Raw genomic sequence first — 54,004 nt, forward strand, 5'->3', positions numbered from 1 at the left:
CAGCACCACACCGCAAGCGCCATAGCTAACCCTCTGCCACATAGGCGACGCATTCTGGCGCAACAGGTTGACCAACGCCGCAATCAAAAAGCACGAAAGCACCGACGCCACCATGAACCCCGCAAAAAACATCAGCGTCTGCCCATGGCTCGGCGTCGCCCCAACTATCCCCGACAGCGCGCTGCCCAAGGCCCCCCAATAAACAATGTTCTTCGGATTGGCCAGGGAAATCGCTGCCCCCACCATCAGCGCATTCTGCCCGGACCTGGCCGGCGCACTGTCGGATTCCGGCAGCCGCCAGGCATCCATCAAGCTGCGTACCCCGAGCCACGCGAGATACAACCCGCACACCGCCGTCAGCGGCACCCGTACCGACTCATGCTGGATCAACAACGCTATGCCGGTCAGCCCAATCACCGCCCACACGGCATCGCCCACCAGCGAGCCAATCTGCACCAACAACGCAGGCGTAAACCCGTGCAATAGCCCACGGCGCAGGGTTTCCGCCAGCACCGCCCCCGGAGACAGGCAAAACACAAAACCGAACACCAGCGCTGAAAAAAAGATCGTCAACATGCCTGCCTTCCTTCAATGGATGGCCGGTAGTTTGGGGGAGGGTGGAGAGTTCGTCTTGAACCAGATTGCGCTTTTCAGCCCTTGAGCACGCTTTGATAGCGCCCCGGCGTAATGCCGTAGGCCGCACGAAAATGCCGGTTCAGATGGCTCTGATCGGCGAATCCGAGGGCGTGGGCCACTTGCGACGCCGCCACGCCTGAGCGCAACAGCCCTTTGGCGCGACGAGTGCGCAGTTGCATCGCCCACTGGCGAGGACTCAGTCCGGTTTCTTTCTGGAAAGCTCGCAGCAGATGGAATTTCGATAGGCCCAGCTCGTCGCCGAGAGTCTCGAGGGCAACCGCCTGGTGCAGGTTTTCCGCCAGCAACTCCTGAGCCTTGATCACCAGCCCGCGACCCACCGCCGTGCTGCCAGGCAGGCGCACGCCACTGCAACTGACCACCTCGCCGAGCAGCACCACCAAGGCTTCCTCACTCAGCTCCCGGGCGATCGGATCGGCACTCAGCGAACCTTCAATCGCACCGGCCAGTTTCATCGCCAGCTCCGGTTGGAAACACAGCGAACGGTCGAACTCCAGGTGTGCCAGACCCAGGTCAGCCGCCAATTGATCGGCAGTCGCATACAGGCTGACAAACCGCCACGGCTGCCCCTCGGCCGCGCCGCCGCCCTGAATCTGCCCTGGGTTGTACAAGGTGATGCTGCCGGGGCCGGCTTCGAACGTCCGGCGGTCCAGCCACACCTGTTCCTCGCCGAGCAGGTTGACGCCGATCACGCATTCATCATGGCTGTGGCGGGCAAACGTCAGGCCGGTGCACGATGTGCTGCTGACTTCGTAGTTGCCCAGCCAGGCGTGCTGCATGGAACTCATTGAGGGGGCTCGCAGTGACGGTTGCCCGCGAGCATACGCCGGAAGAGGGCTTCAGATCGACTACTCGCCAGGCTCTTCGGTTACAACGCGGCGATGCGATCAAGCTCGGCCTTGAGTTCGATGGGGTTCAGCCTGGCGAACGGAATCTCGAAAAAAGCCCGGCAGCGCCGTTCAATGATTGCCAGCGTGGCGCGGAACGCGGCGTCGACCTGGGCTTCATCGCCTTGAACATCCGACGGGTCCTCCAACCCCCAATGCGCCTTGATGGCCGGGCCGAAATACACCGGGCAGGCCTCCCCGGCGGCCTTGTCGCACACGGTGATGACGAAGTCCGGCGGGCTGCCTTCAAAGGCGTCGTTGCCCTTGCTGTACAAACCTTCGGTGCTGATGCCGGCGGCCTTCAGGGTGGTCAGGGTGCGGGGCAGCACCTGGCCCCTGGGGAAACTCCCGGAGCTGATGGCATGGAAACCGTCCGGCGCCAGATGGTTGAGCAAGGCTTCGGAGAGAATGCTGCGGCAGCTGTTGGCGGTGCACATGAACAGGACTTTCATCAAGCGGACTCCGTCAGAAACTCAGGCGCAGGGCGAGGGCGGCGAGGGTGATCAACAGCACCGGGAGGGTCAGCACAATGCCGACCTTGAAGTAGTAACCCCAGGTGATGCTGATGCCTTTGCGCGCCAGGATGTGCAGCCAGAGCAAGGTGGCCAGGCTACCGATGGGGGTGATTTTCGGGCCGAGGTCGCTGCCGATCACGTTGGCGTAGATCATCGCGTCCTTGACCACGCCTACCGCGTGGCTGGCTTCGATGGAAAGCGCACCGATCAGCACGGTCGGCAGGTTGTTCATCGCCGAAGACAACAGGGCGGTCAGCACGCCAGTGCCCAATGCCGCGCCCCACACGCCGTAACCGGCGAAGGTGTCGAGCCAGGTCGCAAGGTAGTTGGTCAGCCCGGCGTTACGCAGGCCGTAGACCACCAGGTACATGCCCAGGGAGAAGATCACGATCTGCCAGGGCGCTTCCTTCAGCACCTTGCGAGTGGAAATCTTGTGGCCCTTGGCGGCGATTACCAGCAGCAAGGTGGCGCAGGCGGCGGAAATCGCGCTGATGGGAATGCCCAGCGGTTCCAGGGCGAAGCAGCCCACCAGCAGGATGCCCAGCACCCACCAGCCGGCGCGGAAGGTGGCGCGGTCGTGGATCGCGCTGGCAGGGTCGTCGAGGTCGGCCGGGTCGTAGGTTTGCGGAATATCGCGGCGGAAAAACCACATCAATACCGCGAGGGTCGCGGCGACGCTCACCAGGTTCACCGGCACCATCACGGCGGCGTATTCGTTAAAGCCGATCTTGAAGTAGTCGGCCGATACGATGTTCACCAGATTGGAGACCACCAGTGGCAGGCTCGCGGTGTCGGCGATAAACCCGGCGCCCATGACGAACGCCAGGGTCGCCGCCGGAGAAAAGCGCAACGCCAACAGCATCGACATCACGATGGGCGTGAGGATCAGCGCCGCGCCGTCGTTGGCGAACAACGCCGACACCAGCGCGCCCAGCAGCACCATATACGCGAACAACCGCCGACCGCGTCCACGGCCCCAACGCGCCACATGCAAGGCGGCCCAGGCAAAAAAGCCCGCCTCATCCAGCAGCAGGCTGATGACGATCAACGCGACGAACGTCCCGGTGGCGTTCCAGATGATGTGCCACACCACCGGAATATCCGCCAGGCTGATAACGCCACACGCCAGGGCCAGGATCGCGCCCATGGTGGCGCTCCAGCCGACGCCCAGGCCCTTGGGCTGCCAGATGACCAGGATGATGGTGAACAGAAAAATAGCAACGGCTACAAGCATGAAAAGCTCTCCGCAGGATCAGCGGCAGGCGCTGGCCCGTTGTGGTCGGTCGCCCATGGTGTCCAAACGCTGGGCGTCTGTGTTTAACCAGGCTTGGTTGGCTTGCAGGGTGGTGTCGAGCACCGCCGTCACCCATGCTGGCAAGGCCGGGTTGAGGCGGTAATAAATCCACTGGCCCTGGCGACGGTCCAGCAATAACCCGCAACTGCGCAGTTGCGCCAGGTGGCGGGAGATTTTCGGCTGGCTGTCGTGCAGAGCATGGATCAACTCGCACACACAAAGTTCGCCTTCACGCAGGATCAACAACGTCAGCCGTGCGCGGGTGGCGTCGGCCAGGCATTTGAAGACGTTGGGTGGGGAGAAGAGATCTGACATGGTCAGCGGCCTCATATATATGGAAATTCGAATATACGTATTTCCATATGTTTCGGTCAAATCCTGTTTCGATTGACCTGCGTCAACGGCCGGGCAATCGACGACAAGTGGTTGAAATTAAACTGAAACACAAATGTCCTAAAGTGCCTGCCCAATGGTGATGAAGGAAGAAAACGTGTGACCCGTGCCACTCGCAACCTGCGTAAGACCCTCGATTCCGTCGCGGACAATAACGAAACCGCGGCCTTTGACCTGATGCGCGCCGTTGAAAAGCTCAGCGATGAAGTGCTGCGCCAGCGTCTGCTCAATACCATCCACCGGCTCAACCAGGACGCCCACGAACTGCGCGAAGCCCGGGACGCCGTGGAGCGGGTGTCGGTCAAACTGGCCTGAGCACGATCGTTCAAGACAATCCCTGATACCGCTGGCATGCTTGTCGACTGACTGTCGATGAGCCTGTTGTGTATGCCTAACGCCCTGCCTCTGAACGCCTTTTCCCGTGGCGCGATTGCGATCATTCCATTGTCCCTGGCCTGTGCGCCCTGGGGATTGCTGGCCGGTTCCACCGCAATTGATGCCCAATTCACTCCGCTGGAAGCCCAAGGGCTGTCGACCATTGTGTTTGCCGGTGCCGCCCAACTGGTGGCCATCGGTATGGTCAAGAGCGGCGCCAGCCTGATTTCGATCCTGCTGACCACCTTGCTGCTGACCTCCCAGCATTTGCTCTACGGCATGCACATGCGTCCCACGCTGTCGCCGCTTAAACCACGGTGGCGCATGAGCCTGGGCTTTTTGCTGACCGACGAGTTCTTCGCCCTGGTCAGCCAATATGACCGCCAGACCTTCAACCGCTGGTACGCCCTGGGCGTCGGCCTGACGTTCTATATCATCTGGAACGTCTTCACCTTCGCCGGCATCGTGCTCGGTAAAAGCATTCCCGGGCTGGATCAGCTGGGTCTGGAATTCTCGATTGCCGCGACGTTTATCGCCCTGATCACCCCCGTTGTACGCGACGTGCCAACCATCGTCTGCGTCGCCGTGTCGTTGCTGTGCTCGGTATGGCTGAGCTACCTGCATTGGGAGTCGGCGGTGGTGGTGTCCGGAGTGTTGGGGATGAGCGCGGGGTTTGCCTGCAAGCGCCTGGGAGTAGGGCAGCGATGATCTTCGTGATGATTTTTGGCATGGGTTTGATCGTGTTTCTCAACCGCTACCTGTTCATCGAGCCGCGCCTGCCGGTGCGCCTCAATCGCGGAGCGCGGGAGTTTCTCGGGTTTGCCGTGCCGGGGATGCTCACCGCCATCTGTGGGCCGATCATTTTTCTGGCCGACCACAAACTCAACCTGAGCGTGAGCAACCCTTACCTGCTGGCCGGGGTGTGCGCCGTGGCGTTGATGTTCTGGACCCGCAGCGTGCTGATCACCGTGTTGCTGAGCATGGCGCTGTTCTATCTGTTCCGCTGGCTGCTCTGAACAGCAAACTCCTGCCGTAGCAGCTGTCGAGCCCCAGCGAGGCTGCGTCAGGCGCGCCTCGGTTTAGCGTCTGGCTGGTTAATGGGGGTGCTGCCAACGCAGCCTCGCTGGGGCTCGACAGCTGCTACGGGGGGAGCAAAACCAGGGCAAAAAAAAGCCTGCGGGAGGGCAGGCTGGAAGGGAGACTTCTTAAAAATGAGCCTGTCGACTATAGGCGGCAAGGTCTCCCTTCACAGTGAAACAAAGTTCATGAATCTGTCAGCTATTCAGCAACCGGGCTGGCGGGCTTTTTGTTGGCTTTGGCTTCGGCCGCCAGGCATTCCAGGGCAAACTGCTCGGTGTAGGTCATCTGGATCGGGGTGCTTTCGCCCTTGACGGTGCGCTCGCCATCCAGGATGTAGCGAATGCGCTTGTCGGTCACGCCGATGCGTTTGGCGATCCACGAAGGCGTTTGGCCGATGCGGCTGATCAGCTTGTCGGCGTAGTCGGTGGAGGGGTTGTAGCGCTCGGCGTTGGGTGTCATGGGGGTTCCGGGTAAAAGCGGGTTCGTAAGTAGGCGGCAGGGTGACGCAATTATCATTCGGTGTCGCCTGCTAATGGTACAGTCGCGTTTTTTCCAAGGAAGCTTCGGTATGCGGATGGTGGTAATTGGCGCTTTGGTACTGGCATCGCTGGCCGGTTGTGCGGGCTCGAAGATGAAAGAGGCGCGTACCGGTACGCCCTATAAAACCCTGGCCTCGGACAAGGCCCCGCTGGTGGTTGCCCAATGCATCCAGTTCGGTTGGCAGGACGAAGCGGTGTTCGGCGTGGATGCCGGTGGCTTCATGGAGCCTGCGCAGGCCGGTGGCTTCACCATCTACACCACGGCAGGCGATTACTTTGTTGACGTGCGCAGCGCCGGCGCGGGTGCCAGCGTCAACTATTATGCTGCCCAGGATGACTACCCGGCCAAGCGTCGCCTCGCCGCACTGGCGACTTGTCTGTAATCCGTTGCGTTAGAAAAGTTCAGAAATGCCCTGCGGACAGCTTCGCGGGCATTGTTTTAGTATTTTCCTGCTCGCCCGGCGTGACGGCTCTTTACCGGTACATGGACGTCGAGGCCGGAGCGCCGGGCGGGCAACTCTTTTCTAGCGTGGCATATACCCCAGGTGCCAGCGCCGGGGAATCTTCAGCGACACCAACCCCAACAGCGCCGACAGCACCCCGCTGACCAGCAGCGCACGAATCCCCATCTGATGCTCCAGTAATGCACCGATCACCGCACCGGCAAACATCCCGGCCCAGGGGATCAGTTGCACGCGCCAGCCATTGCGGCGTTCACCGAGCATCCAGCGGCCCAGCCCGCGACCAAATCGCGACAGCGCCCCGGTGACATATGTAAGCCCCACCGGTAATCCGTTCACCTCTTCGACGGCAGCATTCAACATGCCCATGGCGATGATCGCCGCCAGCAACGCCGGCAGTTGATCGTCGAACGGCCAGGCGGCGGCCCCGCACAGCAGGGTCGCGATACACAGCAACAAAGGCAGGGCATGGCGCCGGCTGACGCGGCTGACCATCACGCCCAACGCATTCCCGGCGATAAAGGTCGCTACCAGCAGCGTCAGGCGCCCGGTAAGGCCCAGGTCGCCTTCGCTGATCGCCACGGCGAGGCGCGTGGTGTTGCCGCTCATGAAAGAGACAAAATCCCCGCTGGCCATGAAACCAATGGCGTCGGTCATGCCCGCCAGCACGGAAAGGCTGGCCACCAGCATCAGTCCGACACGCCCGCGCCATTTGTGGCGATGCAATAAGGCGGCGTTGGTGTAGGGCTTCAAGGATGAAGGCAGCATGGGGCCGGGTTCCTCGGCGAGATTATCCGGCCACTACCGTAGGGCGCTTTGCCCCCAGCTGCAATGACTTGGCGCACTCACAGGCGTTCTGCCAGTTGCTCCAGAAACATCGCCAACCCCACTTCCTCGGCTTTCAGGCCTTTGCGCACCCGTGGCTTGGGCAGCTTTGCCAGCTCGCCCAGGCTGAAATGCTCCAGCACAGCCGGGTGGATGTAGCATTTGCGGCACACCGCCGGGGTGTTGCCCAGTTGCTTGGCGACATTCTTGACCATCTCCACCACATGCTTCTTGGCGTCGGATTCCGGCTGCCATTCAAGCTCGCGCAATACCGCCAACGCCAGGGCCGTGCCGGCCCAGGTGCGGTAATCCTTGGCGGTAAAATCCGCGCCGGTGAGGCTGTGGAGGTAGGCATTCACGTCAGTGGAGCTGACCGTATGGCGCTCGCCGTTCTCGTCCAGGTACTGGAACAGGTTCTGCCCCGGCAATTCCAGGCAACGCTTGATCACCGTGGCCAGGCGCCGATCCTTGACGGTGATCTGGTGCTCGATGCCGCTCTTGCCGCGAAACTGGAACAGGATCTCGCTGCCCTTGATGTCCACATGGCGGGTGCGCAGGGTGGTCAGGCCGTAGGAGCGATTGTCCCGGGCGTACTGAGTGTTGCCCACGCGGATCAGGGTGGCGTCGAGCAGCATCACCACCGTGGCCAGGACCTTTTCCCGATTGAACCCGGGCGCCGCGATCTGCGCTTCCAACTGCTTGCGCAGCTTGGGCAACGCGCTGCCGAACTGTTGCAGCCGGGAATACTTGTCGGTGTCACGCACCTCACGCCAGCGTTGGTGATAACGGTACTGCTTGCGCCCCCGGGCATCACGGCCGGTCGCTTGCAGGTGGCCGCGCGGGTCGGCGCAGATCCACACATCGGTATAGGCCGGCGGCACCGCGAGGGCGTTGATGCGTTTGATTTCGTCGGCATCGGTTATGCGGGTGCCGTCGGCCTCGAAGTACTGGAACTTGCCCCGCAGCTTTTTCCGGGAGATCCCGGGCTCGGTGTCGTCAACGTAATGCAGGTCGCGGGGCAGGTCGGCAAGCAACGCAGGATCGGGCATGGCGCAAATTCCTTGGCAGGTATTTCTGATTGACCGCAGGGGGTTGCGGTCGTGCCAATAGATTCAGGCCAGTACCGCCACCGCCTTGATTTGCGCCCACAACGTCTGGCCGGGATGCAGTTGCAACTGGTCCCGTGAGTAACGGGTGATGCGTGCCAGCAGTGGCGTGCCGGCTGCATCGAGGCTCACCAGCACATGGGCTGCGTTGTCCGCCGGGATTGCCTGGGTCACCGTCACCGGCAGGCGATTGAGGATGCTGCTGTGTTCCTCGGCCTGCAGGCTGAGGCTGACGTCCCGCGCCTGGATCTTGAAGCGCAACGGTTTGCCCAACGCCAGCGGTGCATGGGCCACGCGCATTTGCAGTTGGCTGGCGGGCAGTTGCAGAGTCAGCAACTGGTAGTGCTCGTCGTAGGCGCAGACCGTACCGTTGATCACCACGCCGGCATCGTCGCCCAAGGCCATGGGCAGGTCCAGCCGAGCCAGGGTTTCGCCAATGGGGCCGCTGGCAAGGGCCTTGCCTTCGCTGAGCAACACGATGTGATCAGCCAGGCGCGCCACTTCGTCCTGGGCATGGCTGACGTACAGCACAGGGATCTCCAGCTCGTCGTGCAAACGTTCAAGGTATGGCAGGATTTCGCCTTTGCGTTTGCTGTCCAGCGCCGCCAACGGTTCATCCATCAGCAACAGGCTCGGGCTGGTGAGCAGGGCGCGGGCGATGCCGACGCGCTGGCGTTCACCGCCGGAAAGGTGCTGCGGATGGCGGTCCAGCAGGTGGCCGATGCCCAGCAGCTCGGTGGCATGGGCCATCTCCACCCGCCGCTGCTGACGCGGGATGCGCTTGAGGCCGAATTCCAGGTTGGCCAGCACCGACAAATGCGGGAACAGGCTGGCTTCTTGAAACACGTAGCCCAGGGCGCGCTTGTGGGGTGGCACAAACAGCCCTTTGCGGCTGTCTTGCCAGACTTCGTCGTTGATTTGCACGAAACCCTCTTCAGCCCGTTCCAGCCCGGCGATGCAGCGCAGGCAGGTGGTCTTGCCGGAGCCGGAATGACCGTACAGCGCCGTCACGCCGCGACCGGGCAGTTGCAGGTCGACGTCCAGGGCAAACCCGGAATACTTCAGTTGCAGGCGCACCTCGATCATCGACATCAGCTCCAGCCCGCTTTGGTTTTACGGCTGGAGTAGAGCGCCAGCAACACCAGGAAAGAAAACACCACCATCGAGCCGGCCAGCCAGTGGGCCTGGGCATATTCCATAGCTTCGACGTGGTCGTAGATCTGCACCGAGACTACCCGGGTCTTGTCTGGAATATTGCCGCCGATCATCAGCACTACGCCGAACTCACCGACGGTGTGGGCAAAGCCGAGAATCGACGCGGTGATAAAACCCGGGCGCGCCAGGGGCAGGATCACGCTGAAAAAAGTGTCCCAGGGATTGGCCCGCAAGGTGGCGGCCACTTCCAACGGTCGAGTGCCGATGGCGGAGAAGGCGTTTTGCAACGGCTGCACCACAAACGGCATGGAATAGATCACCGAGCCAATCACCAGCCCGGCGAAGCTGAAGGTCAGAGTGCCCAGGCCCAGCCATTGGGTGAACTGGCCGAAGTAGCCGTTGGGCCCCATGGTCAGCAGCAGGTAGAAACCGATCACGGTGGGCGGCAACACCAGCGGCAAGGCCACCACCGCGCCGATGGGGCCGCGCCACCAAGAACGGGTGCGCGACAGCCACAGAGCGATCGGAGTGCCGATGATCAGCAGGATGACCGTGGTCAGTGACGCCAACTTCAGGGTCAACCAGATCGCGGAAAAATCGGCACTCGACAGCGGCATTTACAGCTCGTAACCGTAGGACTTGATGACCGCGGCGGCTTTCGGACCTTTCAGGTATTCAACCAGGGCCTTGGCAGCGGCGCTGTCCTTGCCCTTGTTGAGGATTACCGCATCCTGCTTGATCGGGTCGTGCATCGACGACGGCACGATCCAGGCGGAACCGCTGGTGACCTTGCCGTCCTTGTAGATCTGCGACAGCGCTACAAAACCCAGCTCGGCATTGCCGGTGGACACGAACTGATAGGCCTGGGTGATGTTCTGGCCTTCGACAATCTTGTCCTTGACCTTCTCGGTCAGGCCTTCCTTCGCCAGTACCTGGGTGGCGGCCAGGCCGTAAGGCGCGGCTTTCGGGTTGGCGATGGACAGGTGCTGGAATTGGTTTTTCTTCAGCACTTCGCCCTTGGCATCCACATAACCTTCCTTGGCCGACCACAGCGCCAGGGTGCCTACCGCGTAGGTAAAGCGCGAACCTTTGACGGTATCGCCTTCGGCTTCGAGTTTCTGCGGGGTGGTGTCGTCGGCGCTGAGGAACACCTCAAACGGCGCGCCGTTCTTGATCTGGGTGTAGAACTGGCCGGTGGCACCGTAGGCGGCGACCAGCTTGTGGCCGGTGTCTTTTTCAAAGTCGGCGGCAATTGCCTGGATCGGTGCGGTGAAGTTGGCGGCCACGGCCACCTGGACTTCATCGGCATTCGCCGAGGAAAAGGCAAACGCGGCGATCAGGGTGGCGAGGGCGGTGGGGGCCAGGCGTGAGGCGCGAATCATCATCAAGAAGCTCCTTGGGGGTTACCGACTTTGCGGCTTGTTATAGACAGAAGGGCGTACCGCTATGTATGGGAATATATAGCGGTTGGCCACTGCCGGTACAGTGCAAAGTTGTCTCGGGAGTTCAGGTTCAGCGTCGGCCGATTTTTTCCAGGGTTTGCGCGGCCAGCTCCAGCGTCAGGTCATAAGTGGAGATGTCCTTGCCGAGGCGCAACGCCTGGCCCGACCACAAGTTACTGAAGCCGGCTTCATCCTTGGCTTTCAATGGCATCAATGCACCGCCAGACAACGGGAACGCAGGTGCTGTCGGGTTGATCGCGCCCAACTCACGCATTACCCGGTTGATGATGCCTCGCGCCGGGCGGCCGGTGAACAGGTTAGTCAGCGCGGTCTCGCTGGCCTGGGCGTTGCGCAACGCGTGGTGGTGTGACTTCGAGACGGTGGCCTCGGGGGTAAACAGGTACGCCGTGCCGATCTGTACCGCCGACGCGCCGAGGGCGAAGGCCGCGACGATGCCCCGCGCATCGCCGATACCGCCGGCCGCGATTACCGGCACGCTTACGGCGTCGACGATCTGTGGCACCAACGCCAGGGTGCCGATCTGGCTATTCAGGTCCTCGTTGAGGAACATCCCGCGATGGCCACCGGCTTCGTAACCCATGGCGATGATTGCGTCGCAGCCATGCTGTTCCAGCCAGACGGCTTCTTCCACAGTGGTGGCCGATGACAGGATTTTCGCCCCGGTGGCCTTGACCCGGTCCAGCAGGGATTTTTCCGGCAGGCCAAAGTGGAAACTCACGACTTCCGGGCGGAACTCTTCCACCACTTTGCAGGCAGCGTCGTTGAAGGGGGCACGGTTGGAGACGGGCGTCGGGGCGTCAAAGTCGGCGCCCAGTTCGCGGTAGTAGGTTTCCAGCAGTTTCTTCCACTGAAGGTCGCGATCAGCGTCCGGCGCCGGCGGCTGATGGCAGAAGAAATTCACGTTCAGCGGCCGTGAACTGGCCTGGCGAATGGTAGTGAGTGCTTCGCGCAGTTGCTCGATGCTGAGCGTTGCTGCCGGCATCGAACCGAGGGCGCCAGCCTGGTTGGCGGCAATCACCATGGCCGTGCTCGTAGCATTCGCCATGGGCGCCTGGATGATCGGCAACTCAATGCCCAGCAGGTCAAGAATTCGGGTGTCTGGCCAGGTGCTCATGGGACGCTTCTCCAACGGTGGAATGCTGTTCCATCGTTTTAGCAGGGCCATGCAGCACCAGGCCAGTCTGTATTATTCACTGGACGAATCCAGGGTTTCGTGGGCGGCTATCAGTTGATAGCTTCGCCCAGTACCTCATGAATCCGCTGGGCAATATGCGCCGCGTGGGTTTCCAGGGCGAAGTGGCCGGTATCGAGCAATTCCACCACGGCGTTGGCGTTATCGACTTTGTAAGCATGGGCACCCGGCGGGATGAAGAAGGGATCGTTCTGGCCCCAGATCACCAGCGCCGGCACTTGCGTGGCCTTGAAAAACCCCTGGAACGCCGGGTACAGCGTCAGGTTGTTGCGGTAGTCGAGAAACAGGTCCAACTGGATTTCGTCGTTGCCGGGACGCTGCATCAGAAGCACATCGAGCATGTAGGACTCAGGCGCAACCAGCTCCGGTTGCGGTACCCCGTGCAGGTACTGATAGCGCGTACCTTCCAGGCTGATGACGGCGTTGCGAATGATCTCACGATTGGCTGGGCTCGGCTCGGCCCAATAGGCCCGGATCGGATCCCAGGCGTCACCCAGACCTTCCAGGTAGGCATTGCCGTTCTGCGATATCAGCGCACTGACCCGTTCCGGATGTGCCACCGCCAGGCGCAGGCCTACCGGCGCGCCATAGTCGAACACGTAAAGGGCGTAACGGCTGAGCTGCAGGGCGTTGACGAAATGGCCGACGGTAATCGCCAGGTTGTCGAAGCTGTAGCGGTAATTGCGTTCGGCTGGGACTTCGGTGAAGCCGAAACCCGGCAGATCGGGGGCGATGACCCGGTAGCGGGTGGCGAGCAGCGGGATCAGGTCACGGTACATATGGGACGAGCTGGGAAAACCGTGCAGCAGCAACAGCACGGGCGCAGAAGGGTCGCCAGCTTCGCGGTAGAACACGCGCACGCCATCGGCATCAACATGCTGGTAGCGCACAACGGGGGCTGAAATCGACATGATCGGAATCCTCTGTGTAACTGGATAAGTTGATTTGTGGGGTTACTGGTCTCGCAGGCTGCGCTCGAAAAAGTAACCTGTCAAATTAATTTAATGGGTTACTTTTCGGGGGGTTTAGTAACTATCCAAAAGCATTATCAGCGGTTACGATGTCGCGGACTTGAAGAGGACTCGCCAATGACCGTCATCACACCATCCCCGATGGATCCCTACGTTCTAGCCGACCATCCGGTGTTGGACATGCTCAACACCCGGGCGAATGTCGACGGTGTGCCCTTTGAGTTCTGGCAAGGCGATGCCGATGTGCAGCGCTGGCTGGTGCGACTGGGCTGGTGCGAAGAGGGCGCGGTGCCGGTATTCGAGGAGGGCGCTTTACTGGGCGCGGCGAGGGGATTGCGGGAAGTGATCCGGCTGTTGCTGGAGCAACGGAAGGCCGGCCAGCAGGGTGATCCTGCTGCGTTGAATGCATTTTTGCGCAAGGCCGTCAGCCATCCGCAGCTGGCTTGGCCGGCGCCGGGCGAGTTGCGCCTGGAGCGCCAGCGCAAACAGCAAACCGCTGAGCAGTTCCTGGCACCGATCGCCGAAGCCGCGGCGACGTTACTGGTGGAAGGGGATTTCGGTTTGATCCGCACCTGCGAACACCCCGAGTGCGTGCTGTGGTTCTACGACCGGACCAAGGGCCACAAGCGCCGCTGGTGCAGCATGGCGCTGTGTGGCAACCGGCATAAGGTGGCCGAGTTTCGCAAGCGCAAACTCTTGTAGCGGTCGTCAGGCGCCGGCCGGGCTTTCGCGCTCCAGCAACTGCCGCTTGCGCTCAACGCCCCAGCGGTAGCCCGATAGATTACCGTCGGCGCGCACCACCCGATGGCAGGGAATCGCCACGGCCAGGCTGTTGGCACCGCACGCCTGTGCCACGGCGCGATAGGCGGTCGGGGCGCCGATGCGCTGGGCAATCTCTGCATAGCTGGCGGTGCAACCCACCGGGATTTCTCGCAAGGCCTGCCAGACCCGTTCCTGAAACGCAGTGCCGCGCAGATCCAGGGGCAAGTTCAGGCCCAGGGCCGGCGCCTCGATAAAGCCCACCACTTGGGCGATCAATTGTTCGAAGTCGTGATCGGCGCCCAACAGATTGGCGCGGGGAAACTGATCCTGCAGGTCACGCACCAGTTTGTCCGGGTCGTCCCCCAGCAGGATTGCGCACACACCGCGATTGCTCTGCGCCACCAGAATTGCGCCCAACGAGCATTGGCCGACGGCAAACCGAATGTCCGTGTTAGTGCCGCCCGCCTTGTAGTCGCCAGGCTTCATGCCAAGCAACTGGTCGGCGGCCTCATAAAAACGGCTGTTGGAATTGAAGCCGGCGTCGTACAGCGCATCGGTCACCGAATGCTGGTCCTTGAGCCCGTCGCGTACTTTGCGCGAGCGATGGGCACTGGCGTAGCGCTTGGGTGTGAGGCCTGTCACCGCCTTGAACACCCGATGGAAATGAAACGGGCTCAGGCCGGCGAGGGTGGCCAGGTCTTCAAGGGCTGGCAGGGTTTCGGCCTGTTCGATGTGCCGACAGGCGGCTGCCACCAGTTGCGCGTGGCGTGCGGCCACTTGGGTCTGGTCGCCCGACGAACGTTTGTTGGGGCGGTAGCCCGCGGCTTCGGCCTGTTGCGGGGTGTCGAAGAACTCGACGTTCTCCGGACGCGGCCGCCGTGCGGAACTGCTGGGGCGGCAGTACACGCCGGTGGTTTTCACGCCATAGACGAAGGTCAAGTCGGCCTTGGCGTCGCGGGCGACGATGGCGGCCCAGCGTGGGTCTTGTTCGGTGGCGTGGCGCGCGGTCATGGTGGTGGCTCCTGGTTGAAGAATGCCAGGTTAGTCCCCGGTGGCATTCCCATCACTCCGATGCTTGCGGTCAAATTCATCCGGCTGTGCGAAACGTCAGGTTGATGCGCTGCGGCCCCATGACCGGATGAGTGCCGGGCTTGATCGGCATCACGCCGTGAAAGCGCAGGCGATCCACACCGCCCCATACCACGACATCGCCATGGAACAGCGAGACTTTTTGCGCTGTGTCGCTCCGCTCATGGCCGCCGAACAGAAAGATCGCCGGCAAACCCAGTGACACGGAGACCACTGGAGCAGCATAGCGGCGCTCGTTCTTGTCCTGATGCAGGGACATTTTCGCGCCTGGCACATAGCGGTTGATCAGGCAGGCATCCGGTTCGAAGTTATCGAAGCCCGCGTCTGCCGCCGCCATGAGCGCCAATTGGCGTAGCGCCTCGGGCATGGCTGGCCAGGGTTGCTGGTTGTTGGGGTCAATCGCAGAGTAGCGATAGCCGGTGGGATCGGTCGTCCAACCCAGTTCACCGCAGCTGCTCAAAGCGGCGGACATGGTAAAGCCGCCCGGCGTGACCATTTGCCGGAACGGCGATTGAGCCAGTACGCGCCGCAGTTCCGGAAGCAAGCGCTCGACCCAGGGCAGGGCGTAGCCTCTGAGAACGTAGGATTGCTCACCGATTTGTTCGCGTCCCGGGGGCTGTTGCAAGGCCTCGTCGGCGAACAAATCGGCGGTTGCTCCAGGATCGGTCTTACTGCGCATCGTGAAAAATCACTCCCAAAGTATGCCGCGTACCACTGTGCAGAACACTGACCCCATGGCGCAAGGTCACCCGATGAAACCCTCTCACGCTGGGCATGGGTCGCTGATTGACCGCGAAGATCACAGCGTCGCCCCTGTTCAGCGGCACGACCTGGGCCCGGGATTGCATGCGTGGCCGCTGTTCGGTCAGCACCAGTTCGCCGCCGCGAAAGTCTTCTCCCGGCTGCGACAACAGAATGGCAACTTGTAGGGGAAACACATGTTCGCCGTACACATCCTGGTGCAGGCAGTTGTAGTCGCCGGGGCCATATTGCAGCAATAACGGGGTAGGGCGCTGTTGGCCCGCAGCGTGGCAACGGGTAATGAAGTCAGCATGGCGTGCCGGGTAAGTGATCGGCAGGTTCATCTGTTCGTTCCAGCGATTGGCCTGGGGGGCCAGGTACTGATACAGCTCTTCACGCAACTCGCTGACCCGGGAGGGCAGCGGATAGCGGAAATACTTGTACTCGCCCCGACCAAAGCCGTGCCTGGCCATCAGCACGTGGGAGCGAAACCGTTCGTGCTGCGGGTAGTGGCCGCAGAGCTCCGCACATTCTTGCTGATCCAGCAGCGCTGGAATAATTGCGTTGCCCTGTTGGTCAAGGTCTTGCTCGATCGCGCGCCAGTCCAGCTTGGCCAGGCGCTCTTTAAGTGAGGTAGAAGGCATCGACGAGTTCCTGTGGCAGCGGATAAGGGCTGCCAGTCTAGGAAGTCGCCAGCGTTACGACACTCCGATGCTTGCGCTCGAATTACAGGGCCTTGCTCACATTGATATCGGTGATTTCATCGCTGGCATCGTGCATTTTTGCCAGTGCTTCCTTGGCTTCCTCAATGCTGCCCGCTTGCAGTTGGGCGAATTCGAAGCGGCGCTCACCGTTGAGTTTGTACTTGATCACATATTTGGTGGTAGTCACGGGCATTCCTGTCAGCTGAGTTTCGAATTGGTGCGGCGCACGATGCGGATCTTGTGGGACAAGGTCGGCTTTTTGGTCACACTGATGGCGCGGCGGGTAACCACGTCCAGGGTAATGTTCCAGAAGCCGGTGCTCGGCGCGGTGATTTTTGCCGGGAATTTGTCGAACGCGCCGCCGTGGTAAGTGTGGCGGCCACCGTTCTTGAAGCTGCGAAAGTTCGCGTCGCTCATCAGGCGGATGTTGCACGTTTGCGAACATTCAATGACGACAATGTCTCCTTCATTGAGGTGTTCGCGCTGGTGGATGAATTTCATGAGGTGTCTCCAGAAGGGCTTTTTCTGAAAAATCAGAACGATACGTAGGATAAGATGGAGTTTATCAGCCCCAGCACGTTTATTATCGGACCGTCGTCGACGAGTTCGACAATTTAAAACAGTTATTTACCGAGTTATCAGGGATAAATCCTACATTGGCGGGAGAAAAATACCTTTCTTGCTGTCGTAGGGTCTTTATCGGAGGTTTTTTATGAAGTGGAGTGTGTTGGTTCTGGCCTTGGCGTTGGGTGGATGTGCTTCGGTGGCGGATATCAAGCAGACCCCACCGACACTGGCAGTGATCTCCGGGAAAAAGCCGCAGGAATACGCGGCGTGTATCGTCCAGAAACTGTCGAAAACCCGTAGGCCATCGCAGATCGAGCCCCACAAGGATGGCGTTCAGGTGATCGTTCCGCAGAAGTTTTCTGCTGATCCGTCGGCCATTTTCGAAATTGAAGAGCGCTCCAGCGGTAGCAGCATCAAACTCTACGAGAGCATGTCCAATGTGCCTATTCGTCCGGGTGACGTGAAGGCGGCAGGGGAGGCTTGCATTTCCGGCTGAGTCTATAGCCGCCCACTTTCGAATCCGATCAAGAAACCCGACCTGCCAGTGCAGTGTCGGGTTTTTTGTGTGGGATTTTCAGTAAGTAGCCCTTTTCCTTCAGTGCTGGGTGTTGTGGCGATCTAATCATTACCCTACCATTTGTAGGCTTATGCCTAATTCGCCTAAGCATATAACTATAAAAATGGAGTCGTGATGATGTCTCTGGAACGAGTTCTGGTGGGTAGTGTGCTGCTGCTGATGCTGGGCAATGCCCACGCGCTAGAGGGGAAAAACGTATTTACGCAGGGTGGTTCGCAGCCGGGAGCTGCGCCGTGCGTAGCCTGTCACGGGGCTGATGGGCTGGGGCTGGCAGCGGCCGGCTTTCCGCGCTTGGCCGGTTTGCCAGCGGGGTATTTGCGCAAGCAACTGCAGGATTTTAAAAGCGGCGCCCGTAACAGCCCGGTGATGCAGCCGCTGGCCAACGCCCTGACGGAAGAGGAAATCAATGCTGTGACCTGGGAGCTGGCGGCAATGCCTGCGCCGGTGGCCGTTTCGGTGCACCGTAGCGAAATGCCAACCGACGCTGCGCAAAAGATTGCCCTGCAAGGCGCGTGGGAGCGCCAGATTCCGGCGTGTGTCAGTTGTCATGGGCCGGCTGGCGTGGGTGTTGGCGACGCATTTCCGCCCCTGGCCGGGCAATCCGCGGCCTACCTGGTGGCGCAGTTGAATGCCTGGCGCAGTGGCACCCGCCATAACGATCCGAACGATTTGATGGGCCATATCGCCAAATCCCTCAGCGCTGAAGAAGCACAGGCCGTGGCCACCTATTTTGCGTCGTTGAGCGGCCAGGAGGCCAAGCCATGAAGCTTTTCTTATTGGCAACCCTTGCCAGTGTGCCTGTCCATGCCGCCACCATCGCCATGGAAGACCAGTCACAGTTGCAGCCAGTCGCCCGTTCGACGGCTGCCGCGCAGTTCCAGCCGCCGCAAGAGAGCGAGCTGCCGGACAACGCCTACGGCAAGCTGGTGAAGCAGGGCTACGCCCTGTTTGTCGACACCAAGCGCCTGGCGCCGCAATTTGTCGGCAATGGTCTCAATTGCAGTAATTGCCATCTGGACCAGGGCCGCCTGGCCAATTCCGCGCCGCTGTGGGGCGCCTACCCGATGTATCCGGCGTATCGAAAAAAGAACGACAAGGTCAACACCTTCGCCGAGCGCTTGCAGGGCTGTTTCCAGTTCAGCATGAATGGTGGCACGCCACCGGCTGCAGACAGCCCGGAAATTACTGCGCTGTCGGTGTATGCCTATTGGCTGTCGAGCAAGGCGCCGTTGGGCGTCGATTTGCCGGGGCGGGGGTATCCGGACGTGCCGACACCTGCCAAGGGTTACGACCTGGCCCAGGGCGCGGAGGTCTATAAGGGCCAATGCGCGGTGTGCCATGGCGCCGAAGGCCAGGGCCAGAAAGTCGGTGACAGCTACGTGATGCCGCCGCTTTGGGGTAAAGATTCCTACAACTGGGGCGCCGGGATGCACCGGATCAACACGGCCGCGTCCTTCATCAAGCACAACATGCCCCTGGGTAAGGGCGGCAGCTTGAGCGACCAGCAAGCCTGGGACGTCGCAGCTTACGTCAACCGCCACGAGCGACCCCAGGACCCGCGCCTGGTGGAGGGCTCCGTGGAGAAAACCCGGCTGAAGTTCCACGCCAATGACGGCATCAATCTTTACGGGCAGACGGTCGACGGCGTACTGATCGGCCAAGGCATCCGTTAAACTGTCGGTCACCCACAAAAAATGCCGCTGAATCAGCGGCATTGTCTTTTCGGAAGTTCAGTCATGAAGCGTGAGCAAGTCAGAGAACAGCATGCAGGGGGGCATATATCTGCGACCCATGTGATTCAAAATCCCGCGGATACGGGCGAGTGGATCGTGTTCTTCAAGAAGAGCGGCGGCCGCAGCTATTTCCTGGTGGATGACCAGGACGAAGTCGAATCCTTTTCTCGCCTGGACGACTTAATCGAGACCATTCGCGGCCTGGGCATCAAATTCGCCGAAATTCACATGTAATTATTTGCAGACCACGGTCACGCTGCGGGTCTTGTAGTTGCCGACATCCTTGCCCAGGGTCTTGTCGCTTTCTTTCAGGGCCGGTGTGCCTTCGGTGCCGACAATCCGGTAACCGGTCCCTGCGCAGGACGCATCAGCCTTTTCATAGCAGCTGGCCCAGGAGTTGGCTTCGCCGGAACAATCGATGGCCAGCCCTTGTTCGCCGTTTTTCAGCACGGTGTCGGAAGTGGTGGTGCAGCCACCGGTAAGCGCCAGTACCGCAATCAGTGCCAGGATCTTGTTCATGTAGGAGTCGTCATTAGGGTGTTGGAGGGAAGCGCTGACACTGTCGTGGGGCGTTTCAGGCGAGATTATAGCGAACCGCCATCAAGGTACAGACAAACACAAAAAAGCCCCGATAAACGAGGCTTGATTGGCGTTTCTGCGGGTGTTACTTGGTTTTGGGGCGCTTGCTCGACGCATGGCCCGCTTCATCCACAAACACTTCGGCCACGGCACAGGCTTGAGCTTCGGTCGCGAATGCCCCGGCAACGCTGTCGCCGTGGAAGTTGATCAAGTGCCAGCCATCTGCTCGCTTGGTGATCAGGTAGCCGTTCACGCCTTTTGGTTCTGACATCTATCAATCTCGTTGTCTGGTTCAAGGCGGTAATGATAGCGCCAAACGGCGCGGGGCGGCGCAAGATGTTGCAGGTCAGTGCCGATCGCCATAAAGCGTGCTAAAAAGGTTTAAGCCCTTTGAATGACGGGCGCAAGTCGACGATTTCTAACAGCGGCGAAGGTACTGGATTGAATGCCGGCGGAACTTACGCCGACATTTTTCCTCTATGTTGACATCGCAACGCCAGCAGGACCCATTGTAAGGTGACTGCGGCCTGATTAGACTGCGCCGAATTTCGTACGCACAGCCCTTTGTAAGGACTCATATGATCAAGAAATGCTTGTTCCCAGCAGCCGGTTACGGCACTCGCTTCCTGCCAGCGACCAAGGCCATGCCCAAAGAAATGCTGCCGGTGGTGAACAAGCCACTGATCCAGTACGGCGTGGAAGAAGCACTGGATGCCGGCCTGAACGAAATTTCGATCGTGACCGGCCGTGGCAAACGCGCCCTGGAAGACCACTTCGACATCAGCTACGAGCTGGAAAACCAGATCAAGGGCACCGACAAGGAAAAATACCTGGTCGGCATCCGTAAACTGCTCGACGAGTGCTCGTTCTCCTACACCCGTCAGACCCAAATGAAAGGCCTGGGTCACGCGATCCTGACCGGTCGCCCGCTGATCGGTGACGAACCTTTCGCCGTGGTACTGGCGGATGACCTGTGTGTAAACCTGGAAGGCGACGGCGTCCTGACCCAGATGGTCAAGCTTTACCAGAAGTACCGTTGCACTATCGTCGCGGTTCAAGAGGTTGATCCTCAGGAAACCAACAAGTACGGCGTGATCGCCGGCGACGATATCGGTGATGGCCTGATCCGCGTACGTGACATGGTTGAAAAACCGGCGCCGGAAGATGCTCCGTCGAACCTGGCGATCATCGGTCGCTATATCCTGACTCCGGACATCTTCAAGCTGATCGAAGAAACCGAGCCGGGCAAGGGTGGCGAGATCCAGATCACCGACGCCCTGCTGAAGCAGGCAAAAGACGGTTGCGTGATTGCCTACAAGTTCAAGGGTCGTCGTTTTGACTGCGGTGGCGCTGAAGGCTACATCGAAGCAACCAACTTCTGCTACGAGCACTTCTACAAGACTGGCAAGGCTTACTGATTCACGGTTGCCTGCTTGATCTGGGAAAGCCACCTTCGGGTGGCTTTTTCGTTTTTCGGCCCCATGTAAGCAGGTATGCTGTTGTCCTGCCGAGGAGAGTGAAATGGCCTACGATTTTGACCTTTATGTAATTGGTGCCGGTTCCGGTGGTGTGCGCGCTGCACGATTCGCCGCAGGTTTTGGCGCCAAGGTGGCAGTGGCTGAAAGCCGCTACCTGGGCGGTACCTGCGTGAACGTGGGCTGCGTGCCGAAGAAGCTGTTGGTGTACGGCGCGCATTTCGCCGAAGACTTCGAGCAGGCCAGCGGTTTCGGCTGGTCCCTGGGCGAAGCAAACTTCGATTGGGCGACCCTGATCGCCAATAAGGATCGCGAGATCAACCGCCTCAATGGCATCTACCGCAACCTGCTGGTCAACAGCGGCGTGACCCTGCATGAAGGGCATGCGCGGTTGGTGGACCCGCATCAGGTGGAAATCAACGGTGAGCGCTTCACCGCCAAGCACATTCTGGTGGCTACCGGTGGCTGGCCGCAGATCCCGGAGATCCCGGGGCGCGAGCACGCCATTGGCTCCAATGAGGCGTTCTTCCTCAAAGAGTTGCCCAAGCGTGTGCTGGTGGTTGGCGGCGGTTACATCGCTGTCGAGTTTGCCGGGATTTTCCATGGCTTGGGTGCGCAGACCTCGCTGTTGTATCGCGGCGACTTGTTCTTGCGCGGTTTTGACGGTTCGGTGCGCACGCACTTGAAGGAAGAGCTGACCAAGCGTGGTCTGGATCTGCAATTCAATGCTGACATCGAACGTATCGAGAAGCAGGCCGACGGCAGCCTCAAGGCCACCTTGAAAGACGGCCGGGTGCTGGAAACCGATTGCGTGTTCTACGCCACCGGCCGGCGCCCGATGCTCGATAACCTGGGGCTGGAAAACACCGGCGTCAAGTTGGACAAGCGTGGCTTTGTTGAGGTGGATGACCTGTACCAGACTGCGGAATCGTCGATTCTGGCGATTGGTGATGTGATTGGTCGCGTGCAACTGACGCCGGTGGCGCTGGCTGAAGGCATGGCCGTGGCACGTCGCCTGTTCAAGCCTGAGCAATATCGCCCGGTGGATTACGCGATGATCCCGACGGCGGTGTTCAGCCTGCCAAACATCGGCACCGTGGGCCTCAGCGAAGAGCAGGCACGTGAAGACGGGCACAAGGTGCAGGTGTTCGAAAGCCGCTTCCGGCCGATGAAGCTGACCCTGACCGAGCGCCAGGAAAAGACCCTGATGAAGCTAGTGGTGGACGCCGAGACCGACAAGGTCCTGGGTTGCCACATGGTCGGCCCTGACGCCGGGGAGATCGTGCAGGGCCTGGCGATCGCACTCAAGGCGGGTGCGACCAAGCAGCATTTCGATGAGACCATCGGCGTGCACCCTACGGCGGCGGAAGAGTTCGTCACCATGCGCATGCCGGTGGCGCAGTAATCAGCCCTCGGTAGTTGCCTCTGGCGCCGTCGCAACGACGGCCGCCAGGCGCAGCGCCTCGATGCTGGCCTGGGCTTTGACCAGGTCCAGCTCCAGGGTTTTGTTGGTCTGCTGATGCTCGGCCAGCGCTTCCTGGCGCGTCTGACTTTCCAGCAGTGCAACCCGCAAGCGTTCCTGCAGCAGGGTGCGTTCGCTGTCGATCACGCTCACCTGTTCGCTAAGCTGGCGCTGCTGATCGCGGTCCTGGCGGGCCTGTTCCTGCAGTGCGCTCAATTCCTTCACCGTCACTCGATGCTCAATCAGCAGGCGCTCGTTATCGCGATGCAGCTGGGTGATCTCGTCCTGGCGCACCATTGCGCTCTGCTGAGCCTGACGCAGCTCGGCCTGCACCTGTTGCAACTGACCCTCATGGCGGCGCTGTTCCTGCTCACGCTGATCCTTGATTGCGTTGCGGTAATGCTCGAGAGCATCCCGGGCGTGCAGGTGCTTTTCTTCCAGTGAGCGAATCTGCTCGTCCTTGTCGCTGATCCGCAGCTCGTAATCGCTGCACGCCTGGCTCAGCCCGGCGTTGCGGGTTTGCTCGGTTTGCAGGCTGGAGCGGGTGCTTTGCAGCGCCGCACTTTCGTCCGCCAGGGCGGCTGCCTGGATATCGAATTGTTGCTTGAGTTGGCTGTGGGCAGCTTCCAGCTCCTCGACCTGGGCGAGCAGGGCGGCTTTCTGTTGCTGGAACTGAGCCAGGGCCAGGTCGATAGGCTCCTGTGCCTTTTCCTTAAGGCGCTGGGCCAGCCGTGCCACCAGTTCGCCCAGCTCGTCATCGATGGGCGCTTCGGTGATGGTCTGGCGGGTTTCGCTTTCGTCCAGCTCCTTCAGATAGCGGTGGATCGTGGTTTTCGAGCCGGTATTGCCCATCTCGATGCGTACTGCATCGATGCTTGGGTTCTCGCCGCGGGCGAGGATCGCCAGGCGCGCCGTTTGAACTACTGCTTTATTGATGCCGCCGCGAGCCATGGAGTCTCCGTCGATTTAGTACTGTGGTACGTAGTATGTATATACGTACTATATCACGATTATATTTACCCTGAAATTGATGATTTAACAGATGGGATATTGGCGTATTATCCCGTGTGATCAAGGTTTTGAAGTGGACAGCGCCCAATGGCAGTACAGGTATGAGTGAACTGGACCGTTATCTGAATGCGGCCACCCGCGATAACACCCGCCGCAGTTATCGAGCGGCAATCGAACATTTCGAGGTGAATTGGGGTGGATTCCTGCCGGCCACCAGCGACAGCGTGGCGCGCTACCTGGTGGCCCATGCGGGCGTGTTGTCGGTCAACACGTTGAAGCTGCGCTTGTCGGCCTTGGCCCAGTGGCATACCAGCCAGGGTTTTCCCGATCCGACCAAGGCGCCGGTGGTGCGTAAAGTGCTGAAAGGGATTCGCGCCGTGCACCCGGCTCAGGAAAAGCAGGCGGAGCCGTTGCAACTCCAACACTTGGAACAGGTGATCCAGTTTCTCGAGCAGGAAGGCAACGATGCTCGAAGCGCCGAAGATCATCCGCGGTGGCTGCGAGCTAAGCGCGATGCCGCGTTGATCCTGCTGGGTTTCTGGCGCGGCTTTCGCAGTGACGAGCTGTGCCGGTTGAATATCGAGCACGTGCAGGCAGTACCCGGTTCGGGCATTACCCTGTATTTGCCGCGCAGTAAAAGCGATCGGGAGAACCTGGGTCGCACTTACCAGACGCCAGCGTTGCTGCGCCTGTGCCCGGTCCAGGCCTACAGCGAGTGGCTCAGTGCTTCAGCGCTGGTACGCGGTCCGGTATTTCGCGGCATAGACCGCTGGGGCAACCTGGGAGAGGAGGGTTTGCACCCCAACAGCGTGATCCCGCTGTTGCGCCAGGCCCTGGAGCGCGCCGGCATTGCAGCGGATCAATACACCAGCCACTCCCTGCGCCGGGGCTTTGCCACCTGGGCCCATCGTAGCGGCTGGGACTTGAAGTCATTGATGACTTACGTCGGCTGGAAAGACATGAAATCGGCCATGCGCTATGTTGAAGCGACACCCTTTCTCGGCATGGCCCGAGCATCCCTCGAGTGATTTAAGGTTTCTTCTATTAATACAGTCCCTTGATAGTGAAAACCAATCGTCAGCATCAGGTTTGCCAATGAGCCATCGGCCGGGAGAGTGGGTAGGATTCACCTCATCAACTTTCTAAGCCCTTCTACAAACCTGACGGAGAGTCAACGATGCCTATCATCAACAGCCAAGTAAAACCGTTCAAAGCTACCGCCTACAAAAACGGCAACTTCGTAGACGTGACTGATGCTGACCTGAAAGGCAAATGGTCTGTCGTCTTCTTCTACCCAGCCGACTTCACCTTCGTCTGCCCAACCGAACTGGAAGACCTGGCTGACAACTACGCCGAATTCCAGAAACTGGGCGTCGAAATCTACAGCGTTTCCACCGACACCCACTTTGCCCACGCAGCCTGGCACAACACTTCGCCAGCCATCGGCAAAATCCAGTACACCATGATCGGTGACCCGACCCTGACCATCTCCCGCAACTTCGACGTACTGATCGAAGAAGCTGGCCTGGCAGACCGTGGCACCTTCGTGATCAACCCAGAAGGCCAGATCAAAATCGTTGAACTGAACGATGGCGGCGTTGGCCGTGACGCTTCCGAGCTGCTGCGCAAAATCAAGGCGGCCCAGTACGTTGCTGCTCACCCGGGCGAAGTCTGCCCAGCCAAGTGGAAAGAAGGCGAAGCCACCCTGGCTCCGTCCCTTGACCTGGTCGGCAAGATCTAAGTCTGTGAAGTACCAAGGGCGGATGACCGCACCTAAGTAAGCTGCATCCGCCCTCAAAACGCCCGGGCGAGATTCGCTCGGGCGTTTTTTTGTCTGCAATAAGCCGAATTAATAGGAAATCGCCCGTATGTTGGACGCCAATCTTAAAGCTCAGTTGAAGTCATACCTGGAACGGGTCACCCAGCCGATCGAGATCGTTGCCTCCCTCGACGACGGTGCGAAATCCCAGGAAATGCTTGCCCTCTTGCAGGATGTAGCCAGCCTCTCAACGCTGATTACCCTGAAAAGCGATGGCGATGATGCGCGCAAGCCATCGTTCTCCATCAACCGCCCGGGTGCCGATATCAGCCTGCGTTTCGCCGGCATCCCAATGGGCCATGAATTCACTTCGCTGGTGCTGGCACTGCTGCAAGTCGGCGGCCACCCCTCGAAGGCCAGTGTCGAAGTGATTGAACAGATTCGTGCCCTTAAAGGCGAGTTCAGCTTCGAAACTTACTTCTCGCTGTCGTGCCAGAACTGCCCGGACGTGGTCCAGGCGCTGAACCTGATGGCAGTACTGAACCCGAACATCCGCCACGTCGCCATCGACGGTGCGCTGTTCCAGGCCGAAGTCGATGATCGTCAGATCATGGCTGTGCCGAGCGTTTACCTGAACGGTGTTAGCTTCGGCCAGGGCCGCATGGGCCTGGAAGAGATCCTCGCCAAGCTCGACACCAGCGGCATTGAAAAACAAGCCGAGAAAATCAGCGCCAAAGAGGCCTTTGACGTACTGGTCGTTGGCGGTGGCCCAGCCGGTGCCGCTGCGGCGATCTACGCGGCCCGTAAAGGCATTCGTACCGGTGTGGCCGCTGAGCGTTTTGGTGGCCAGGTGCTGGATACCATGGCGATCGAGAACTTTATCTCGGTGCAGGAAACCGAAGGGCCGAAACTGGCCAGTGCCCTTGAAGAACACGTCAAACAGTACGACGTGGACATCATGAACCTGCAACGCGCCAACGCGCTGATTCCGGCCAAGAACGCGGGTGAACTGCACGAAATCCGTTTCGAAAGCGGTGCGACCCTCAAGTCCAAGACCGTGATCCTGGCCACCGGCGCCCGCTGGCGTGAAATGGGCGTGCCGGGCGAGCAGGAATACAAGGCCAAGGGCGTGTGCTTCTGCCCGCATTGCGATGGTCCACTGTTCAAAGGCAAGCGTGTGGCGGTGATCGGCGGCGGTAACTCCGGCGTTGAGGCGGCCATCGACCTGGCCGGTATTGTCAGCCACGTGACCTTGCTGGAATTCGACAGCAAACTGCGCGCCGATGCGGTATTGCAACGTAAGTTGTACAGCCTGCCCAACGTTGACGTGATCACCAGTGCGCTCACCAGCGAAGTCAAAGGCGATGGCCAGAAGGTCACCGGCCTGGCGTACAAGGACCGTGACAGCGGCGAGTTCAAGACCGTCGACCTGGAAGGGATCTTTGTCCAGATCGGTTTGCTGCCCAACACCGACTGGCTCAAGGGTACCGTCGAGCTGTCGCCCCGTGGCGAGATCATTGTCGATGCCCGGGGTGAGACCTCATTGCCAGGTGTCTTTGCTGCCGGCGACGTCACCACCGTGCCGTACAAGCAGATCGTGATCGCCGTGGGCGAGGGCGCCAAGGCTTCCCTGAGTGCTTTCGATCACCTGATCCGCAGCTAAGCTGCCGGCCCTGAAACGAAAAACCCCATGAGTGATCATGGGGTTTTTTTGTTACAGCGGCGTTGGCTGAATGATTTCAACCCAGTACGCATCCGGGTCTTTCACGAAGGCCAGGCTCTTCATGCGGCCATCACTCAAGCGCTTCTGGAAGTCGCAGCCCAACTCCTCAAAGCGCGCGCAGGCCGCAACAATGTCCGGTACCGAAATGCAGATATGGCCAAAGCCACGTGGGTCGGTGTTGCCGTTGTGATAGGCAAAGTCCGCGTCGTTTTCGGTGCCGTGGTTGTGGGTCAGTTCCAGGATGCCCGGAATCGACTTCATCCACTGGGTGCGTGCGGCGGCGTCGGCCGGGATCTGGGCCTTGTCCACCAAGGCCAGGAAGTACAGGCTGAATTCGGCTTCCGGGAAGTCACGTTTTTCAACCAGGGAAAAACCCAATACGCGGGTGTAGAAGTCCAGCGACTTGGTGATGTCTTTGACCCGCAGCATGGTGTGGTTGAACACGAAGTTCGCGGTGGCGGTGTCAGGTTGGGCGGTGACGCCCGGGAAGGTGTTCAGTTCGTGCAGGCTCATGGGCCCTCCAGAGAAGAATGGGGCAAACGTGGCTCTAGTTCGAGCGATCCCTTGGCTTGCGGCTGGCATCCGTGCAGCCGGTCCATGATACGCAGCCCTGCCGGTTGCGCCAAATGAAAAAGGTCACGCAGCCCTTGCGAGCAGCGGGTACAGAGGCCCAAACTTTGTGGCTTGAACCTTGAGTGTTTTTCGCAATGATCGGATTTCGCGCACCGCTGTTAAGTACCCTGGGCCTGTTGTTGGGCAGCACTGCTGCATGGGCGGCTGACCCGGAAGTTCACTGGCCCAGCGGCTGGCAGGTGGAGGAGGTGGTGCCCGACGATCAGGCTCCGGCGCAGCCTTCGGCAGTGTCCCGCCAGCGTGCGATCAAGAATGATGAAAATGGCACGACGTTGATGGTCATGGAGTTGACAGGCACTCCGATCGAAGCGGGGCATACGGTCAATCTTCAAGGTGTGCTGCTGGAAATGCGCAAGTCCATCCAGAAAGACTTTGCCCAAGGCGGTTATCAAAGTGTGTGCACCAAGATGCACCCCACAACATTGAGCCGCCTTGAGGCGTTGGAAACTACTTGTGTAATCACCGAGAACGGTCGGCATGTGCTGTCGCAAACCCTGGTGGGAGCGGTCGACACCGATAAAGCCTATGTATTTTCATACGCAGGCCAGGCCCAGGCTTACGAATCAAGCAAGGATGAAGTCAGTTCGGTGCGTGACAGCCTGAAACTTTGAGCGCTGTAGGCAAAGCAGGGAATTAGTCGATCTGAACAAAGTGAAATGTTTTTTAAAGTTCGTTTTTGAAAGTGTCCGGGTCCTGTTTTGTTTCAATATCGATGCCTGTAAACAAAAAAGCCCTGCATGTGCAGGGCTTTTCTTAGTGCGTTTGTACTAGCTGCAAAGCATTAGCCGCGAAGCCAGGAATCTACAGTGGCCGCGCCGTATTGTTCTTTCCATGCCTTCAGGCCGCGGTGGTTGCCGCCTTTGGTTTCGATCAGTTCGCCAGTGTGCGGGTTGTGGTAAACCTTGACCACACGTGCACGGCGCTGTTTTGGTGCAGTTGCGACAGAAGCGCCGGACTTGCTCGGGTTAGGGTCCAGGATGGAGATGATGTCGCGCAGGCTTTTGCCGTAGGTTTTCATCAGCCCTTGCAGCTTTTCTTCGAATTCGATTTCTTTCTTCAGGCCTGCGTCGTTCTTCAGGGATTCCAGCTGGGCAAGCTGCTCTTGAAGGGCTTTTTCTGCTGCGCGAAATTCGGCGAGTCTGGACAAAATCTATACTCCAATAGTGTATTTGGCTGATATCTACTGCAAACAAAGCGATAAGCCAAGAGCCTTAAGGCGACTCAACAAAAGTGGCCTTCCTGCCAATTCAGCACAGGCAGGAAAAATTGTAGTAGTTAATCAGCCATGAGTAAATCATGTCTTTTGTATAAATAACAATATTTCCGTTGAAGTGGTTGGCTATTCAATGGCTGTTCAGAAATCTAATGAACTCATCGCAAGGTACAGGCTTGCCAAACAGGTAGCCCTGCAAGAAATCAACACCTTGAGCGGCAAGATATTCGCATTGTTCTGGTGTTTCGACACCTTCGGCAACGATGCCCAAGTCGAGCTTGGCAGACAGTTCAATGATGCTGTCGAGTATATGCCGCGACAGTGCATCAACCCCGATCATCGCCACAAAGCTTTGATCTATCTTCAAGTAATCGACATTGAAGTTGCGTAAATAACCCAGGCTCGAGTGACCGGTACCGAAGTCGTCGATCGCAATCATTACCCCCATTTCGTGCAGCGCCTGGAACAGTTGGCGGGTGACATCCGTGGGTTCGATCAACTCGCGCTCGGTCAATTCCAGCACCAGAATCACCTTGCCCGGCGGGAAGGCGGCGAGGAATTCCCGGCAGTCCTCCACCAGTTCCAGGTCGTGACAATGGCGGGCGGTGATGTTGATCCCGACATGAAAGCCATCCGCGAACTGCTCGGCGTGGGGCGCCAGTTGCAAGGCGGTCTGGCGCATCAAGGCGCGGGTCATTGGCACGATCAGGCCGGAATGCTCGGCCAGGGGAATGAACAGGTCGGGGCGCACCAGGCCTTCCTTGGGGTGATTCCAGCGCATCAACACTTCACAACCGGCCCACTGGCGAATGTCCTGGCCACGTACCACCGGCTGGTAATAGGGCACGAACTCATTGGCACCCAAGGCACGTTGCAGCTCGAGGGTCGGTGCCGATGAGCGCTTTTGCAGCCAGTGGGCGAGGATGCTCGCCAACACGCCGAAAAACACCACCAGGATGAACAGCGCAGGATACCGCGCCTGCATGTAGCGCCAGGTTTCGCCCTCCGGCATCCCGGCTTCCACGCTGTAGGTATACCGCGTGGAGTCGAGATGATGGTGCGCGACGGAAAATGTCGGCAGCGCTGTGCTGTGCACCTTGCCATCCGACGCCAGCCAGTTAGGCCCCACCTGCAACACCAGGTCGGTATATCGACTGATCAGGCGCAAGGCGTTGGTCAAGTGGTAGCCATCAATGGAGGCAAAGGCCCCACGGTCGCCCTCGGTGAGGCGATACACCAGCAATGCGGTGTCAGGTGTCACCGGGTTGCCTTTCATCAGCCAAAGGCGGCCATCGACGTAGTCTTCAGGGTTGACCGGCGACTGGTAGTTGCCACCAAACAACGAGCTGCAATAGATGTTTCTCTGCCAGGACAAGGTCGTGGCGCGCACAAAAGGCCGACGGGTGACTTGTTCCCGTAGCGCCAGTTGTGTCGGGTTATCACATTCATGGCCGGCCAGCGGCAGCAAGTCCTTGGCGGCGAGGGCGGTATTGTCGAGCATCAGGTCGAACTGGCGCACGGCTTCCCGGGCGGTTTGCGCGGTGCTGTGCTCCAGGGTGCGCCCCGCTTGCCAGTACAGGATCAGCACCCCCAGCAAAATCGGCAGTGCGCCGCTGAGCAGAGTGATCAGGAGGCGGGTGCTGGCTTTTCGTGGGCCTTTGACGGTCAGTGGCATCTGTGCAGCCTGTAGCGGGAGGGGGCGATAAGACGCTCAAATGCGGTCGGGACAACCACGGCAGCCGTCCAACAAAGCGTATTGGTATTGGCCATGATAGATGGCGGCAGGGGACTGTGCATGTTCAATAAAGCGTCAAGCGTGTGGCCAGTTCAATAAATGCCAGGGTCGCCGGCGAGGACTGTCGTCGATCCAGAACCGCCAGCCCGACCTGGCGTTTGACGGCAGGCTTGAGCGGCTTGACCAGGTAATCCGGCGCTGCGGATTCAGGCAATGACAGCTCGGCAACAATGGTCACGCCGTCGCCCCGGCGCACGGTGTCCAGGGTGCTGAGCAACTGTGAACAGCGGTAACGCACATCCGGCTGCAGCCCGGCACCGACGAACAGCCTTGAGACCAGTTCGGACGAGCCGGCCTGGGTCAGGATAAAGGGTTCGCCGCAGAGCGCCTTGAGGCTGACACTCGGCTGCGCGCCCAGGTGATGCCCCGATGGCAACAGTGCGACCAACTGATCCTCAATTAACGGGAACGTATCGAAGCGCTCTTCAGGCAGCACCACAAACCCAACATCGACGCGCCGCTCTTCCAGCCACTGCATCACCTGCCGATCAGGGCCTTCGTCGACGTGCACCTCGATGCCCGGATGCAACTCGCGAAAGCGTTGCAAAATCTTCGGCAACAGACGAATCGATGAAGTTGGCCCGAACGAACCGATGCGCAGCGTGCCGCGCTTCATCCCGCGGGCATCGGCGGCTTCCTGTTGCAGTGTATTGGCCAGCCCGAGCATGGCCCGGGCGCGCAGCAGCAGTTGTTGGCCGATATCGCTGAGTTCGACTTGAGATTGATGGCGGCGGATCAACTCCACACCCAGTTCCTGTTCCAGGGATTTGATCGCATGGGACACCGCCGACTGGCTGATGCCCAGGCGATTGGCGGCGCTGGTGAAGCCTTGCAATTCGGCCACCAGGGAGAAGATTTCCAGCTGGGTAAGGGTCATGAGTATTTACTCATTTTACGATGACAAAAGATTAGCTAAACAATAAACCAATCCCACGTTTCTTGAGTAGAAATCTGATGACCCCGACTTCTGACCGTCTCACGTATTTGAAATTGGCGGCGGTGACCGTGATCTGGGGCGGCACCTTCGTGGCCGGGCGCTATCTGGCCGCAGGCCTGGACCCGCTGCTGGCGGCGACCGTGCGCTTTGTGCTGGCCAGCCTCGCGTTGCTGGTCTTCCTGGGTGTAGCGCGTATTCGTCTGGTGCGCCCGACCAACGCACAGCTTGCGCAACTGACCGTACTCGGTTTTTTCGGGATCTTTTTCTACAACCTGTGCTTTTTCTACGGCCTGCATTACATCAATGCGTCCCGGGCATCGTTGATCGTCGCACTGAACCCTGCGGTGATTGGCCTGGCGTCGTGGCTGCTGTTCAAGGAGCGGCTGGGGCAGGTGAAACTGTTGGGTATCGCGCTGTGCCTGGGCGGCGCGGGGTTGGTGATCGTCAGCCGCAACCCGCAGCTGTTGCAGGGCGGCGCGCATGCCTGGATCGGTGATCTGTTGATCTTTGGCTGCGTGGTGGGGTGGGGCGTGTATTCGCTGTTCTCTCGCAGCCTCAACCAAAGCCTGGGGCCGTTGCAAACCGTGACCTGGTCGATCCTGTTGGGCACGCTGATGCTGACGATCACCACACTGGTGACCGGACGATTGACGGTCGCCGCAGTGAGCCGCATCGATCTGCCCCAACTGCTGAGCTTGTTGTACCTCGGCGTGCTGGGGTCGGCACTGGCCTACATCGGCTACTACGATGGTCTGCGCCGCATCGGCGCCACCCGGGCGGGTGTGTTCATCGCTCTCAATCCGCTGACGGCGGTGATCTGCGGTGCATTGCTGCTCGGCGAGCAACTCACCGCGCCGATGCTACTGGGCGGGGCAGTGATCCTGCTGGGCATCTACCTGTGCAACAAACCCCTTGCGCGGGTGAGGGCAATGGGGATTTGATAAGAGTACGGACAAATCTGTTTACGCTGTGTAGAATCGATTTACGCATACAAGAATAAGGACTTGCGCTAACGCAAGCCTCGCCCGTAAGAGACTGATGTAACCATGAAGCTACTCGGGTCCCCCCTCATCTTTGGTGACTTCCTCGCCCGCAGCGTGCGGGGTATCTCCTGTGCGCCACCCGCTGACCTCATCCTTGCTCGCAAATAAACATGTGTAACTACAAGAATGATGAGGCACCGAAAATGACAGACCTATACGAAAACCCAATGGGCCTGATGGGCTTTGAATTCATCGAATTCGCTTCGCCAACCCCGGGCACCCTGGAGCCGATCTTCGAGATCATGGGCTTCACCAAAGTCGCGACGCACCGTTCCAAGAACGTGCACCTGTTCCGTCAGGGCGAGATCAACCTGATCCTCAACAATGAACCCAACAGCATCGCCTCCTACTTTGCGGTCGAGCACGGCCCGTCGGTGTGCGGCATGGCGTTTCGCGTGAAAGACTCGCAACAGGCCTACAACCGGGCCCTGGAACTGGGCGCCCAGCCCATCCATATCGAAACCGGCCCGATGGAATTGAACCTGCCAGCGATCAAGGGCATTGGCGGCGCGCCGCTGTACCTGATCGACCGCTTCGGCGAAGGCAGCTCAATCTATGACATCGACTTCGTGTACCTCGAAGGCGTTGAACGCAACCCGGTGGGCGCCGGCCTGAAAGTCATCGATCACCTGACCCACAACGTGTACCGCGGGCGCATGGTCTATTGGGCGAACTTCTACGAGAAACTGTTCAACTTCCGTGAGGCGCGTTACTTCGATATCAAGGGCGAGTACACCGGCCTGACCTCCAAGGCCATGAGCGCCCCGGACGGCATGATCCGCATCCCGCTGAACGAAGAGTCGTCCAAAGGCGCCGGGCAGATCGAAGAGTTCCTGATGCAGTTCAACGGCGAGGGCATCCAGCACGTGGCGTTCCTCACCGATGACCTGGTCAAGACCTGGGACGCGCTGAAGAAAATCGGCATGCGCTTCATGACTGCGCCGCCAGACACCTACTACGAGATGCTCGAAGGCCGCCTGCCAAACCACGGCGAGCCGGTGGACCAGTTGCAAGCGCGGGGCATCCTGCTGGACGGTTCGTCGGTGGCGGGGGACAAGCGTCTGCTGCTGCAGATCTTCTCGGAAACCCTGATGGGCCCGGTGTTCTTCGAGTTCATCCAGCGCAAGGGTGATGACGGTTTCGGCGAAGGTAACTTCAAGGCGCTGTTCGAATCCATCGAGCGCGACCAGGTACGCCGTGGTGTGCTCACCGCTGACTGATCGTTGATGTAAAAAAGCCCGGTCGTGGGGATCCGCGACCGGGCTTTTTTTCGTCTGGAATCAGGCTTTACGTTGGCGAACCAGGTGCTTGAAACCTTCGTATACCAGCACCATCACGGCCAGCCAGATCGGCAGATAGGTCAGCCATTCTCCCGCCTTGATGCTTTCTCCCAGCAACAAGGCGACCCCGAGCAACAGCACCGGCTCCACATAGCTGAGCAGCCCGAACAAGCTGAACGCCAACAAGCGGCTGGCAACGATGTAGCACACCAGCGCCGAGGCACTGATCAAGCCCAGCATCGGGATCAAGGCATACAAGCCCTTGTGGGCATCGAGCACGGCAAACCCCTGTTCGCCGCTTTGCACGAACCATAACGCCACCGGCAACATCAGCGCCATGTCGAGCCACAGCCCGCCCAGGTGGTCAGTCTTCAGGCGTTTGCGCACGATGAAGTAGATCGGGTAACCGATGATCACCACTAACGTGGCCCAAGAGAAACCACCGACCTGATACAACTCGTTAAGTACGCCGAGGCCGGCAAAAAACACCGCGACCTTTTGCAGGCGTGACAATTGTTCGCCATACACCAGGCGCCCGGTCAGCACCATGGTCAACGGCAGCAGGAAATACCCCAGGGAGACATCCAGGCTACGCCCGTTGAGCGGTGCCCACATGAACAGCCACAACTGCACCCCCAGCAAGGCCGAAGACAACAGCAACCCGCCGATCAACCCGGGTTTGGCCGCCACCAGCCGAACCAACTCCCACACCCGCCGCCACTCGCCGCTGACGATCATGAACACCGTCATGCAGGGGACCGTCAGCAGCATCCGCCAGCCGAAGATCTCCAGACCGCTCAAGGGTGTGAGCAGCGAGGTGAAGTAATACATCACGGCAAACAACACCGAGGCCAAGACCGATAACACAACACCTTTAGACACACTGTCCTCGCGAAAACCGATTCATACAAAAGAGGGGAGATTTCAGGGAGGGAATATAGTGCTTTTAAGGTGAGATGTTTGCTCTGTTTTGGGGCGGTTTATGGGAGGAACGCTCGGTTCCTCCCGTAAAGTGTGCTTATGGCCGGGCAATTCGGCCCGAGACAAAGTGGCCCACGTCATTGAACCCTGGCGTTGAGGCATGGCCCGGGGTGACCAGCGAATCGATGAAGGCTTCATCTTCTGCCGTGATCTTGACCTCCAGCGCACCGGTGTAGGCATCCCACTGCGCCTCGGTGCGCGGCCCGACAATCGCCGAACTGACCGCCGAGTTGTTCAGCACCCAGGCAATCGCAAACTCAACAATTCCCACGCCACGGCCCTGGGTGTATTGCTGGATCTGCTGGGCGATGCGCAGGGATTCAACGCGCCATTCGGTTTCCAGGATGCGCTTGTCCTGGCGCCCGGCACGGCTGCCGGCCTCAGGCGTTACGTCCGGCGCATACTTGCCGCTGAGCACGCCACGGGCCAGTGGGCTGTAAGGCACCACGCCCAGGCCATAGGCGGCGGCAGCGGTGATCTGCTCCACCTCGGCCTGGCGGTTGACGATGTTGTACAGCGGCTGGCTGATGATCGGCTTGTCCACCCCCAGGCGCTCGGCCACGCGGATCACTTCGGCGATCCGCCAACCGCGGTAGTTGGACAAGCCCCAATGGCGGATCTTGCCCTCGCGGATCAAGTCGCCAATCGCTGAAATCGTGACTTCCAGCGGCGTGTTGTGGTCTTCACGGTGCAGGTAATAGATGTCCAGGTAATCGGTGTCGAGGCGCGTCAGGCTGGCTTCCAACGCGTTGAAAATCCGCTTGCGACTCAGGCCGCTGCGATTGGGCAGTCCGTCCACCGGGCCGATGCCGACTTTCGAGGCCAGCACCCAATCCTGGCGCTGGCGGGCGATGGCTTCGCCGACGATCTCCTCGGAGCGCCCGCCGGTGTAGACGTCGGCGGTGTCGATAAAATTGATGCCTTGATCCCAGGCCTTGTCGATGATGCGCAGCGAATCCTCGGTGTTGGTCTGCTCGCCAAACATCATGCTGCCCAGGGTCAGTGCGCTGACCTTCAACCCGGACTGGCCCAGTGTGCGGTAAATCATCGTGAACACCTCAAAAGGGGGAGACAGACCTATCCAATACCAGACAGCAAGGCTCTGGAACAAGCCCTGGGACGGTTATTGCGGTAATAGTTCGGCGCAGCGCAGTTGCAGGAAGCGGTGCAGTACCTTGACCCGTTCCGACACTTGCAGCCGATGCGGGCACATCAGGTTGAACGGCGTCGGCTCGCCTTGCCAATCGGTGAGCAAGGGCACCAGGCGTCCGGCCTTGATGTCGCGGGCTATATCCAGTCGCGCTTTATAAGCAATGCCATGGCCGGCCAATGCCCAACGCCGCACGATCTCGCCGTCATCACTCAAGTAGTCGCCGCTGACCTCGACTTCCTGCAGCAGCTCACCCTGGCGAAAGTACCAGGTGTTGTTCGCGCGCCCCTGGCGCATATAGCGCAGCGTGCTGTGCTGTGCCAGGTCCTGAGGGATGCGTGGCGTGCCGTGGCGCGCGAGGTAGTCGGGGCTGGCACACGCTACCCGTGTGTGATCGGGCACCACCGGCAGTGCCACCAGGCTGGAGTCCCGTGGTACGCCGAAACGCAGGGCGATGTCGACGGTTTCGCGAAACAGGTCGGCATTGCTGTCGTTGAGCAGCAATTGCAGGCGAACGTTCGGGTGCTCGAGCTTGAACTCATCCAGCCAGCCCAGCAGCACATTGCGCCCGAAATCCGAGGGCGCGGCCAATTGCAGCAAACCACTGAGGCTTTGGCCTTGTTGCTTGATCGCCTGTTCGCCTTCGGACAACGCCTCCAGGGCCACCCGCACGCTGTCCAGGTAGCGCCGGCCTTCTTCAGTCAGGCGCATGCTGCGGGTGGAGCGCGCCAGCAGCCGAATGCCCAGGCGGGTTTCCAGGCGCTTGAGGGCAATGCTGGCGGCCGCCGGGGTCAGGCTGAGGCTACGGGCGGCGGCGGACAGGCTGCCGGTGTCGGCGGTGCGTACGAAGACTTCAAGGTCGAGGATTGAACTCATCTGTAAAAATCCTTTAAAGATCTTGTCGTTTTACCGGGATTTTTCAACGATTGCCAAGCTGGGAAGATGAAAGCTCATTTTCTCAACCAGGTAGTTCTTCATGAATTCTCCCCTCAGCGGCAAAACCATCATCGTCATCGGCGGTAGCAGCGGCATTGGTGCCGCCGTGGCCAAGCAGGCCGTGGCACGCGGCGCCCACGTGGTGCTGGCCGGGCGACGCTTGTCTTCAACCGTGGAGAACGGTGTGCGCAGCGAGCAGGTAGACGTGACCGACGCGGCCTCGTTGCAGCGGTTGTTCGAAACGGTGGGGCCGTTTGATCATCTGGTCTATACCGCAGGCCCTGCGGTACAGGCGAAGGCATTGATCGAGACGGACCTGAACCTGGCGCAAGACAACTTCAACGTAAAACTCTGGGGTTCGCTGCGGGCGATCCAGTCGGCGCTGCCCTTTCTCGCCGAGCACGGCAGCATCACCCTGACGTCGGGACAGTTGGGGCGCAAAACGGTTGCAGGGCAATTCATCAAGACCGGGATCAATGCGGCCACTGAAGCGCTGGGCAAGCAACTGGCCAAGGAACTGGCGCCACGCAGGGTCAATGTGGTGAGTCCTGGGGTGATCGATACCGAGGCGTATTCGGGCTTATCCGAGGAGCAGCGACTGGCAATGTTTGCCAAGGCGGGCGGGGCATTGCCGGTGGGGCGAGTGGGACAGGCCGAAGAAGTGGCTGCCGGGTACCTGCTGGCGATGGAGAACGGGTTTATCACTGGCAGCGTGATTGATGTCGACGGCGGTGGATTGCTCTAAAGGCAGCGGAATAAAAAAGGTCCCGCTTTCAGGCGGGACCTGCATTATCAGTAATCGGGCCGCGCGTTAATAACGCGGTGCCGGAACCGGTTGCGGCGGGTAGTAATAACCCGGAGGAGGCGGCGCCTGGTAGTAGACCGGCGGCGGTTGCTGGATGTACACCGGCTGCGGTTGCACGTAAACCGGTTGTTGCTGCACGTAGACCGGAGGCTGGGAGTTGGCAACCACCGAGCCCACTACCAATCCACCCACCACTGCGCCCAGCAGGGCCGGGCCACCCCAGCCCCAACCACCATGGTAACCACCGTGACCCCATCCATAGCCGTACCCACCACGGGCTTCTGCTTGCCCTGCGATGGCGAGGGTGGCAATAAGCACGATGGCTACTTTCATTTTTGAGAGTCGACTGATCATGACAAGTCCTCTACCTATGCATCGAACCGGTTTTAATAATATTCCCGGGCATACGTTTCAGACAGCACTTTTTGAGGGGATGACGCGGCGCCAGAGTAAAGGTTAGGTAAGGTTTGTAGCCTGTTTGTTACTTGGCTTTGGCATTGAGGTTCAGACGGGTTTCCGGCAGTACTTTAGCTATAAAAACACCGGCGCCGTCATGGAGATCGACGGCACCGGTCTACCCTGATGTCAGCCCTTGAGTGTGCGCGTCATGCGCAACGCCAACACACTGCCCGCGACGATCACCGCCGCCAGCAGGTACAGCGCCAGGTCCGTAGACCCGGTGGCGTCCTTCACAAACCCGACGATATACGGGCTGAGGAAACCCGCCATCTGGCCCATGGAGTTGATCAACGCCAAACCACCCGCGGCAGCACCCGCGCTGAGCATGGCGGTGGGCACCGGCCAGAACATCGGCAGGCCGGTGAGGGCGCCCATGGTGGCGATGGTCAGGCCAAGGATCGCAATGGCCGGGGTGGTTGCAAAGTTCACCGCAATCACCAGCCCGATCGCGCCCATCAACATCGGCACCACCAAGTGCCAGCGACGCTCCTTGCGCAGGTCGGCAGAGCGGCCCACCAGCAGCATGAACACCGCCGCCAGCAGGTACGGGATCGCACTCAGCCAGCCAATTACCAGGTTATCGCTGAAGCCCATGTTCTTGATGATCGATGGCAGCCAGAAGTTGATGGCGTACACACCGCTCTGGATGCAGAAGTAGATCAGGCCGAATGCCCAGATGGCCGGGTTCTTGAACACTTCCAGCAGCGAGTCGCTGGTGGTCTTCGGTTTGTTGGCCAGGTCGGTGGCCTGGTCGGCTTCCAGCACCGCGCGCTCATGGGGCGTGAGCCACTTGGCGTTGGCAAAGCTGTCGCTGAGCAGGAAGTAGGCGAGGGCACCGAGGATCACCGTCGGCACGCCTTGCAGCAGGAACATCCACTGCCAGCCCGCAAGCCCGCCTTGGCCGGCGGCGAAGTGGTTGAGAATCCAGCCGGAGAACGGGCTGCCCAGCAGGCCGGACACCGGAATCGCCGACATGAACAGCGCCATGATCCGCCCACGGCGGAAGGTCGGGAACCACTGCGAGAGGTACAGCACCACGCCCGGGAAGAACCCGGCTTCGGCGGCACCGGTCAGCAGGCGCAAACCATAGAAGTGCGTTGGCGTGCTGACGAACAGCAGGCAGGTGGACAGGGTGCCCCAAACGATCATCATCAGCGCAATCCAGCGCCGTGGACCGAATTTGGTCAACGCCAGGTTGCTCGGCACGCCGCACAGCACGTAGCCGATAAAGAAGATCCCGGCACCGAGGCCGTACACGGTCTCGCTGAATTTCAGGTCGTCGAGCATCTGCAGCTTGGCAAAGCCGACATTGACGCGGTCGAGGTAGTTGAACAGGTAGCAGATGAAAATGAAGGGGATCAGGCGCAGGGTGATGCGCTTGTATACGGCGTTTTTATCGTCATCGGTGGCCTGGGTAACAGCGGCGCTCTGTGACATGGCAGTCTCTCTTTATTATGATTTTTCGCGATGCGAGGGTAACGTTGATCGCCCAATGAGTCTCGGCCACCTCAAGGGGTGATGTCTTTGTGCTCGCGCACAGTCAAGCATCGTTTGCGCTGTGCCTATGAACAACCGGTTTTTTCAGGAATTTAGCCCCATGTTCGAGCTGGATCATGACTTGGCGCAGGATATCGTCAATCGCACCATGGCGATCCTGCCCTATAACGTCAACGTCATGGACAGCCAGGGCCTGATCCTCGGCAGCGGCGAACCCGAACGCATTAACACCCGCCATGAAGGCGCGCAGTTGGTGCTGGCGAATGTGCGCGTGGTGGAGATCGACAGCCAAACCGCCAAGCACCTCAAGGGCGTGCAACCCGGGATCAACCTGCCGCTGCTGCACGACCAGCGCCTGATCGGCGTGCTGGGCATTACCGGCGAGCCGGAATTGCTGCGTACCTATGCGCAACTCGTACGCATGACCGCCGAAATGCTGGTCAGCCAGCGTCACCAGCAAGCCGAGCAGCAATGGCGGCGCCAACGTTGCGATGACCTGCTGGCGCTCCTTCTGGCCGAGACCGGCGACTCGCCGCGGCTGGTGGATGAAGCGCAGCAGCTGGGCCTCAAACCGCAGATGGCACGTACGCCGTACCTGTTTGAACTGGGCAGCGGCCAGTCGGCGGAAGCCTTGAGCGCCTGGCTGACCTCGCGCTACCCGGACAGCTGGTGCGTCAGCTCCGCACAGTTCTCCCTGCTGTGGTGCCGACCGGCGTCGGTGCAAGTCGACAACCCGCGCCTGCTGGAAAAACTCGACGGCCTGGGCTGGAACATCCTGCGGGTCGCCGTCGGCGGGCAAGCAGACGGCCTGGCCGGGCTACGCCGTTGCTACCGGCGGGTCGGCGATCTGCTTGCCTATGGCCGCGATGTGCTGCCCGAGTCGCGGTTGCTGACCCTCAATCGCTATCGCCTGCCGGTAATGCTCTGGCGCCACCGCAACGACGACGCCCTCGACGAACTGCTCAACCCGCTGCGCAAGGTACTGGCCAAGGACAGCAACGGCCAGTTGCTGGCGACCCTGCGCAGTTGGTGCGATCACGACGGCCAAAGCCAGGCGTGCGCCGATGCTCTGGGCATTCACCGCAACAGCCTGCGCTATCGCATGGAGCGCATCGCCGAGTTGAGCGGCGTCGACCCGTTGACCCTCGATGGCATGCTTGCGTTGTACCTGGGCGTACAGCTATTGCCGCAGGCTTTGTCGAAATGAACAACAAACCCCAGCCACTCTTGTGCAATGGACCGGCGTTATTGCCGGTGCCAACTGGCAGCATGGGCGTTATAAAAACCGGAGAAAGCCCATGAAAATCATCATCGCCCCCGACTCGTTCAAGGACAGCCTGAGTGCTGAAGGCGTGGCGAATGCCATTGCCGAGGGGTTGGCCAGCGTGTGGCCCGACGCCGAGCTGATCAAGTGCCCGATGGCGGACGGTGGTGAGGGCACGGTGGAGTCGGTACTCGCGGCCTGCCAGGGCGAGCTGCGCACCACCCGTGTGCAAGGGCCATTGGGTGGCAGTGTCGACGCGCATTGGGGCTGGTTGGCCGAGAGCCACACCGCAATCATCGAAATGGCCGAGGCCAGCGGCCTGCAACTCGTGCCACCGGGTCAGCGAGATGCGTGTTCCAGCAGCACCTTCGGCACTGGCGAGTTGATCCGCGCCGCCCTGGATGCCGGCGCCCAACGCGTTATTCTGGCCATTGGCGGCAGCGCTACCAACGACGGCGGCGCCGGGGCGATGCTGGCTCTCGGTGTGCAATTGCTTGATGCCGAAGAGGCTGCATTGCCCCTAGGCGGCCTGGCGCTGGCCAAGCTGTCGCGCATCAGCCTTGAGCAACTGGACCCACGCCTGGCCCAGGTGCGCTTCGAAATTGCCGCCGACGTGAACAATCCACTGTGCGGTCCCCACGGTGCCTCGGCGATTTTCGGCCCGCAAAAAGGCGCCAATCCCCAGCAAGTCGAACAACTGGATGCCGCCCTCGGCCATTTCGCCGATCACTGCGCCAAGGTCTTGCCCAAAGATGTACGCGACGAACCCGGCAGCGGCGCCGCCGGCGGCCTGGGTTTTGCCGCCAAGGCGTTCCTTGGCGCACAGTTTCGTGCAGGGGTTGAAGTGGTCGCCGAGCTGGTGGGGCTCGAAAAGGCCGTGCGTGGCGCTGACCTGGTCATCACCGGCGAAGGCCGCTTCGACGCCCAGACCCTGCGGGGCAAAACCCCGTTTGGCGTCGCGCGGATCGCCAAACAGCACAACGTGCCAGTGATTGTGATCGCCGGCACCTTGGGTGATGGCTACGAGCAGATGTACGCCCACGGTGTGGATGCCGCGTTCGCCTTGCCGTCCGGCCCGACTACCCTGGAACAGGCCTGCAGCGAGGCGCCGCGCCTGTTGCGCGAGCGCGCCTCGGACATCGCCCGGGTCTGGAAACTGGTTGCTGCGCGGCCCCGATAATTGCGGTGCTGGGCTCGCCATTCTGAGGCTTTGCCGCCTACACTGGCCCGCCATGTGTTTTCAAAGGATGAAACACCATGCACACACCTGAACCCAAAATCGTGATCACGCGCTTCACCGAGGCCCACCTTGACGGCGTCGCTGCGCTCTACAACGACCCGGCTGTCTGCCGTCAGGTGCTGCAAATGCCTTTCCAGTCGATCGAGGCCTGGCGCGCACGCCTGGCACCCGGGGATGAACGGCGGCTACAACTGGTGGCCGTGCATGCAGGCGAGGTGATCGGCAACCTGGGGCTTGAGCAGTATTCCCGTGTGCGCCGCAGCCATGTCGGTTCATTCGGCATGGGCGTCGCCACCGCCTGGCAGGGCAAGGGCGTGGGCTCCCGACTGCTGAGTGCGGCGCTGGAGGTGGCGGATAACTGGATGAACCTGCACCGGGTGGAACTCACGGTGTACGCCGACAACGAAGCCGCCCACCGCCTGTACCACAAGTTCGGCTTCGAGACCGAAGGCCTGCTGCGCGATTACGCCGTGCGTGACGGCGCATTCGTCGACACCCTGACCATGGCGCGCATCCGCAAGCCTGCCTAGTCGTCCTGCAAGGCAAACGCCACCGCAGCCTGCGCATGCAGCTCGGTGGTGTCCAGCAGTGGCAGGTCGCTGTGCTGCGGCTTGATCAACAGACTGATTTCCGTGCAGCCAAGGATGATGGCCTGGGCGCCACGCGCCGCCAGGGACTCGATCACCCGTTGGTACACCTCACGCGATGCGTCGCTGATCACCCCGACACACAATTCCTCATAGATGATCCGGTGCACGGCCTGGCGCTCGTCGGCGTCCGGCACCAGCACGGTCAGCCCCTGCGCCGCCAGGCGTGACTTGAGAAACTCCTGCTCCATGGTAAACGCGGTACCCAGCAGGCCTACGGTCAGGGTGCCAGCTTCCACGGCCGCGGCGCCGGCGGCGTCTGCAATATGCAGAAACGGTATGGAGACCGCCGCTTCAATACGCGGCGCCACCAGGTGCATGGTGTTGGTACACAGCACGATGCATTCGGCGCCACCGGCTTGCAGGCGGCGGGCGGCGTCTTCGAGGATCAGTGCGGCGTCATCCCAGCGCCCGGCGTGCTGGGCCTGCTCCACCGGGCCGAAGTCGACGCTGTACATCAACAGTTGTGCCGAACGCAGGGGGCCGAACTGGTCGCGCACACTTTGGTTGATGATGCGGTAATACTCGGCGCTGGACTCCCAGCTCATGCCGCCGATAAGGCCGATGGTGCGCATGCGATGCTCCTGAATTGGACGGGCGAGGGCACCACATTACCCAAGCGCCGTGCTTTAGTCATACGCCAGCGTGCGGCATCTGCCATGATCAAGGTTCGCAACATGGGTCACCCAAGGAACACGGCAATGGACGATGTACAACAACTGGGCGAGATGCTGCGTCATTACGCCGACAGCGAAGCCCACAAGAAGCAGCAGTTCGAAGTGCAGTCGGCCCATTGGGCGCAGAAGATCGTCGAGTTGTTCGACCAGATCGAGCAGTGGCTGGAACCGGTGAAGACCGTCGGCTTGCTGGAAGTGCAGCGCGAGGCGTACGTGGCATCCGGCCCTAGCGTGCCGGTGGAGACCTCCACCTTCAAGACCGAGAAACTGACCATCCATATCGCCGGCAAACCGGTGGAGTTCGTGCCGGATGTGATGGGCGCCGGTGGGTTGATTTCGTTGTCGGTGATGGGCTTGACCGCCGCCCGCTACGGCAGTATTTCCCTGGTGCTGCTGCCGGGGAAAAACGATTGGCTGTGGAAGAAAACCAACGGCCTGAAAGACCCGGACACCTTCGGTTTCGATGCCAACTTCCTGGCCTTGCAGTTGCAGAGCCTGATTCCCCGCGAACGCGGATGATTGTAGGAGCTGGCTTGCCGGCGATGCAGGCAACTCGGTGCTTCAGAAACACCGCGGTGATGCCATCGCAGGCAAGCCAGCTCCCACACTGACCGCATTCCTTTATCAGATCTCTACATTGCCCCAGCCGGGTTTTGCTGCTTCCGGCGCCACCGCGTTGACCCGCTTGCCCGTGGCCAACTCCACCCGCCGCGCCACCTCCGGGTCATCGGCAAACGGCATCAGGCTGGCCTCATCCAGGCTCTCCTTCGACTGGCCCCGCAAGCAATACTCCACCGCGCCATACAGGCCAATCACCGCCGCCAGGTTCAGCGCTATCTCCCACATCAGGCGATCTGCGCTTCAAGCTGCGCCACCTTCAGATCCGCCACGCGCACCGTGCGCCAGGTGTTGTACGCCATCAGCAACATGCCGCTGAGGAAGAACACCCCGCCGACAAAGCGCACCACAAACCCCGGATGGCTGGCCTGCAAGGCTTCCACAAAGGAGTAGGTGAGGGTGCCGTCATCGTTCACCGCCCGCCACATCAAGCCCTGAGTGATACCGTTGACCCACATCGATGCGATGTACAGCACCGTGCCAATGGTCGCCAGCCAGAAGTGCATATTGATCAGCCCCACACTGTGCATCTGCACGCGCCCGAATATTTTCGGGATCATGTGGTACAGCGAGCCAAACGTGATCATCGCCACCCAGCCCAAGGCCCCGGCGTGGACGTGGCCGATGGTCCAGTCGGTGTAGTGGGACAGGGCGTTGACGGTCTTGATCGCCATCATCGGCCCTTCAAACGTCGACATCCCGTAGAACGCCAGCGACAGCACCAGGAAACGCAGGATCGGGTCGGTGCGCAATTTATGCCAGGCCCCGGAAAGCGTCATCATGCCGTTGATCATCCCGCCCCAGCTGGGCGCCAGCAGGATCAGCGACATCGCCATGCCCAGGGACTGCGCCCAGTCCGGCAGCGCGGTGTAGTGCAAGTGGTGCGGGCCGGCCCAGATGTACAGGGTGATCAACGCCCAGAAGTGCACGATGGACAAACGATAGGAATACACCGGCCGCCCGACTTGCTTGGGCACGAAGTAATACATCATCCCCAGGAAACCGGTGGTCAGGAAGAAACCCACCGCGTTGTGCCCGTACCACCACTGCACCATGGCGTCGGTGGCGCCGGCGTACACCGGGTAGGACTTGAACCAGTCCACCGGGATCGACAGGTGATTGACCACGTGCAGCATCGCGATCACCACGATAAACGCACCGAAGAACCAGTTGCCGACATAGATATGCTGGGTCTTGCGTTGCACCACCGTGGTGAAAAACACGATGGCATAAGCCACCCACACCACGGTCATCCACACGGCGCCGGTGAACTCGATCTCGGCGTATTCCTTGGTGGTGGTGTAGCCCAGCGGCAGGCTGACCAACATGATCACGATCACCGACTGCCAGCCCCAAAAGGTAAAGGCGGCGAGCTTGTCCGAGTACAGCCGCACCTGACAGGTGCGCTGTACTGCGTAGTAGCTGGCGGCGAATTGCGCGCTGCCGGCAAAGCCGAAAATCACCAGGCTGGTGTGCAGCGGGCGCAGGCGGCCGAAGGTGGTCCACGGCAGGTCGAGGTTCATTTCCGGCCAGACCAGTTGCGAGGCGATCCACACGCCCATGGCCATGCCGACCACGCCCCAAACGATGGTTGCAATGACGAATTGACGCACGACCTTGTAGTTGTAGGCCTGTGCGGTTGATGGTGGTTGCATGCTTAGTCCTCCCACGGTTCCAAGTGGGCGGCACTGTAGGAAGTATGGGCAGAACAATACAGACTCAGACCCGGGTCATTAATACGGATCAGCCACTAACCTGCGTTTTTTGCACGTTACCTCCGTCAATAAATCGTTTGTCCAACCCCCGCCCAATGACAAAACTGCAAGTCACTCGCAAAACAACAACGATTGGGCAAAAAACCACATGCAAATCGAGCGCAACTTTTTCAACGGCCACTTCGCCGAACCTGCCAGCACCGCCCAGATCGCGGTCTACAACCCCGCGACCGAGGCTCAGGTCGGCCTGGTCTCCGCCGCCACACCTGATGAGGCCACTGCTGCTGTCGAGGCCGCCGCTACCGCCCAAAAGACCTGGGGCAAACTCACCAGCATCCAGCGCGCCGAACACCTGCGGGCGTTCGCCGACGCCCTCGAAACCTGCGCTGAAAGCATAGGCAAGGCGCTTGCCAGCGAATCCGGCAAAAGCCTCGACGACGCCAGCAACGAAGCCCGCTACGCCGCCCAGATCACCCGCTACCACGCTGAATGGGCGCGCCGCATTGAAGGCGAAATCATCCCCAGCGACACCCCGGACGAAAACCTGTTCCTGCAGCGCGAGCCCATTGGCGTGGTGGCTTGCCTGATTCCGTTCAACTACCCGGTCTACACCCTGCTGCGCAAAATCGCCCCGGCGCTGATTGCCGGCAACACCGTGGTGGTGCGCCCAAGCAACAACACGCCGTTGTCCGCCTTTGAAATCGCCCGTGCGGTCGAGCAGTCGGGCATGCCGGCCGGTGTGATCAATATCCTGACCATGGACCACGCCACCGCCGCCGCCCTGTGCACCCACAAGGCCGTGGGCCTGATTACCCTGACCGGCAGCGTCAACGCCGGGCGCATCGTCCTCGACTACTGCAAGGCCAACATCGCCAAGCCGTCCCTGGAGCTGGGCGGCAAGACCCCGGCGATCATCGAAGCCGACGCCGACCTTGAACAGGCCGCCAGCGCAATCATCGCGTCCAAGACCACCCACTGCGGCCAGTTGTGCACGGCGGTCGAGCGGGTGTACGTGCAGGCAAGCGTCTACGACCAATTCCTGGCCCTGCTCAAGACCAAGATCAGTGCCGTCAAATTCGGTGACCGTGCCACGGACGCAGGCCTGATGGGCCCGCTGGTCAACGCCAGTTCGCAGCAGAATATTCATGCCATGGTCCAGCGCGCCATCGCCGACGGTGCTGTACTGGAAGCAGGCGGCGTACTCCCCGAAGGCCCGGGCCATTTCTACCCGCCGACGCTGCTCAGCGGCTGCCGCCAGGACATGGAAATCATCCAGGAAGAAATCTTCGGCCCGGTGCTGCCGGTGCTCAAGTACCGCGACATCGACGAAGCGCTGGCCATGGCCAACGACCACCAGTTCGGCCTGTCGTCGGTGCTCTACACAGAGAACTACCGCACGGCCATGAAAGTCGCCAACGCCATTGAGGCCGGCGAGTTGTACGTCAATCGCACCCCGGCCGACCCTTACCAGGGCTTCCACGCCGGCTGGAAACGCTCAGGGCTGGGCGGCGATGACGGCAAGCACGGGATGCTTGAGTTCACCCAGACCCGTTTGGTGGTCATGAAGTACTGATTCACCGACCACCGGCTTCACCTCAATAAAAACAATTATCGGGGCACCTGCACAGTGGGTGCCCGAGGTCTACAAGATGTCCAAGCCTGCACCCGTTGCCCAGGGTTTCGATGCCGTGTCCGCGGCCAAAAGCGACAAAGCCAGTCGCTACTTCCAATTGATGTTGCTGGTACTGGCCGCCGGGGCGATCTACCCGATCCTCTACCTGCGCCAGGTCTACCAGACCACCATGCTCGAGGTGTTCCAGATCAACCACAGCCAGCTGGGTTATCTGTATTCGATGCTCGGTACGATCTTCCTGCTCAGTTACCTGCCCAGCGGCTGGTTGGCCGATCGCCTGCCGCCACGCTTCCTGATCTTCTTTTCGCTGGTGGCCACCGGGGCCCTGGGCATCTGGTACTCCACCGTACCGTCGATGACTGGGCTGATGATCATCTTCGGCTGCTGGGGCCTGACCACCGGCCTGACCTTTTGGGCTTCGGTGCTCAAGCGGGTGAAGATGATCGCCCATCACAGTGAGCAGGGCCGTTTCTTCGGCATCCTCGACGGTGGCCGTGGTTTGGTGGAAGCCTTGCTGGCAACCGTGGCCCTGGGGCTGTTTGCCTATGCCACCGAGACCCGCAGCCAGACGGCCGCCGAAGGCTTCAAGCATGTGGTGTACCTGTATTCCTTCGTGTGTATCGCCATCGGTTGTGTGCTGGTGCTGCTCAAGGACCCTAAATCCATGGCCGAAACCGCCGCGGTGGAGAAGGGCAAGTTCAACCTGGTCGCCGACCTCACCACCCTGGTGAAAATCCCCGAGCTGTGGCTGGTGACCGCCATCGTGTTCTGCGGTTATCACATGTTCTGGGCCACCTACAGTTTCTCCGACTACCTGCAAGGCAGCGGCATGACCGCCGTGATGGCCGGCACCATCACCACCATCAAACTGTGGATGCGACCTATCGGCGGGATCGGCGGCGGCTGGCTGGGGGACAAGTTTTCGAACATCTCGGTGCTGATCGTCGCGCTGGTGCTGGTGACCCTGGCGATGGTCGGCCTGATCGTGTTCCCGGCCATTGGCAGCCTCGGCTTGCTGATCGGCACGGTGATCTTTATCGGGCTGATGACCTACGCGATTCGCGGCCTGTACTGGGCGATCCTCGACAGTTGCAACATCCCGCTGCGCATCACCGGGTTGGCCATCGGTATCGTCTCGGTGGTGGGTTACCTGCCGGACACCTTTATTCCGCTGATCAATGGCTACCTCACCGACACCTACCCGGGGCAGGTCGGCTACAACCTGTACTTCGGCTACATCGCCTTCATCGGCGTGCTCGGGACCCTCGCGGCCCTGACCCTGCGCGCTCGAATCAATCGTAAAAAATTCAACCAGACAGGTGCCTGAGATGAAAATCGTCGCCCTTGAAACCCATATTGTTGCCGTACCGCCACCGCACATCGGTGGGATGTACTGGCTGTTCGTCAAACTGAAAACCGACTGCGGCATTGAAGGCGTGGGCGAGATCTACGCCGCCACTTTCGGGCCCAAGGCGATGCTGCCGATCATTGAGGATGTGTTTGAGCGCTACCTGCTCAACCACGACCCGCACCACATCGAGCGTTTTTTCCGCCAGGCGTATTCCAGCGGGTTCACCCAGCGCCCCGACCTGACCATGATGGGCGTGGTCAGCGGCCTGGAAATGGCCTGCTGGGACATCATCGGCAAGGCCGCTAACAAGCCGGTCTACGAGTTGCTGGGGGGCAAGGTCAACGAGCGCCTGCGTTCCTACACCTACCTGTACCCGGTCAACAGCCAGGGCGAGTACGACTACGACGACCCGGACCTGGCTGCCGAGTGCGCCGTCGAGAACATGAACAAAGGCTTTACCGCCGTGAAGTTCGACCCGGCCGGGCCTTACACCGCGTACTCCGGCCACCAGATTTCCCTGGAAGTGCTGGAGCGCTGCGAAACCTTCTGCCGCAAGATCCGCGAAGCGGTGGGGGACAAGTGCGACCTGCTGTTTGGCACCCACGGGCAGATGGTGCCGTCGTCGGCGATCCGCCTGGCCAAGCGCCTGGAGAAATACGACCCGCTGTGGTTCGAAGAGCCGGTGCCACCGGGCCAGGAAGAGGCCATGGCCCAGGTCGCGGCCAAGACCAGCATCCCCATCGCCACCGGCGAGCGGCTGACCACCAAGTACGAGTTCTTCAAGCTCTTGCAGGCCGGTGGTGCATCGATCCTGCAAATGAACGTGGCCCGCTGCGGCGGTCTGCTGGAAGCCAAGAAAATCGCAAGCATGGCCGAGGCCTACTACGCGCAGATCGCCCCGCATCTGTACAACGGCCCGATTGGCGCGGCGGCGAGTTTCCAGTTGGCCACGTGCACGCCGAACTTCCTGATCCAGGAAAGCATCATGACCTGGGGCGGCTTCCATGCCGAAGTGCTGACCAAGCCGCTGCAATGGGAGGACGGCTACATCATCCCGTCCACCGAGCCAGGCCTTGGGGTGGAGCTGAACATGGACGTGGTGCGCAAGCACACGCCATACACCGGCGAACGCCTGCACCTGCAAATGGCGCCCACGCCTGCTGATGTGAAAGACACTTCGCCCGCCAAGGGCTAAAAAAAACGACTTATGCGGTAACCGTGAATGACATACGACTACATCATCGCCGGCGCCGGCGCCGCAGGTTGCGTCCTGGCCAACCGACTCTCCGCCTCGGGCGAGCATTCGGTGTTGCTGCTGGAGGCTGGCGGCAAGGACAGTTCCTGGTGGTTCAAGATTCCGGTCGGTTTCGCCAAGATGTACTACAACCCGACCTTCAACTGGATGTACTACAGCCAGCCGCAAAAACAGCTGGCCGACCGCGCCATCTATGCCCCACGGGGCAAAGTGCAAGGCGGTTCCGGCTCGATCAACGCCATGATCTACGTGCGCGGCCAGGCCCATGACTTCAATGACTGGGCAGCCAATGGCAACGACGGTTGGGGCTTCAAGGACGTGCTGCCGTACTTCCGCAAGCTGGAAAACCACCCCCTGGGCGACACCGAATACCACGGCAGCAGCGGCCCCATCAGCATCACCCCGATGAAGGGCCAGACCCACGCCATCTGCGACGTGTTCCTCAAGGGCTGCGAGCAATTGGGCTATGGCCTGAGCGATGACTTCAACGGGCCGAACTTCGAAGGTGCGGGCCTCTACGACGTCAACACCCGCAACGGCGAGCGCTGCTCCAGCAGCTTTGCGCACCTGCATCCGGCGTTGGGTAGGCCGAACCTGACCGTCGAATTGCATGCACTGGTAGACCGTGTGCTGTTCGACGACCAGCAGCGCGCCACCGGCATCAGCGTGACCCAGCACGGCGTGGTGCGGACCTTTACCGCGCGCAAGGAAGTGATCCTGTGTGCCGGTGCGGTGGATACGCCGAAGATCCTGCAACTCTCGGGAGTGGCGGACAAGCAACTGCTTGCCGAACACAACATCCCGCTGGTTAAGCACCTGCCGGCGGTGGGGCAGAACCTGCAGGACCATCTGTGCGCCAGCTATTACTACAAGGCCAATATCCCGACCTTGAACGACCAGCTCAGCTCGCTGTTCGGCCAGTTCAAACTGGGCCTCAAATACCTGCTGACCCGCAAGGGCGCGCTGGCCATGAGCGTCAACCAGGCTGGCGGGTTCTTTCGCGGTAATGCTGAACAGGCGCATCCGAACCTGCAGCTGTACTTCAACCCGCTGTCGTACCAGATCCCGAAAAACAACAAGGCCAGCCTCAAGCCCGAGCCGTATTCAGGCTTCCTGCTGTGCTTCAACCCGTGCCGGCCCACCAGCCGCGGGACGATTCGCATCGCCTCGAAAAACCCACGGGATGCGGCCTTGATCGACCCCAACTACCTGAGTACCCAAAAGGACATCGACGAGGTGATCCAGGGTAGCCGGCTGATGCGCAAGATCATGCAGGCACCGGCGCTCAAGGGCGTGACGGTGGCTGAAGTGTTGCCAGGTGCGGCGGTGGAAACCGACGAGCAAATGCTGCAGTACTTCCGCGAGAACAGCGGCTCGATCTATCACCTGTGCGGCTCGTGCGCCATGGGTTCGGACCCGCAGGTGTCGGTGGTGGACAAGCGCCTGAAGGTGCACGGCATGCAAGGACTGCGGATTGTCGATGCATCGATTTTCCCCAACGTGACCTCGGGCAATACCCATGCGGCGGTGTTGATGGTGGCGGAGAAGGGCGCGGATCTGATCCTGCAGGATGCCTGATTGATCGTTCCCACGCTCTGCGTGGGAATGCATCCTGTGACGCTCCGCGTCACGACTTCAAGAGCAGACGCGGAGCGTCCAGGGCGGCGTTCCCACGCGGAGCGTGGGAACGATCATAGAGAGACCGTGTTCTGCCACTGAGCAACCGTTTCCGCACTGATGCTCACCCCACCACACACAATCACCACCACATCCTCAACCCCGGCAATCGCGGCATGCTCCAAATAAGCCACGGCCAACGAAACCCCACACGCGGGTTCCACCAACTGCCTGAGATCATCGGCATACCGCGCCACGCCCATCATCGCGTCGGCATCGCTCAACACCACGCACTGATGGGCAAACCGGCCGATATGTTCAACCGGCCACGCCGCCACCTGGGTTGCCGCCAACGATTTGGCCACGGTATCGATCTTCGCCAGCCGCACCGGTTTTCCAGCTTCCACTGCGGCCGCAAACGAAGCCGCGCCCGCCGTTTCGCACGCAATCACTTTGCAGTCGAATCGCCCATGGCGTTCCAGCCCGGTCAATACACCCGCGAGCAATCCACCGCCACCCACCGACGTCACGATGGCGCCCACCTGCGGGCAGTCTTCGAGAATCTCGTCGATCATGCTGCTGTGACCTTCCCACAACAACGGGTGATCAAAGGCTGGCACATACAACGCGTCCGGTGCTTCGGCGAGTTGCAAGGCCAGTTCGTTGGATTGATCCCACAGATCACCGTGCACCACCACCTCGGCCCCAGCCTGGCGGATGCGCGCACGGGTGGCTTCGGGGGTGGTGGAGGGCACCACGATTCGCGCCTGCAACCCCAAGCTCCGCGCCGCAAAGGCCGTCGCCAACCCGGCATTACCGCCGGACGGGCACACCACGGTGGTCTTGCCCTGGCTGGCCGCGTAGGCACACAACGTGGTCATCCCGCGCAACTTGAACGAGCCACAGGGTTGCAGGTTCTCGAGCTTCAGCCAGACCCGCCGGGTAGCGGTGGACAAGCCGGGGTGCAGGATCAACGGGGTGCGGATCGGCAGCATTTCACAACTTCCTTATTGGTTGGGCTGCCATCCTACCTCAGCTTGTGGCTGCCACCAGCGGTTCGGCCGGTGTCTTGCGGCGTGTCACATGGCTGATGCCCATGATGATCAGCGGCGTGAACAGGGCGATGTAAGCGTTGTCGATGCCCCATGGATTACCGGCGAGGAACCAGCCCACGGTGGCCAGCAACGAGGCAATGATGCTCAGGAATGCCCCGGCCGCCGTGCCGAATTTCGGCGCGTAGAACACCATCAACACCAGCACCGCCAGGGAGGCGCGCAACGCCTTGCCGAGGAAGGCGATCATCAGCACCTTGTCCGAGGTCAGCGCCAGAGCGATCGGCAACAGGCCGACGGCGATGGTCGCCAGGCGCACGAAGCGCAGGGACTTGGCGTCGCTTTTTTCCGGGTTGAACCACGGCTCGTAGAAGTCCCGCAACAGCAACGTTGCCGAGCCCATGCTCACCGCTGAAATGGTGCCGAACAGCGAGCCGGCAAGGCCTGCCACCACCAGGCCGGCCGTCAGTTGGTCCATGCTGGCGATCAGGGTGGGGAAGGCTTGCAGCGAATCGACATTGGGGAACAGCACTGCGCTGCACATCCCGATCAATGCCGCGCCGATGCCGAACGGCACCATCAGCACCGCCACGTAGAAACATGCGCGCTGGGCCTTGCCTGCATGGCTGACGGTGTTCACCGCCTGAATCACGTATTGGGTGGAGAAGATTGAACCGATACCGGCGATCATCCAGGCGATGATCTGGCCCCAGCCCACGGTGGTCCAGTCAAACATGCTGGCGGGCAATTGCGCTTGCAACTGGCCGATGCCGCCCACCTGCTTCAAGCCAAACCACAGTGCCAGGCCGACGCCCAGGTATTTCAGGGCGGCGTGGACGAAGTTGGTGTAGATCACCGAGCGCATGCCGCCGATGCTCACGTACGCCACCGAGACCACGCCGACGATCACGATCGCCAGGGTTCGGTCCACTTGCATTACGCTGGCCAATACGGCGCCGCCGCTGGCGTAGATCGAAACGGCGACGATCTCCAGGGCAAAGATGGTGATGATCGAGGTGGCGAAGCGGGTGCGTTGGCCGTAGTTGCGCGCGAGTACGCCGGAGATGGTGTTGTCGCCCAGGTCCTTGTATTTGCGGGCCAGTAGCCAGGCGAA

General features: G+C 60.5%; 61 protein-coding genes (1 of these 61 cut by a window edge). 26 read left to right on the forward strand and 35 right to left on the reverse strand.

Features of this window, described 5'->3' with window-relative positions:
• The 5 genes from K0H47_RS14115 to K0H47_RS14135 form a co-directional block, all read right to left on the reverse strand.
• On the reverse strand, positions 1–576 hold a 576-nt coding region (locus K0H47_RS14115; RefSeq protein ID WP_219272969.1), incomplete at its 3' end, for a LysE family transporter.
• A 74-nt stretch (positions 577–650) separates the two neighbouring features.
• Entirely contained in the window at positions 651–1,442 is a 792-nt protein-coding gene (locus tag K0H47_RS14120) for an AraC family transcriptional regulator (RefSeq protein ID WP_172834504.1), read from the reverse strand.
• Positions 1,443–1,522: 80 nt separating this feature from the next.
• A complete protein-coding gene (locus K0H47_RS14125; protein ID WP_201142934.1) occupies positions 1,523–1,993 on the reverse strand; it encodes an arsenate reductase ArsC in 471 nt (156 codons plus the stop codon).
• Positions 1,994–2,006: 13 nt separating this feature from the next.
• A complete protein-coding gene (locus K0H47_RS14130) occupies positions 2,007–3,290 on the reverse strand; it encodes an arsenic transporter (protein ID WP_093197338.1) in 1,284 nt (427 codons plus the stop codon).
• A gap of 18 nt (positions 3,291–3,308) precedes the next feature.
• Positions 3,309–3,665 carry a metalloregulator ArsR/SmtB family transcription factor gene (locus K0H47_RS14135; RefSeq protein WP_219272971.1) on the reverse strand — a complete coding sequence of 119 codons (357 nt, stop codon included), beginning with the start codon at positions 3,663–3,665 and terminating at the stop codon, positions 3,309–3,311.
• Between the two features lie 177 nt (positions 3,666–3,842).
• On the opposite strand from K0H47_RS14135, the gene K0H47_RS14140 reads away from it, so the two are divergent.
• From K0H47_RS14140 to K0H47_RS14150, 3 genes are all read left to right on the forward strand, one after another.
• Positions 3,843–4,058 carry a hypothetical protein gene (locus K0H47_RS14140; protein ID WP_003212603.1) on the forward strand — a complete coding sequence of 72 codons (216 nt, stop codon included), beginning with the start codon at positions 3,843–3,845 and terminating at the stop codon, positions 4,056–4,058.
• 72 nt (positions 4,059–4,130) lie between these two features.
• A complete protein-coding gene (locus K0H47_RS14145; RefSeq protein ID WP_093197331.1) occupies positions 4,131–4,826 on the forward strand; it encodes an AzlC family ABC transporter permease in 696 nt (231 codons plus the stop codon).
• The gene (locus K0H47_RS14150; RefSeq protein WP_063030469.1) at positions 4,823–5,134 is read left to right on the forward strand and encodes an AzlD domain-containing protein; all 312 of its coding nucleotides are present in this window, start codon (positions 4,823–4,825) and stop codon (positions 5,132–5,134) included. Before K0H47_RS14145 ends, K0H47_RS14150 begins: the two co-directional genes overlap by 4 nt.
• 262 nt (positions 5,135–5,396) lie before the next feature.
• Here K0H47_RS14150 and K0H47_RS14155 read toward each other — a convergent pair whose 3' ends face one another.
• Positions 5,397–5,657, reverse strand: a complete 261-nt coding sequence (locus K0H47_RS14155; RefSeq protein WP_017480362.1) for a hypothetical protein — start codon at positions 5,655–5,657, stop codon at positions 5,397–5,399.
• A gap of 109 nt (positions 5,658–5,766) precedes the next feature.
• Between K0H47_RS14155 and K0H47_RS14160 the strand changes: the two genes are divergently transcribed.
• A complete protein-coding gene (locus tag K0H47_RS14160) occupies positions 5,767–6,120 on the forward strand; it encodes a hypothetical protein (RefSeq protein ID WP_003212599.1) in 354 nt (117 codons plus the stop codon).
• Positions 6,121–6,261: 141 nt separating this feature from the next.
• Here the strand turns inward: K0H47_RS14160 and K0H47_RS14165 are convergent, their stop codons facing one another.
• The 7 genes from K0H47_RS14165 to K0H47_RS14195 form a co-directional block, all read right to left on the reverse strand.
• On the reverse strand, positions 6,262–6,966 hold the full coding sequence (locus K0H47_RS14165) for a YoaK family protein (protein ID WP_093197326.1): 705 nt from the start codon (positions 6,964–6,966) through the stop codon (positions 6,262–6,264).
• A 77-nt stretch (positions 6,967–7,043) separates the two neighbouring features.
• Positions 7,044–8,072: a DNA topoisomerase IB gene (locus K0H47_RS14170; protein ID WP_219272973.1), complete on the reverse strand. Its 1,029-nt coding sequence runs from the start codon at positions 8,070–8,072 to the stop codon at positions 7,044–7,046.
• A gap of 63 nt (positions 8,073–8,135) precedes the next feature.
• Positions 8,136–9,221: a molybdenum ABC transporter ATP-binding protein gene (gene modC, locus K0H47_RS14175; protein ID WP_219272975.1), complete on the reverse strand. Its 1,086-nt coding sequence runs from the start codon at positions 9,219–9,221 to the stop codon at positions 8,136–8,138.
• Positions 9,221–9,901 carry a molybdate ABC transporter permease subunit gene (gene modB / locus K0H47_RS14180; RefSeq protein WP_063030461.1) on the reverse strand — a complete coding sequence of 227 codons (681 nt, stop codon included), beginning with the start codon at positions 9,899–9,901 and terminating at the stop codon, positions 9,221–9,223. Before modB ends, modC begins: the two co-directional genes overlap by 1 nt.
• Positions 9,902–10,669: a molybdate ABC transporter substrate-binding protein gene (gene modA, locus K0H47_RS14185; RefSeq protein ID WP_017480368.1), complete on the reverse strand. Its 768-nt coding sequence runs from the start codon at positions 10,667–10,669 to the stop codon at positions 9,902–9,904. It abuts the gene before it with no gap.
• A gap of 127 nt (positions 10,670–10,796) precedes the next feature.
• Positions 10,797–11,861, reverse strand: a complete 1,065-nt coding sequence (locus tag K0H47_RS14190) for a nitronate monooxygenase family protein (protein ID WP_219272977.1) — start codon at positions 11,859–11,861, stop codon at positions 10,797–10,799.
• A 110-nt stretch (positions 11,862–11,971) separates the two neighbouring features.
• Positions 11,972–12,850: an alpha/beta fold hydrolase gene (locus K0H47_RS14195; RefSeq protein ID WP_063030455.1), complete on the reverse strand. Its 879-nt coding sequence runs from the start codon at positions 12,848–12,850 to the stop codon at positions 11,972–11,974.
• Between the two features lie 177 nt (positions 12,851–13,027).
• On the opposite strand from K0H47_RS14195, the gene K0H47_RS14200 reads away from it, so the two are divergent.
• Positions 13,028–13,612, forward strand: coding sequence for an ABATE domain-containing protein (locus K0H47_RS14200; RefSeq protein WP_063030453.1), 585 nt, complete (start codon positions 13,028–13,030; stop codon positions 13,610–13,612).
• Between the two features lie 6 nt (positions 13,613–13,618).
• On the opposite strand, the gene ada is transcribed toward K0H47_RS14200, so the two are convergent.
• The 5 genes from ada to K0H47_RS14225 form a co-directional block, all read right to left on the reverse strand.
• Positions 13,619–14,683, reverse strand: a complete 1,065-nt coding sequence (ada, locus tag K0H47_RS14205) for a bifunctional DNA-binding transcriptional regulator/O6-methylguanine-DNA methyltransferase Ada (RefSeq protein ID WP_063030451.1) — start codon at positions 14,681–14,683, stop codon at positions 13,619–13,621.
• Positions 14,684–14,759: 76 nt separating this feature from the next.
• Positions 14,760–15,440: a DNA oxidative demethylase AlkB gene (gene alkB, locus K0H47_RS14210; RefSeq protein WP_219272979.1), complete on the reverse strand. Its 681-nt coding sequence runs from the start codon at positions 15,438–15,440 to the stop codon at positions 14,760–14,762.
• The gene (locus K0H47_RS14215) at positions 15,430–16,146 is read right to left on the reverse strand and encodes a 2OG-Fe(II) oxygenase (RefSeq protein ID WP_219272981.1); all 717 of its coding nucleotides are present in this window, start codon (positions 16,144–16,146) and stop codon (positions 15,430–15,432) included. Before K0H47_RS14215 ends, alkB begins: the two co-directional genes overlap by 11 nt.
• Before the next feature lie 82 nt (positions 16,147–16,228).
• Positions 16,229–16,393 (reverse strand): hypothetical protein, encoded by a 165-nt coding sequence (locus K0H47_RS14220; protein ID WP_167410147.1) that lies wholly within the window; start codon positions 16,391–16,393, stop codon positions 16,229–16,231.
• An 11-nt stretch (positions 16,394–16,404) separates the two neighbouring features.
• Positions 16,405–16,707: a DUF1883 domain-containing protein gene (locus tag K0H47_RS14225; protein WP_003212586.1), complete on the reverse strand. Its 303-nt coding sequence runs from the start codon at positions 16,705–16,707 to the stop codon at positions 16,405–16,407.
• 211 nt (positions 16,708–16,918) lie between these two features.
• On the opposite strand from K0H47_RS14225, the gene K0H47_RS14230 reads away from it, so the two are divergent.
• The 4 genes from K0H47_RS14230 to K0H47_RS14245 all read left to right on the forward strand — a co-directional run bounded on the left by K0H47_RS14230 (position 16,919) and on the right by K0H47_RS14245 (position 19,317).
• Positions 16,919–17,269: a hypothetical protein gene (locus K0H47_RS14230; protein WP_017480375.1), complete on the forward strand. Its 351-nt coding sequence runs from the start codon at positions 16,919–16,921 to the stop codon at positions 17,267–17,269.
• Between the two features lie 195 nt (positions 17,270–17,464).
• Positions 17,465–18,115, forward strand: coding sequence for a c-type cytochrome (locus K0H47_RS14235; RefSeq protein ID WP_219272983.1), 651 nt, complete (start codon positions 17,465–17,467; stop codon positions 18,113–18,115).
• The gene (locus tag K0H47_RS14240) at positions 18,112–19,023 is read left to right on the forward strand and encodes a c-type cytochrome (RefSeq protein WP_177026571.1); all 912 of its coding nucleotides are present in this window, start codon (positions 18,112–18,114) and stop codon (positions 19,021–19,023) included. Before K0H47_RS14235 ends, K0H47_RS14240 begins: the two co-directional genes overlap by 4 nt.
• A 63-nt stretch (positions 19,024–19,086) precedes the next feature.
• Positions 19,087–19,317 carry a hypothetical protein gene (locus tag K0H47_RS14245; protein WP_003212582.1) on the forward strand — a complete coding sequence of 77 codons (231 nt, stop codon included), beginning with the start codon at positions 19,087–19,089 and terminating at the stop codon, positions 19,315–19,317.
• On the opposite strand, the gene K0H47_RS14250 is transcribed toward K0H47_RS14245, so the two are convergent.
• Positions 19,318–19,602: a hypothetical protein gene (locus K0H47_RS14250; protein ID WP_003212581.1), complete on the reverse strand. Its 285-nt coding sequence runs from the start codon at positions 19,600–19,602 to the stop codon at positions 19,318–19,320.
• Between the two features lie 145 nt (positions 19,603–19,747).
• Positions 19,748–19,933 carry a hypothetical protein gene (locus tag K0H47_RS14255; protein WP_003212580.1) on the reverse strand — a complete coding sequence of 62 codons (186 nt, stop codon included), beginning with the start codon at positions 19,931–19,933 and terminating at the stop codon, positions 19,748–19,750.
• Positions 19,934–20,240: 307 nt separating this feature from the next.
• Here K0H47_RS14255 and galU point away from each other — a divergent pair, with 307 nt between their 5' ends.
• Positions 20,241–21,080, forward strand: coding sequence for a UTP--glucose-1-phosphate uridylyltransferase GalU (galU, locus tag K0H47_RS14260; RefSeq protein ID WP_003212579.1), 840 nt, complete (start codon positions 20,241–20,243; stop codon positions 21,078–21,080).
• 103 nt (positions 21,081–21,183) lie between these two features.
• Positions 21,184–22,542 carry a glutathione-disulfide reductase gene (gene gorA, locus K0H47_RS14265; RefSeq protein WP_219272985.1) on the forward strand — a complete coding sequence of 453 codons (1,359 nt, stop codon included), beginning with the start codon at positions 21,184–21,186 and terminating at the stop codon, positions 22,540–22,542.
• On the opposite strand, the gene K0H47_RS14270 is transcribed toward gorA, so the two are convergent.
• Entirely contained in the window at positions 22,543–23,550 is a 1,008-nt protein-coding gene (locus K0H47_RS14270; protein ID WP_218264358.1) for a DNA-binding protein, read from the reverse strand. It abuts the gene before it with no gap.
• 161 nt (positions 23,551–23,711) lie between these two features.
• On the opposite strand from K0H47_RS14270, the gene K0H47_RS14275 reads away from it, so the two are divergent.
• From K0H47_RS14275 to ahpF, 3 genes are all read left to right on the forward strand, one after another.
• Entirely contained in the window at positions 23,712–24,638 is a 927-nt protein-coding gene (locus K0H47_RS14275) for a site-specific integrase (protein WP_177072091.1), read from the forward strand.
• A gap of 149 nt (positions 24,639–24,787) precedes the next feature.
• The gene (ahpC, locus tag K0H47_RS14280) at positions 24,788–25,351 is read left to right on the forward strand and encodes an alkyl hydroperoxide reductase subunit C (protein WP_003173835.1); all 564 of its coding nucleotides are present in this window, start codon (positions 24,788–24,790) and stop codon (positions 25,349–25,351) included.
• Between the two features lie 127 nt (positions 25,352–25,478).
• Positions 25,479–27,032 (forward strand): alkyl hydroperoxide reductase subunit F, encoded by a 1,554-nt coding sequence (gene ahpF, locus K0H47_RS14285; RefSeq protein ID WP_063030435.1) that lies wholly within the window; start codon positions 25,479–25,481, stop codon positions 27,030–27,032.
• Positions 27,033–27,083: 51 nt separating this feature from the next.
• On the opposite strand, the gene gloA is transcribed toward ahpF, so the two are convergent.
• Positions 27,084–27,605 (reverse strand): lactoylglutathione lyase, encoded by a 522-nt coding sequence (gene gloA, locus K0H47_RS14290; RefSeq protein ID WP_017480383.1) that lies wholly within the window; start codon positions 27,603–27,605, stop codon positions 27,084–27,086.
• A gap of 194 nt (positions 27,606–27,799) precedes the next feature.
• Here gloA and K0H47_RS14295 point away from each other — a divergent pair, with 194 nt between their 5' ends.
• Positions 27,800–28,336 (forward strand): DUF4946 domain-containing protein, encoded by a 537-nt coding sequence (locus tag K0H47_RS14295; protein ID WP_177026568.1) that lies wholly within the window; start codon positions 27,800–27,802, stop codon positions 28,334–28,336.
• Positions 28,337–28,506: 170 nt separating this feature from the next.
• On the opposite strand, the gene K0H47_RS14300 is transcribed toward K0H47_RS14295, so the two are convergent.
• The 3 genes from K0H47_RS14300 to K0H47_RS14310 form a co-directional block, all read right to left on the reverse strand.
• Complete coding sequence (locus tag K0H47_RS14300; protein ID WP_017480385.1) at positions 28,507–28,872, reverse strand: histone-like nucleoid-structuring protein, MvaT/MvaU family; 366 nt, start codon at positions 28,870–28,872, stop codon at positions 28,507–28,509.
• Between the two features lie 196 nt (positions 28,873–29,068).
• Positions 29,069–30,613, reverse strand: coding sequence for an EAL domain-containing protein (locus K0H47_RS14305; protein ID WP_219272987.1), 1,545 nt, complete (start codon positions 30,611–30,613; stop codon positions 29,069–29,071).
• A gap of 124 nt (positions 30,614–30,737) precedes the next feature.
• Complete coding sequence (locus K0H47_RS14310; protein WP_201142923.1) at positions 30,738–31,610, reverse strand: LysR family transcriptional regulator; 873 nt, start codon at positions 31,608–31,610, stop codon at positions 30,738–30,740.
• A gap of 77 nt (positions 31,611–31,687) precedes the next feature.
• On the opposite strand from K0H47_RS14310, the gene K0H47_RS14315 reads away from it, so the two are divergent.
• Positions 31,688–32,611 carry a DMT family transporter gene (locus tag K0H47_RS14315; protein WP_219272989.1) on the forward strand — a complete coding sequence of 308 codons (924 nt, stop codon included), beginning with the start codon at positions 31,688–31,690 and terminating at the stop codon, positions 32,609–32,611.
• A 245-nt stretch (positions 32,612–32,856) separates the two neighbouring features.
• Positions 32,857–33,933: a 4-hydroxyphenylpyruvate dioxygenase gene (gene hppD, locus K0H47_RS14320; RefSeq protein WP_177072094.1), complete on the forward strand. Its 1,077-nt coding sequence runs from the start codon at positions 32,857–32,859 to the stop codon at positions 33,931–33,933.
• A gap of 60 nt (positions 33,934–33,993) precedes the next feature.
• Here hppD and rarD read toward each other — a convergent pair whose 3' ends face one another.
• The 3 genes from rarD to K0H47_RS14335 form a co-directional block, all read right to left on the reverse strand.
• Positions 33,994–34,875 carry an EamA family transporter RarD gene (rarD, locus tag K0H47_RS14325; protein WP_177072095.1) on the reverse strand — a complete coding sequence of 294 codons (882 nt, stop codon included), beginning with the start codon at positions 34,873–34,875 and terminating at the stop codon, positions 33,994–33,996.
• A gap of 136 nt (positions 34,876–35,011) precedes the next feature.
• Complete coding sequence (locus K0H47_RS14330) at positions 35,012–36,022, reverse strand: aldo/keto reductase (protein ID WP_093197256.1); 1,011 nt, start codon at positions 36,020–36,022, stop codon at positions 35,012–35,014.
• A gap of 75 nt (positions 36,023–36,097) precedes the next feature.
• Positions 36,098–37,000 carry a LysR family transcriptional regulator gene (locus tag K0H47_RS14335; RefSeq protein WP_093197250.1) on the reverse strand — a complete coding sequence of 301 codons (903 nt, stop codon included), beginning with the start codon at positions 36,998–37,000 and terminating at the stop codon, positions 36,098–36,100.
• Between the two features lie 100 nt (positions 37,001–37,100).
• Between K0H47_RS14335 and K0H47_RS14340 the strand changes: the two genes are divergently transcribed.
• Entirely contained in the window at positions 37,101–37,805 is a 705-nt protein-coding gene (locus K0H47_RS14340) for an SDR family oxidoreductase (protein ID WP_219272990.1), read from the forward strand.
• Between the two features lie 66 nt (positions 37,806–37,871).
• Here K0H47_RS14340 and K0H47_RS14345 read toward each other — a convergent pair whose 3' ends face one another.
• Together K0H47_RS14345 and K0H47_RS14350 are read right to left on the reverse strand one after the other, a co-directional pair.
• Positions 37,872–38,219, reverse strand: coding sequence for a hypothetical protein (locus tag K0H47_RS14345; protein WP_152416434.1), 348 nt, complete (start codon positions 38,217–38,219; stop codon positions 37,872–37,874).
• A gap of 231 nt (positions 38,220–38,450) precedes the next feature.
• Positions 38,451–39,761, reverse strand: coding sequence for an MFS transporter (locus K0H47_RS14350; protein WP_063029935.1), 1,311 nt, complete (start codon positions 39,759–39,761; stop codon positions 38,451–38,453).
• A gap of 160 nt (positions 39,762–39,921) precedes the next feature.
• On the opposite strand from K0H47_RS14350, the gene K0H47_RS14355 reads away from it, so the two are divergent.
• The 3 genes from K0H47_RS14355 to K0H47_RS14365 all read left to right on the forward strand — a co-directional run bounded on the left by K0H47_RS14355 (position 39,922) and on the right by K0H47_RS14365 (position 42,855).
• Positions 39,922–41,028, forward strand: coding sequence for a sugar diacid recognition domain-containing protein (locus tag K0H47_RS14355; RefSeq protein ID WP_177072096.1), 1,107 nt, complete (start codon positions 39,922–39,924; stop codon positions 41,026–41,028).
• A 91-nt stretch (positions 41,029–41,119) separates the two neighbouring features.
• A complete protein-coding gene (locus K0H47_RS14360; RefSeq protein ID WP_219272992.1) occupies positions 41,120–42,265 on the forward strand; it encodes a glycerate kinase in 1,146 nt (381 codons plus the stop codon).
• A gap of 77 nt (positions 42,266–42,342) precedes the next feature.
• Positions 42,343–42,855, forward strand: a complete 513-nt coding sequence (locus tag K0H47_RS14365; RefSeq protein WP_063029941.1) for a GNAT family N-acetyltransferase — start codon at positions 42,343–42,345, stop codon at positions 42,853–42,855.
• Here the strand turns inward: K0H47_RS14365 and K0H47_RS14370 are convergent.
• Positions 42,852–43,547 (reverse strand): aspartate/glutamate racemase family protein, encoded by a 696-nt coding sequence (locus K0H47_RS14370; protein WP_219272993.1) that lies wholly within the window; start codon positions 43,545–43,547, stop codon positions 42,852–42,854. The two genes, K0H47_RS14365 and K0H47_RS14370, sit on opposite strands and share 4 nt — an antisense overlap.
• 126 nt (positions 43,548–43,673) lie before the next feature.
• Here K0H47_RS14370 and K0H47_RS14375 point away from each other — a divergent pair, with 126 nt between their 5' ends.
• Positions 43,674–44,168, forward strand: a complete 495-nt coding sequence (locus K0H47_RS14375; protein WP_017480400.1) for a hypothetical protein — start codon at positions 43,674–43,676, stop codon at positions 44,166–44,168.
• A gap of 105 nt (positions 44,169–44,273) precedes the next feature.
• Here K0H47_RS14375 and K0H47_RS14380 read toward each other — a convergent pair whose 3' ends face one another.
• Positions 44,274–44,495, reverse strand: coding sequence for a cbb3-type cytochrome c oxidase subunit 3 (locus tag K0H47_RS14380; protein ID WP_219272994.1), 222 nt, complete (start codon positions 44,493–44,495; stop codon positions 44,274–44,276).
• Positions 44,495–45,922 (reverse strand): cytochrome-c oxidase, cbb3-type subunit I, encoded by a 1,428-nt coding sequence (gene ccoN, locus K0H47_RS14385; protein ID WP_219272996.1) that lies wholly within the window; start codon positions 45,920–45,922, stop codon positions 44,495–44,497. The genes K0H47_RS14380 and ccoN overlap by 1 nt, the downstream gene beginning before the upstream one ends.
• 208 nt (positions 45,923–46,130) lie before the next feature.
• Here ccoN and aldA point away from each other — a divergent pair, with 208 nt between their 5' ends.
• The 4 genes from aldA (at position 46,131) to K0H47_RS14405 (ending at position 51,799) form a co-directional block, all read left to right on the forward strand.
• The gene (gene aldA, locus K0H47_RS14390) at positions 46,131–47,555 is read left to right on the forward strand and encodes an aldehyde dehydrogenase (protein WP_219272998.1); all 1,425 of its coding nucleotides are present in this window, start codon (positions 46,131–46,133) and stop codon (positions 47,553–47,555) included.
• Between the two features lie 76 nt (positions 47,556–47,631).
• Complete coding sequence (locus tag K0H47_RS14395) at positions 47,632–48,942, forward strand: nitrate/nitrite transporter (protein ID WP_063029951.1); 1,311 nt, start codon at positions 47,632–47,634, stop codon at positions 48,940–48,942.
• 1 nt (position 48,943) lies between these two features.
• Entirely contained in the window at positions 48,944–50,161 is a 1,218-nt protein-coding gene (locus K0H47_RS14400; protein ID WP_017480405.1) for a mandelate racemase/muconate lactonizing enzyme family protein, read from the forward strand.
• Positions 50,162–50,188: 27 nt separating this feature from the next.
• A complete protein-coding gene (locus K0H47_RS14405) occupies positions 50,189–51,799 on the forward strand; it encodes a GMC family oxidoreductase (RefSeq protein ID WP_219273000.1) in 1,611 nt (536 codons plus the stop codon).
• A gap of 113 nt (positions 51,800–51,912) precedes the next feature.
• Here K0H47_RS14405 and K0H47_RS14410 read toward each other — a convergent pair whose 3' ends face one another.
• Positions 51,913–52,833 carry a pyridoxal-phosphate dependent enzyme gene (locus K0H47_RS14410; RefSeq protein WP_063029956.1) on the reverse strand — a complete coding sequence of 307 codons (921 nt, stop codon included), beginning with the start codon at positions 52,831–52,833 and terminating at the stop codon, positions 51,913–51,915.
• Positions 52,834–52,870: 37 nt separating this feature from the next.
• Positions 52,871–54,004, reverse strand: partial view of a sodium:solute symporter family protein gene (locus tag K0H47_RS14415; protein ID WP_093197216.1) — the 3' portion only. The gene runs 270 nt beyond the window's last position; 1,134 of the gene's 1,404 nt are visible here — the last part of the coding sequence; the start codon falls outside the window, past its right edge — the gene reads right to left on this strand; its stop codon occupies positions 52,871–52,873.

The organism is Pseudomonas sp. Xaverov 83 (assembly GCF_019352905.1).
In the GTDB taxonomy this organism is placed as follows: domain Bacteria; phylum Pseudomonadota; class Gammaproteobacteria; order Pseudomonadales; family Pseudomonadaceae; genus Aquipseudomonas; species Aquipseudomonas yamanorum.

Bases quoted from the DNA above. Each gene is read 5' to 3' on its own strand.
- K0H47_RS14295 (WP_177026568.1), top strand. From the start codon at position 27,800: ATGATCGGATTTCGCGCACCGCTGTTAAGTACCCTGGGCCTGTTGTTG.
- K0H47_RS14190 (WP_219272977.1), bottom strand. From the start codon at position 11,861: ATGAGCACCTGGCCAGACACCCGAATTCTTGACCTGCTGGGCATTGAG.
- K0H47_RS14270 (WP_218264358.1), bottom strand. From the start codon at position 23,550: ATGGCTCGCGGCGGCATCAATAAAGCAGTAGTTCAAACGGCGCGCCTG.
- K0H47_RS14130 (WP_093197338.1), bottom strand. From the start codon at position 3,290: ATGCTTGTAGCCGTTGCTATTTTTCTGTTCACCATCATCCTGGTCATC.
- K0H47_RS14345 (WP_152416434.1), bottom strand. From the start codon at position 38,219: ATGATCAGTCGACTCTCAAAAATGAAAGTAGCCATCGTGCTTATTGCC.
- K0H47_RS14225 (WP_003212586.1), bottom strand. From the start codon at position 16,707: ATGAAATTCATCCACCAGCGCGAACACCTCAATGAAGGAGACATTGTC.
- K0H47_RS14340 (WP_219272990.1), top strand. From the start codon at position 37,101: ATGAATTCTCCCCTCAGCGGCAAAACCATCATCGTCATCGGCGGTAGC.
- K0H47_RS14315 (WP_219272989.1), top strand. From the start codon at position 31,688: ATGACCCCGACTTCTGACCGTCTCACGTATTTGAAATTGGCGGCGGTG.
- K0H47_RS14200 (WP_063030453.1), top strand. From the start codon at position 13,028: ATGACCGTCATCACACCATCCCCGATGGATCCCTACGTTCTAGCCGAC.
- K0H47_RS14350 (WP_063029935.1), bottom strand. From the start codon at position 39,761: ATGTCACAGAGCGCCGCTGTTACCCAGGCCACCGATGACGATAAAAAC.
- K0H47_RS14250 (WP_003212581.1), bottom strand. From the start codon at position 19,602: ATGAACAAGATCCTGGCACTGATTGCGGTACTGGCGCTTACCGGTGGC.
- K0H47_RS14150 (WP_063030469.1), top strand. From the start codon at position 4,823: ATGATCTTCGTGATGATTTTTGGCATGGGTTTGATCGTGTTTCTCAAC.
- K0H47_RS14120 (WP_172834504.1), bottom strand. From the start codon at position 1,442: ATGAGTTCCATGCAGCACGCCTGGCTGGGCAACTACGAAGTCAGCAGC.
- gloA (WP_017480383.1), bottom strand. From the start codon at position 27,605: ATGAGCCTGCACGAACTGAACACCTTCCCGGGCGTCACCGCCCAACCT.
- ccoN (WP_219272996.1), bottom strand. From the start codon at position 45,922: ATGCAACCACCATCAACCGCACAGGCCTACAACTACAAGGTCGTGCGT.
- aldA (WP_219272998.1), top strand. From the start codon at position 46,131: ATGCAAATCGAGCGCAACTTTTTCAACGGCCACTTCGCCGAACCTGCC.
- modC (WP_219272975.1), bottom strand. From the start codon at position 9,221: ATGTCGATGATCGAGGTGCGCCTGCAACTGAAGTATTCCGGGTTTGCC.
- K0H47_RS14335 (WP_093197250.1), bottom strand. From the start codon at position 37,000: ATGAGTTCAATCCTCGACCTTGAAGTCTTCGTACGCACCGCCGACACC.
- K0H47_RS14405 (WP_219273000.1), top strand. From the start codon at position 50,189: ATGACATACGACTACATCATCGCCGGCGCCGGCGCCGCAGGTTGCGTC.
- K0H47_RS14170 (WP_219272973.1), bottom strand. From the start codon at position 8,072: ATGCCCGATCCTGCGTTGCTTGCCGACCTGCCCCGCGACCTGCATTAC.
- galU (WP_003212579.1), top strand. From the start codon at position 20,241: ATGATCAAGAAATGCTTGTTCCCAGCAGCCGGTTACGGCACTCGCTTC.
- K0H47_RS14400 (WP_017480405.1), top strand. From the start codon at position 48,944: ATGAAAATCGTCGCCCTTGAAACCCATATTGTTGCCGTACCGCCACCG.
- K0H47_RS14305 (WP_219272987.1), bottom strand. From the start codon at position 30,613: ATGCCACTGACCGTCAAAGGCCCACGAAAAGCCAGCACCCGCCTCCTG.
- K0H47_RS14330 (WP_093197256.1), bottom strand. From the start codon at position 36,022: ATGATTTACCGCACACTGGGCCAGTCCGGGTTGAAGGTCAGCGCACTG.
- K0H47_RS14215 (WP_219272981.1), bottom strand. From the start codon at position 16,146: ATGCCTTCTACCTCACTTAAAGAGCGCCTGGCCAAGCTGGACTGGCGC.
- K0H47_RS14370 (WP_219272993.1), bottom strand. From the start codon at position 43,547: ATGCGCACCATCGGCCTTATCGGCGGCATGAGCTGGGAGTCCAGCGCC.
- K0H47_RS14410 (WP_063029956.1), bottom strand. From the start codon at position 52,833: ATGCTGCCGATCCGCACCCCGTTGATCCTGCACCCCGGCTTGTCCACC.
- ahpF (WP_063030435.1), top strand. From the start codon at position 25,479: ATGTTGGACGCCAATCTTAAAGCTCAGTTGAAGTCATACCTGGAACGG.
- K0H47_RS14255 (WP_003212580.1), bottom strand. From the start codon at position 19,933: ATGTCAGAACCAAAAGGCGTGAACGGCTACCTGATCACCAAGCGAGCA.
- K0H47_RS14355 (WP_177072096.1), top strand. From the start codon at position 39,922: ATGTTCGAGCTGGATCATGACTTGGCGCAGGATATCGTCAATCGCACC.
- K0H47_RS14375 (WP_017480400.1), top strand. From the start codon at position 43,674: ATGGACGATGTACAACAACTGGGCGAGATGCTGCGTCATTACGCCGAC.
- hppD (WP_177072094.1), top strand. From the start codon at position 32,857: ATGACAGACCTATACGAAAACCCAATGGGCCTGATGGGCTTTGAATTC.
- modA (WP_017480368.1), bottom strand. From the start codon at position 10,669: ATGATGATTCGCGCCTCACGCCTGGCCCCCACCGCCCTCGCCACCCTG.
- gorA (WP_219272985.1), top strand. From the start codon at position 21,184: ATGGCCTACGATTTTGACCTTTATGTAATTGGTGCCGGTTCCGGTGGT.
- K0H47_RS14230 (WP_017480375.1), top strand. From the start codon at position 16,919: ATGAAGTGGAGTGTGTTGGTTCTGGCCTTGGCGTTGGGTGGATGTGCT.
- K0H47_RS14365 (WP_063029941.1), top strand. From the start codon at position 42,343: ATGCACACACCTGAACCCAAAATCGTGATCACGCGCTTCACCGAGGCC.
- K0H47_RS14240 (WP_177026571.1), top strand. From the start codon at position 18,112: ATGAAGCTTTTCTTATTGGCAACCCTTGCCAGTGTGCCTGTCCATGCC.
- alkB (WP_219272979.1), bottom strand. From the start codon at position 15,440: ATGCGCAGTAAGACCGATCCTGGAGCAACCGCCGATTTGTTCGCCGAC.
- K0H47_RS14165 (WP_093197326.1), bottom strand. From the start codon at position 6,966: ATGCTGCCTTCATCCTTGAAGCCCTACACCAACGCCGCCTTATTGCAT.
- K0H47_RS14360 (WP_219272992.1), top strand. From the start codon at position 41,120: ATGAAAATCATCATCGCCCCCGACTCGTTCAAGGACAGCCTGAGTGCT.
- K0H47_RS14235 (WP_219272983.1), top strand. From the start codon at position 17,465: ATGATGTCTCTGGAACGAGTTCTGGTGGGTAGTGTGCTGCTGCTGATG.
- K0H47_RS14275 (WP_177072091.1), top strand. From the start codon at position 23,712: ATGAGTGAACTGGACCGTTATCTGAATGCGGCCACCCGCGATAACACC.
- K0H47_RS14135 (WP_219272971.1), bottom strand. From the start codon at position 3,665: ATGTCAGATCTCTTCTCCCCACCCAACGTCTTCAAATGCCTGGCCGAC.
- ahpC (WP_003173835.1), top strand. From the start codon at position 24,788: ATGCCTATCATCAACAGCCAAGTAAAACCGTTCAAAGCTACCGCCTAC.
- K0H47_RS14245 (WP_003212582.1), top strand. From the start codon at position 19,087: ATGAAGCGTGAGCAAGTCAGAGAACAGCATGCAGGGGGGCATATATCT.
- K0H47_RS14125 (WP_201142934.1), bottom strand. From the start codon at position 1,993: ATGAAAGTCCTGTTCATGTGCACCGCCAACAGCTGCCGCAGCATTCTC.
- K0H47_RS14160 (WP_003212599.1), top strand. From the start codon at position 5,767: ATGCGGATGGTGGTAATTGGCGCTTTGGTACTGGCATCGCTGGCCGGT.
- K0H47_RS14395 (WP_063029951.1), top strand. From the start codon at position 47,632: ATGTCCAAGCCTGCACCCGTTGCCCAGGGTTTCGATGCCGTGTCCGCG.
- K0H47_RS14145 (WP_093197331.1), top strand. From the start codon at position 4,131: ATGCCTAACGCCCTGCCTCTGAACGCCTTTTCCCGTGGCGCGATTGCG.
- K0H47_RS14155 (WP_017480362.1), bottom strand. From the start codon at position 5,657: ATGACACCCAACGCCGAGCGCTACAACCCCTCCACCGACTACGCCGAC.
- K0H47_RS14195 (WP_063030455.1), bottom strand. From the start codon at position 12,850: ATGTCGATTTCAGCCCCCGTTGTGCGCTACCAGCATGTTGATGCCGAT.
- modB (WP_063030461.1), bottom strand. From the start codon at position 9,901: ATGCCGCTGTCGAGTGCCGATTTTTCCGCGATCTGGTTGACCCTGAAG.
- K0H47_RS14310 (WP_201142923.1), bottom strand. From the start codon at position 31,610: ATGACCCTTACCCAGCTGGAAATCTTCTCCCTGGTGGCCGAATTGCAA.
- ada (WP_063030451.1), bottom strand. From the start codon at position 14,683: ATGACCGCGCGCCACGCCACCGAACAAGACCCACGCTGGGCCGCCATC.
- K0H47_RS14380 (WP_219272994.1), bottom strand. From the start codon at position 44,495: ATGTGGGAGATAGCGCTGAACCTGGCGGCGGTGATTGGCCTGTATGGC.